Source organism: Streptomyces sp. NRRL WC-3605, assembly GCF_001509795.1.
In the GTDB taxonomy this organism is placed as follows: Bacteria; Actinomycetota; Actinomycetes; order Streptomycetales; family Streptomycetaceae; genus Streptomyces; species Streptomyces viridochromogenes.
Window position 1 is genome coordinate 56,485 of record NZ_LLZN01000040.1, and the last position, 56,627, is coordinate 113,111.

The 56,627-nt window shown below is 73.0% G+C and carries 51 protein-coding genes (2 of these 51 only partly in view); 26 read left to right on the plus strand and 25 right to left on the minus strand.

Annotation, left to right across the window (positions count from 1 at the left end; translation table 11 throughout):
* Both ADL34_RS08160 and ADL34_RS08165 read right to left on the minus strand, forming a co-directional pair.
* A protein-coding gene (locus ADL34_RS08160) for a LacI family DNA-binding transcriptional regulator (RefSeq protein ID WP_062665373.1) crosses the window boundary here: on the minus strand, positions 1 to 70 show its 5' end (the start). The gene continues 968 nt to the left of window position 1, outside the view; only the first 70 of its 1,038 coding nucleotides appear in the window; its start codon is at positions 68 to 70; its stop codon lies beyond the left edge, outside the window.
* Positions 71 to 166: 96 nt separating this feature from the next.
* Positions 167 to 1,135, minus strand: coding sequence for a multicopper oxidase domain-containing protein (locus tag ADL34_RS08165; protein WP_062665376.1), 969 nt, complete (start codon positions 1,133 to 1,135; stop codon positions 167 to 169).
* 179 nt (positions 1,136 to 1,314) lie between these two features.
* On the opposite strand from ADL34_RS08165, the gene ADL34_RS08170 reads away from it, so the two are divergent.
* Together ADL34_RS08170 and ADL34_RS08175 are read left to right on the plus strand one after the other, a co-directional pair.
* Positions 1,315 to 3,792 (plus strand): ThuA domain-containing protein, encoded by a 2,478-nt coding sequence (locus tag ADL34_RS08170; protein WP_199835540.1) that lies wholly within the window; start codon positions 1,315 to 1,317, stop codon positions 3,790 to 3,792.
* Entirely contained in the window at positions 3,789 to 5,987 is a 2,199-nt protein-coding gene (locus ADL34_RS08175) for an OmpL47-type beta-barrel domain-containing protein (protein WP_062665378.1), read from the plus strand. The genes ADL34_RS08170 and ADL34_RS08175 overlap by 4 nt, the downstream gene beginning before the upstream one ends.
* Here the strand turns inward: ADL34_RS08175 and ligD are convergent.
* Positions 5,974 to 7,023: a non-homologous end-joining DNA ligase gene (ligD, locus tag ADL34_RS08180; protein ID WP_062665380.1), complete on the minus strand. Its 1,050-nt coding sequence runs from the start codon at positions 7,021 to 7,023 to the stop codon at positions 5,974 to 5,976. The two genes, ADL34_RS08175 and ligD, sit on opposite strands and share 14 nt — an antisense overlap.
* Positions 7,024 to 7,097: 74 nt before the next feature.
* Between ligD and ADL34_RS08185 the strand changes: the two genes are divergently transcribed.
* The gene (locus tag ADL34_RS08185; protein WP_062665382.1) at positions 7,098 to 8,168 is read left to right on the plus strand and encodes an ATP-dependent DNA ligase; all 1,071 of its coding nucleotides are present in this window, start codon (positions 7,098 to 7,100) and stop codon (positions 8,166 to 8,168) included.
* 31 nt (positions 8,169 to 8,199) lie between these two features.
* Here ADL34_RS08185 and ADL34_RS08190 read toward each other — a convergent pair whose 3' ends face one another.
* On the minus strand, positions 8,200 to 9,390 hold the full coding sequence (locus tag ADL34_RS08190) for a zinc-dependent alcohol dehydrogenase (protein ID WP_062665384.1): 1,191 nt from the start codon (positions 9,388 to 9,390) through the stop codon (positions 8,200 to 8,202).
* 238 nt (positions 9,391 to 9,628) lie between these two features.
* On the opposite strand from ADL34_RS08190, the gene ADL34_RS08195 reads away from it, so the two are divergent.
* Complete coding sequence (locus ADL34_RS08195; protein ID WP_079034029.1) at positions 9,629 to 10,552, plus strand: DUF3048 domain-containing protein; 924 nt, start codon at positions 9,629 to 9,631, stop codon at positions 10,550 to 10,552.
* On the opposite strand, the gene ADL34_RS08200 is transcribed toward ADL34_RS08195, so the two are convergent.
* Entirely contained in the window at positions 10,536 to 11,006 is a 471-nt protein-coding gene (locus tag ADL34_RS08200) for a MarR family winged helix-turn-helix transcriptional regulator (RefSeq protein WP_062665386.1), read from the minus strand. The genes ADL34_RS08195 and ADL34_RS08200 overlap by 17 nt on opposite strands.
* A gap of 224 nt (positions 11,007 to 11,230) precedes the next feature.
* Between ADL34_RS08200 and ADL34_RS08205 the strand changes: the two genes are divergently transcribed.
* Genes ADL34_RS08205 through ADL34_RS08235 form a run of 7 tightly spaced genes read left to right on the plus strand, consistent with a single transcriptional unit; the run spans position 11,231 to position 17,313 of the window.
* Positions 11,231 to 12,013 (plus strand): CoA transferase subunit A, encoded by a 783-nt coding sequence (locus tag ADL34_RS08205; protein WP_062665388.1) that lies wholly within the window; start codon positions 11,231 to 11,233, stop codon positions 12,011 to 12,013.
* Positions 12,013 to 12,672 carry a CoA transferase subunit B gene (locus ADL34_RS08210; RefSeq protein WP_062665390.1) on the plus strand — a complete coding sequence of 220 codons (660 nt, stop codon included), beginning with the start codon at positions 12,013 to 12,015 and terminating at the stop codon, positions 12,670 to 12,672. The genes ADL34_RS08205 and ADL34_RS08210 overlap by 1 nt, the downstream gene beginning before the upstream one ends.
* A complete protein-coding gene (gene pcaH, locus ADL34_RS08215) occupies positions 12,669 to 13,442 on the plus strand; it encodes a protocatechuate 3,4-dioxygenase subunit beta (protein WP_062665392.1) in 774 nt (257 codons plus the stop codon). Before ADL34_RS08210 ends, pcaH begins: the two co-directional genes overlap by 4 nt.
* A gap of 3 nt (positions 13,443 to 13,445) precedes the next feature.
* Positions 13,446 to 14,051 (plus strand): protocatechuate 3,4-dioxygenase subunit alpha, encoded by a 606-nt coding sequence (pcaG, locus tag ADL34_RS08220; protein WP_062665394.1) that lies wholly within the window; start codon positions 13,446 to 13,448, stop codon positions 14,049 to 14,051.
* Positions 14,048 to 15,346 carry a 3-carboxy-cis,cis-muconate cycloisomerase gene (gene pcaB / locus ADL34_RS08225; RefSeq protein ID WP_062665396.1) on the plus strand — a complete coding sequence of 433 codons (1,299 nt, stop codon included), beginning with the start codon at positions 14,048 to 14,050 and terminating at the stop codon, positions 15,344 to 15,346. Before pcaG ends, pcaB begins: the two co-directional genes overlap by 4 nt.
* Positions 15,343 to 16,476 (plus strand): 3-oxoadipate enol-lactonase, encoded by a 1,134-nt coding sequence (pcaD, locus tag ADL34_RS08230; protein ID WP_062665397.1) that lies wholly within the window; start codon positions 15,343 to 15,345, stop codon positions 16,474 to 16,476. Before pcaB ends, pcaD begins: the two co-directional genes overlap by 4 nt.
* A 45-nt stretch (positions 16,477 to 16,521) precedes the next feature.
* Positions 16,522 to 17,313 carry an SDR family NAD(P)-dependent oxidoreductase gene (locus ADL34_RS08235; RefSeq protein ID WP_062665399.1) on the plus strand — a complete coding sequence of 264 codons (792 nt, stop codon included), beginning with the start codon at positions 16,522 to 16,524 and terminating at the stop codon, positions 17,311 to 17,313.
* Positions 17,314 to 17,320: 7 nt separating this feature from the next.
* Here the strand turns inward: ADL34_RS08235 and ADL34_RS08240 are convergent, their stop codons facing one another.
* On the minus strand, positions 17,321 to 19,990 hold the full coding sequence (locus ADL34_RS08240; RefSeq protein ID WP_062665401.1) for an ATP-binding protein: 2,670 nt from the start codon (positions 19,988 to 19,990) through the stop codon (positions 17,321 to 17,323).
* 352 nt (positions 19,991 to 20,342) lie between these two features.
* Between ADL34_RS08240 and ADL34_RS08245 the strand changes: the two genes are divergently transcribed.
* Positions 20,343 to 21,293, plus strand: a complete 951-nt coding sequence (locus ADL34_RS08245; protein WP_062665403.1) for a DUF2510 domain-containing protein — start codon at positions 20,343 to 20,345, stop codon at positions 21,291 to 21,293.
* Positions 21,294 to 21,440: 147 nt separating this feature from the next.
* Here the strand turns inward: ADL34_RS08245 and ADL34_RS08250 are convergent, their stop codons facing one another.
* Positions 21,441 to 22,055, minus strand: a complete 615-nt coding sequence (locus ADL34_RS08250; RefSeq protein ID WP_062665405.1) for a TetR/AcrR family transcriptional regulator — start codon at positions 22,053 to 22,055, stop codon at positions 21,441 to 21,443.
* 232 nt (positions 22,056 to 22,287) lie between these two features.
* On the opposite strand from ADL34_RS08250, the gene ADL34_RS08255 reads away from it, so the two are divergent.
* Together ADL34_RS08255 and ADL34_RS08260 are read left to right on the plus strand one after the other, a co-directional pair.
* The gene (locus tag ADL34_RS08255) at positions 22,288 to 23,106 is read left to right on the plus strand and encodes a phosphatase PAP2 family protein (protein WP_062665407.1); all 819 of its coding nucleotides are present in this window, start codon (positions 22,288 to 22,290) and stop codon (positions 23,104 to 23,106) included.
* Complete coding sequence (locus tag ADL34_RS08260) at positions 23,103 to 24,113, plus strand: hypothetical protein (protein WP_062665409.1); 1,011 nt, start codon at positions 23,103 to 23,105, stop codon at positions 24,111 to 24,113. Before ADL34_RS08255 ends, ADL34_RS08260 begins: the two co-directional genes overlap by 4 nt.
* 11 nt (positions 24,114 to 24,124) lie before the next feature.
* Here the strand turns inward: ADL34_RS08260 and ADL34_RS08265 are convergent, their stop codons facing one another.
* Positions 24,125 to 26,176, minus strand: a complete 2,052-nt coding sequence (locus ADL34_RS08265) for a phosphocholine-specific phospholipase C (protein WP_062665411.1) — start codon at positions 26,174 to 26,176, stop codon at positions 24,125 to 24,127.
* A 252-nt stretch (positions 26,177 to 26,428) separates the two neighbouring features.
* Positions 26,429 to 27,838 (minus strand): DEAD/DEAH box helicase, encoded by a 1,410-nt coding sequence (locus tag ADL34_RS08270; protein ID WP_062665413.1) that lies wholly within the window; start codon positions 27,836 to 27,838, stop codon positions 26,429 to 26,431.
* Positions 27,839 to 28,060: 222 nt separating this feature from the next.
* On the opposite strand from ADL34_RS08270, the gene ADL34_RS08275 reads away from it, so the two are divergent.
* The 7 genes from ADL34_RS08275 (at position 28,061) to ADL34_RS08300 (ending at position 33,819) form a co-directional block, all read left to right on the plus strand.
* Positions 28,061 to 29,128 carry an aromatic ring-hydroxylating dioxygenase subunit alpha gene (locus ADL34_RS08275; RefSeq protein WP_107115573.1) on the plus strand — a complete coding sequence of 356 codons (1,068 nt, stop codon included), beginning with the start codon at positions 28,061 to 28,063 and terminating at the stop codon, positions 29,126 to 29,128.
* Positions 29,125 to 29,289 carry a hypothetical protein gene (locus tag ADL34_RS36335; RefSeq protein WP_199835541.1) on the plus strand — a complete coding sequence of 55 codons (165 nt, stop codon included), beginning with the start codon at positions 29,125 to 29,127 and terminating at the stop codon, positions 29,287 to 29,289. Before ADL34_RS08275 ends, ADL34_RS36335 begins: the two co-directional genes overlap by 4 nt.
* A complete protein-coding gene (locus tag ADL34_RS08280) occupies positions 29,286 to 30,224 on the plus strand; it encodes a PDR/VanB family oxidoreductase (protein ID WP_062665415.1) in 939 nt (312 codons plus the stop codon). The genes ADL34_RS36335 and ADL34_RS08280 overlap by 4 nt, the downstream gene beginning before the upstream one ends.
* A gap of 230 nt (positions 30,225 to 30,454) precedes the next feature.
* A complete protein-coding gene (locus ADL34_RS08285; RefSeq protein WP_062665417.1) occupies positions 30,455 to 31,423 on the plus strand; it encodes an ABC transporter substrate-binding protein in 969 nt (322 codons plus the stop codon).
* A gap of 13 nt (positions 31,424 to 31,436) precedes the next feature.
* Complete coding sequence (locus ADL34_RS08290; RefSeq protein WP_062665419.1) at positions 31,437 to 32,210, plus strand: ABC transporter permease; 774 nt, start codon at positions 31,437 to 31,439, stop codon at positions 32,208 to 32,210.
* Entirely contained in the window at positions 32,207 to 32,986 is a 780-nt protein-coding gene (locus tag ADL34_RS08295; RefSeq protein WP_062665421.1) for an ABC transporter permease, read from the plus strand. Before ADL34_RS08290 ends, ADL34_RS08295 begins: the two co-directional genes overlap by 4 nt.
* Positions 32,987 to 33,006: 20 nt before the next feature.
* Entirely contained in the window at positions 33,007 to 33,819 is an 813-nt protein-coding gene (locus ADL34_RS08300) for an ABC transporter ATP-binding protein (RefSeq protein ID WP_062665423.1), read from the plus strand.
* A 68-nt stretch (positions 33,820 to 33,887) separates the two neighbouring features.
* Here the strand turns inward: ADL34_RS08300 and ADL34_RS08305 are convergent, their stop codons facing one another.
* The 12 genes from ADL34_RS08305 to ADL34_RS08360 all read right to left on the minus strand — a co-directional run bounded on the left by ADL34_RS08305 (position 33,888) and on the right by ADL34_RS08360 (position 46,286).
* Positions 33,888 to 35,489 (minus strand): glycoside hydrolase family 13 protein, encoded by a 1,602-nt coding sequence (locus tag ADL34_RS08305; protein ID WP_062665424.1) that lies wholly within the window; start codon positions 35,487 to 35,489, stop codon positions 33,888 to 33,890.
* 56 nt (positions 35,490 to 35,545) lie between these two features.
* Positions 35,546 to 36,406, minus strand: coding sequence for a carbohydrate ABC transporter permease (locus ADL34_RS08310; protein WP_062665425.1), 861 nt, complete (start codon positions 36,404 to 36,406; stop codon positions 35,546 to 35,548).
* Complete coding sequence (locus ADL34_RS08315; RefSeq protein WP_062665426.1) at positions 36,403 to 37,359, minus strand: carbohydrate ABC transporter permease; 957 nt, start codon at positions 37,357 to 37,359, stop codon at positions 36,403 to 36,405. Before ADL34_RS08315 ends, ADL34_RS08310 begins: the two co-directional genes overlap by 4 nt.
* A gap of 6 nt (positions 37,360 to 37,365) precedes the next feature.
* Positions 37,366 to 38,715, minus strand: coding sequence for an ABC transporter substrate-binding protein (locus ADL34_RS08320; RefSeq protein WP_062665427.1), 1,350 nt, complete (start codon positions 38,713 to 38,715; stop codon positions 37,366 to 37,368).
* Between the two features lie 143 nt (positions 38,716 to 38,858).
* Positions 38,859 to 39,857 carry a LacI family DNA-binding transcriptional regulator gene (locus ADL34_RS08325; RefSeq protein ID WP_179199228.1) on the minus strand — a complete coding sequence of 333 codons (999 nt, stop codon included), beginning with the start codon at positions 39,855 to 39,857 and terminating at the stop codon, positions 38,859 to 38,861.
* A gap of 44 nt (positions 39,858 to 39,901) precedes the next feature.
* Positions 39,902 to 40,606, minus strand: a complete 705-nt coding sequence (locus ADL34_RS08330; protein ID WP_062665429.1) for a GntR family transcriptional regulator — start codon at positions 40,604 to 40,606, stop codon at positions 39,902 to 39,904.
* A gap of 84 nt (positions 40,607 to 40,690) precedes the next feature.
* Complete coding sequence (locus ADL34_RS08335) at positions 40,691 to 41,692, minus strand: proline racemase family protein (RefSeq protein ID WP_062665431.1); 1,002 nt, start codon at positions 41,690 to 41,692, stop codon at positions 40,691 to 40,693.
* A gap of 5 nt (positions 41,693 to 41,697) precedes the next feature.
* The gene (locus ADL34_RS08340) at positions 41,698 to 42,594 is read right to left on the minus strand and encodes a dihydrodipicolinate synthase family protein (protein ID WP_062665433.1); all 897 of its coding nucleotides are present in this window, start codon (positions 42,592 to 42,594) and stop codon (positions 41,698 to 41,700) included.
* Positions 42,591 to 44,036: an NAD(P)/FAD-dependent oxidoreductase gene (locus ADL34_RS37000; RefSeq protein ID WP_062665435.1), complete on the minus strand. Its 1,446-nt coding sequence runs from the start codon at positions 44,034 to 44,036 to the stop codon at positions 42,591 to 42,593. The genes ADL34_RS08340 and ADL34_RS37000 overlap by 4 nt, the downstream gene beginning before the upstream one ends.
* Entirely contained in the window at positions 44,029 to 44,331 is a 303-nt protein-coding gene (locus tag ADL34_RS08350; protein ID WP_062665437.1) for a (2Fe-2S)-binding protein, read from the minus strand. The genes ADL34_RS37000 and ADL34_RS08350 overlap by 8 nt, the downstream gene beginning before the upstream one ends.
* Positions 44,328 to 45,479, minus strand: coding sequence for an NAD(P)/FAD-dependent oxidoreductase (locus tag ADL34_RS08355; protein ID WP_062665439.1), 1,152 nt, complete (start codon positions 45,477 to 45,479; stop codon positions 44,328 to 44,330). The genes ADL34_RS08350 and ADL34_RS08355 overlap by 4 nt, the downstream gene beginning before the upstream one ends.
* Before the next feature lie 144 nt (positions 45,480 to 45,623).
* Complete coding sequence (locus ADL34_RS08360) at positions 45,624 to 46,286, minus strand: hypothetical protein (RefSeq protein ID WP_062665441.1); 663 nt, start codon at positions 46,284 to 46,286, stop codon at positions 45,624 to 45,626.
* A gap of 223 nt (positions 46,287 to 46,509) precedes the next feature.
* Between ADL34_RS08360 and ADL34_RS08365 the strand changes: the two genes are divergently transcribed.
* The 3 genes from ADL34_RS08365 to ADL34_RS08375 all read left to right on the plus strand — a co-directional run bounded on the left by ADL34_RS08365 (position 46,510) and on the right by ADL34_RS08375 (position 48,092).
* On the plus strand, positions 46,510 to 47,160 hold the full coding sequence (locus ADL34_RS08365; RefSeq protein WP_062665443.1) for a helix-turn-helix domain-containing protein: 651 nt from the start codon (positions 46,510 to 46,512) through the stop codon (positions 47,158 to 47,160).
* A gap of 47 nt (positions 47,161 to 47,207) precedes the next feature.
* Complete coding sequence (locus ADL34_RS08370; RefSeq protein WP_062665445.1) at positions 47,208 to 47,732, plus strand: hypothetical protein; 525 nt, start codon at positions 47,208 to 47,210, stop codon at positions 47,730 to 47,732.
* 129 nt (positions 47,733 to 47,861) lie between these two features.
* The gene (locus ADL34_RS08375) at positions 47,862 to 48,092 is read left to right on the plus strand and encodes a hypothetical protein (RefSeq protein ID WP_062665447.1); all 231 of its coding nucleotides are present in this window, start codon (positions 47,862 to 47,864) and stop codon (positions 48,090 to 48,092) included.
* A gap of 18 nt (positions 48,093 to 48,110) precedes the next feature.
* Here the strand turns inward: ADL34_RS08375 and ADL34_RS08380 are convergent, their stop codons facing one another.
* Positions 48,111 to 48,785: a 4'-phosphopantetheinyl transferase family protein gene (locus ADL34_RS08380; protein ID WP_062665449.1), complete on the minus strand. Its 675-nt coding sequence runs from the start codon at positions 48,783 to 48,785 to the stop codon at positions 48,111 to 48,113.
* The gene (locus ADL34_RS08385; RefSeq protein ID WP_062665451.1) at positions 48,782 to 49,651 is read right to left on the minus strand and encodes a metallophosphoesterase family protein; all 870 of its coding nucleotides are present in this window, start codon (positions 49,649 to 49,651) and stop codon (positions 48,782 to 48,784) included. The genes ADL34_RS08380 and ADL34_RS08385 overlap by 4 nt, the downstream gene beginning before the upstream one ends.
* Positions 49,652 to 49,924: 273 nt before the next feature.
* Between ADL34_RS08385 and ADL34_RS08390 the strand changes: the two genes are divergently transcribed.
* On the plus strand, positions 49,925 to 51,052 hold the full coding sequence (locus tag ADL34_RS08390) for an ATP-grasp domain-containing protein (protein WP_062665453.1): 1,128 nt from the start codon (positions 49,925 to 49,927) through the stop codon (positions 51,050 to 51,052).
* Positions 51,053 to 51,210: 158 nt separating this feature from the next.
* Positions 51,211 to 52,899, plus strand: a complete 1,689-nt coding sequence (locus tag ADL34_RS08395) for a carbohydrate binding domain-containing protein (protein WP_062665455.1) — start codon at positions 51,211 to 51,213, stop codon at positions 52,897 to 52,899.
* A gap of 229 nt (positions 52,900 to 53,128) precedes the next feature.
* Here ADL34_RS08395 and ADL34_RS08400 read toward each other — a convergent pair whose 3' ends face one another.
* Together ADL34_RS08400 and ADL34_RS08405 are read right to left on the minus strand one after the other, a co-directional pair.
* On the minus strand, positions 53,129 to 56,176 hold the full coding sequence (locus tag ADL34_RS08400; protein WP_062665457.1) for an alpha-mannosidase: 3,048 nt from the start codon (positions 56,174 to 56,176) through the stop codon (positions 53,129 to 53,131).
* Positions 56,177 to 56,208: 32 nt separating this feature from the next.
* Positions 56,209 to 56,627, minus strand: the 3' portion of a protein-coding gene (locus tag ADL34_RS08405) for a 6-phospho-beta-glucosidase (protein WP_062665460.1). Its footprint extends 922 nt past the window's final position; only the last 419 of its 1,341 coding nucleotides appear in the window; the start codon falls outside the window, past its right edge — the gene reads right to left on this strand; the stop codon is at positions 56,209 to 56,211.

Genomic DNA, 56,627 nt, shown 5'->3' on the forward strand with positions numbered 1-56,627 from the left:
CGGTGGCCCGTGAGACCCCGGCCCGGGCGGCCACGGCCTCCAGTGTGGGGCGCGGGGCGGTTTCGGTCACTTCACGGCTCCTCGTCGGCGGTTGCCGATCAGGATAGCCATGGCCGGGGACGATTGTGAGAGCGCTCTCGCAACCGCCTCCGCCCCCCGGGCACGCTCAGTGCTCGTGCGGCTCGTGCGGCTCGTGCGGCTCATAGCCGGGGATCGTCCCGTCCTTCTTCTTGACCAGGAACAGCCCGACCATCCCCATGTCGGAGTGGCTCTGCACATGGCAGTGGTACATCCAGGCGCCCGCGCCGACCCCCTCGCCCGCGATCACCTGGAAGCCGAACGAGTCCGCCGGGCCGACGATCTTGTTGTCGATCACCTGGCTGGGGTCGTCGGGACCGGTCAGCAGGCCGGTGCGGTTGTCGGCCCAGCGGTGCCCGTGCATATGGAAGGTGTGGTAGTACTCGCCGTGCGTGATCATCACGAATTCGACCCGATCGCCCACCGTGGCCTCGAAGTTCGGGCCGCTGTGCGCCGGCTGGTTGTTGATGAGCATGTCGTTGAAGACGATCGTGTGCGTCGCGTCCGGCAGGACGTCGCCCTTGCGCCGGACGACGACCGGCCCGTACAGGCCCTTGCGGATGCCGCCCGTGCCGTGTTCGGTGCCGACGACGTGGTCGTGGTAGTGCCAGTAGCCCGCGCTGCCCGCCCGCCAGGTGCCGTCCGCGCGGCGGCCCGGGGCGTGGGTGCGCCACGTGTAGGTACGGGTGCCGCCGGGTTCGACGTCGCTCCTGTTGAGCCTGGTGCCGTCGCTGGTGATCTCGTAGTCGAGGCCGTGGACGTGCAGGCTCGCCGGGACGTCCAGGGTGTTCTCGACCTCGATGTGGGCGGTGTCGCCCTCGTTGAGCTCGATCAGCGGGCCGGGGATCGTCGCCTTGCCCTTCTCGAAGCCGTAGCCGAGCTGCCCGTCGGCCAGTTTCTCGATGTAGAGCTTGAGATGGCGGACCTCACCTCCGGCCGGGGCGGTCCTGGCCGGTGCGGCCGCGCCCGCCACCTCGGGTACGGACGTCAGGGACAACGATGTCGCGACGGTCGCGCCGCCGAGCAGTACACGTCGGTTGAAGCTGCGTCTGTCCATGCCGAACTCCCCACGGCGGTACGGAAATTTACGGGGGTGAACCGCAGCGACCGTACCGGCCGTCCTCATGTTTATCCACACTCAGGACAAAGTTCGTCCGAGTCCGGTCATAGGTATTGGCGAGTTGTTCAAAGGGGTCTAACTTCCTAGTCGCTGTTGCTGTGACCGTGGAGGTGCCCATGCACTTACGAGGGTTGAGCACGAGAAGACGTACCTGGGTGGCCGGTGTGGCCGCGGGGGTCGTCGCCGCCGGGCTGATGTCCGCACCGGCGGCGACCGCGCGCCCGGCGCCGGATCCACCCCTGACAACGATGTCCATCAAGTCACCGCCGGGTGGCGCGAATGTGCGGGTGCTCATCTTCCACGGGTCCGCGGCGGCCGGCGAGGAGTCACCCCTGGTGAACGCCGGCATCGAGGCCATCGAGAAGATCGGCCTGTCGGGTCCCGCGGAGCAGCGCTTCGCGGTCACGGCGACGAAGGACGCCTCGGTCTTCACCGACGAGACCAGGCTGGGCCGCTTCAACGCGATCGTCTTCCTCACCGGCGGCGGTGACGTCCTCGACCCCGAGCAGGAGGCGGGGCTGGAGGCGTACATGGAGGCGGGCGGCGGTTTCGTCGGCGTCCATGACGCGGCGCGCGCCGAGCCGTACTCGGACTGGTTCACCGGCCTGATCGGGGCGCGTCCCGCGAGCGCGAGTCCGGCGAGCGCGCAGCGCGCGGTCGTCGAGGTGGGCGACCGGCGGCACCCGGCCACCAAGGAGCTGCCGCTGCAGTGGAAGCGCCCGGACAAGTGGCTCAACTGGGCGAAGAACCCGTCCGGCGAGGTGCACACGGTCGCCCGGGTGCGCGAGTCGTCGTACCAGCCCGGCGCGGGCGCGAACGGCTGGGACCACCCGGTGAGCTGGTGCCGTGACTACGACGGCGGGCGTTCCTTCTACACCGGGATGGGCGGCACGGTCTCCTCCTACGACGAGACGGACTTCCGCTCCCATCTGCGCGGCGCCCTGCTGTGGACGACGCGGCTGGTCCAGGCCGACTGCAAGGCCACCATCACCGGCAACTACAAGGCGGAGCGGCTCACCCGGCCCAACCAGCCGGGGCAGAACGACCAGATCGGCGAGCCCCACGGCCTGGTCACGGCCCCCGACGGCCGGGTCCTCTACATCGGGCGCGGCGGCGCCGACTCCTCGCAGCCCGTGGTCACCGACTGGAACGACCCGAACGTCGGCAAGGGCAAGGGCGAGATCCACGTCTACGACCCGAAGACCAGGCAGGTCACCCTGGCGGGGGCGCTCACCGTCTTCGGCAACAAGGGCGGCGGGGACGAGCTGACCAAGGTCGAGGAGGGTCTCCTCGGCATCGAGCTCGACCCGCGCTTCGAGGACAACGGCTGGGTGTACCTGCACTACACCCCGCACGCGCGGATCGACCGCGACAAGCGGATGGCCGAGCGGCGCGTCTCCCGCTTCACGCTCGACCCGGCGACGAACAAGCTGGACCTCGGCAGTGAGAAGGTGCTGCTGAAGTGGCCCGTGCAGATCCACAGTTGCTGCCACGCGGGCGGCGGGATGGCCTGGGACTCCAAGGGCAACCTGTACATCGCGACCGGCGACAACAACTCCAGCGGGTTCAGCGGCGGTTACTCGGGCAACAACCCCGAGCCCAAGTACAAGGGCGTGTCGTTCGCCGACGCGCGCCGCACCGCCGGCAACACCAACAACCTCAACGGCAAGATCCTGCGCATCCACCCGGAGCCGGACGGCACCTACACCCTGCCGGAGGGGAACCTCTTCACCGGCGAGGAGAGTGCCGAGGGCGGCGGCAAGACCCGCGGCGAGATCTATGTGATGGGCGTCCGCAATCCGGCGCGCATCTCCGTCGACAAGCAGACCGACGTGCTCTACGCGGGCTGGGTCGGCCCCGACGCCGGGGCGCCCTCGACGACCTGGGGTCCGGCCAAGTACGACACCTTCGCCGTCATCACCAAGGCGAGCAACCGGGGCTGGCCGTACTGCATGGGCAACAAGCAGCCCTACCGGGACCGCAATCTGCCCGACCCGAGCAAGCCGCTGGGCTGGTACGACTGCGACCACCCGAAGAACGAGTCGCCGAACAACGACGGCCTGGTCAACCTGCCGCCGGTGACCGGCAACAACATCTGGTACTCCCCGCAGGGCGGCGCCCCGGACTTCCCGCGCGACGCGAACGGCGTGCCCTCGTACAAGCAGGAGGAGGCCACCTACGCGCTGCCGTGGCTGAAGGGCGGCGGGCAGGCCGCGATGAACGGGCCGGTGTACCGCTACGACGCGGAGAACACCAGCGCGGCGAAGTGGCCGGCGTACTGGGACGGCAAGTGGTTCGTCGGCGACTTCTACGACGCCGACCAGCCGCGCAACGCGGTGGTCACCGATCCGAGGACCCACGGCGACGGCGGTCTTCCGGTCCACTCGGAGTCGCTGAAGAAGATCGTGCCGATCGGCAACGACGGCATCAAGAACCTCATGGACTGGAAGTTCGGTCCGGACGGCGCGCTGTACGTGCTCGACTACGGCCGCGGCTTCTTCACCTCGGACGGCAAGTCGGCCCTGTGGCGGGTCACCTACACCGGCGGCGGGCCCACCCCGGCCGCGGCCCGACTGGCGAGGGGGACGCAGTGACGCGAAGAGCATGGGCGGCCCTGCTGGCCGCGCTGCTGGTGGTGCTCGGGCTCCAGGCCCTGCCCGCGACGGGACAGCCGCGGACGGAGGCGGAGGCGGCCGCCGCCCAGGTCCTCACCTGGACCGCGGGCGACGACATCACCAAGTACGCCTCGGCGCCGACGACGGCCGTGGCGGGCCCGGCGACGATCGTGTTCGAGAACAGCGCGGCGACGGGCAACAGCACCGGGATGCCGCACACGCTGACCTTCGACACCTCGGACGTCGAGTTCAACGACGACGTGCAGCTCAACATCCTGGCGAACCCGAACGACGACCAGGGCGGCCGGCACACGGCGGAGGTCACGCTCACCCCCGGCCGGTACCGCTACCACTGCACGATCCCCGGCCACGGGCAGATGCAGGGCATCCTGATCGTCACCGAGGGCACCGGCGAGGACACGACCGCGCCGGAGGCGTCCGCCCACGTCAGCGGAACGCAGAACGCCCAGGGGCAGTACGTGGGTTCGGCGAGCGTGGCGGTCCACGCCACCGACGAGGAGGGCGGCTCCGGCGTCGACCGCGTCGAGTACGCGCTCGGCGACGGCGCCTGGCAGCCGTACACGGCGCCGGTCGTCGTCGACCAGGTCGGCGACCACACGGTCCGATACCGGGCGCTCGACAAGGCGGGCAACGTCTCGGCGGAGAAGAGGGTCACGTTCACGGTGGTGGCGCCGCAGTCCGACGACACGACCCCGCCCGAGACGTCGGCCACGGTCAGCGGCGAGAAGGACGCCGACGGCGCGTACATCGGCATGGCGACCGTCACGGTCTCCGCGTCCGACACCGGCAGCGGTGTCAACGGCGTCGAGTACGCGCTCGGCGACGGCGCCTGGCAGCCGTACACCGCGCCGGTGATGGTGCACGAGCCGGGCAGCCACACCGTGCGCTACCGGGCCACCGACAAGGCGGGCAACGTGGCGCCCGCCAAGGACGTGCGGTTCACGGTCGTGCCGGCCCCCGAGGACGACACGACGGCACCGGTGACGGGCGTGACGGTCGAGGGCACGAAGAACTCGTCCGGCGCGTACGTCGGCAGCGCCGAGGTGACGGTCACGGCGGCCGACGAGCACCACGGCTCGGGCGTCGACCGGATCGAGTACTCCATCGACGGCGGGCCGTACCTGGCGTACTCCGCGCCGGTCGTCGTGGACCGGGCGGGCACCCACACGCTGGCCTACCGGGCGACCGACAAGGCGGGCAACACCTCCGCCGCCCGCACGGTCACCTTCACGGTGGTCTCCAGTCAGGTCCCGGCGCCCAACTGCCCGGAGTTCGACGAACGGCTGACGGTGATCGTGGGCACGGTCGACTCGGGTGTGCCGAACCGGCTCACCGACAGCCGGTGCCGGATCAACGAGCTGATCGAGGACGAGAAGGAGTGGACGTCCCACGCGCTGTTCGTCAAGCACGTGACGTCCGTCCTGGACAAGCTCCTGAAGGAGGGGGTCGTCGACCAGCGCGAGTACAAGGCGATCCGCAAGGCGGCCCGGCAGTCCGGGATCGGTGAGCCGGGCCAGACCGAGGGGTACCGCACGATCCTCGACGGCAGCCCGGAGTCGTTCGCCAAGTGGCAGCAGGTGGGCGGTGGTTCGTTCGCGCCGAACGGCGACGGGTCGATCACCAGCGGCACCAGCCGGTCCGGCCTGGGCATGCTGTGGTTCCCGGAGCGCAAGTACGGCGACTTCTCGCTGAAGCTCCAGTGGCGTGACGACGCGCCGGGCACGGGCAACGCCAACTCCGGTGTGTTCGTGCGCTTCCCGTGGGTCCACGACCACCCCGAGGAGCCACGGCCGGAGTGGGCCGCCATCAAGTTCGGTCACGAGATCCAGGTGTTCGACTCGCCCACCGGCGACATGTACAAGACCGGGTCGGTCTACGGCTTCGACCGGGTGGGGCTCGCCGGTGCCGGCGTCACCCAGAAGGGCACGTGGAACGACTACGAGATCCGGGTGGTCGACCAGCACTACTCGGTCTACCGCAACGGCGTGCTGATCAACGAGTTCGACAACACCGGAGGCCAGGTCTTCGAACCGCCGCGCTCGGACGACCCGGGCACGGACGGGCGGCGGTTCGCCTCCGGCTACATCGGGCTCCAGGTGCACAGCACGACGGACGTGGTCTCGTACCGCGACGTCCGGATCAAGGAGCTGTAGGCTCCGGCGGCGTCTCCTCGTGAGACGCCGCCTTCCTGGCCCGGCTCGGCTGTACCCGCTTGGGTTCCCCCGGCATCTTCGGATACTCGGGCGGGTACGGCAGATCGCCGAGCCCGTGGTCGCGCTCGTCCTTGTTCGCGAGGTCCAGCAGCGCGTCCAGGGAGAAACGGTGGTCGTCCATGCCGGCGTGCACGTCGCCGAGTTCGGCGAAGCGGGCCGGCATGGTGGCGATGTCGAAGTCCCGCGGGTGGGCGGTGCCCACCTCCTCCCAGCGCAGCGGCGCCGAGACGGGGGCGTGCGGCCGGGCCCGCACGGAGTAGGCGGAGGCGATGGTGCGGTCCCGGGCGGTCTGGTTGTAGTCGATGAAGATGCGCTCGCCCCGCTCCTCCTTCCACCACTTGATCGTGACCTGCTCCGGCATCCGGCGTTCCATCTCCCGTCCGACGGCGATGGCGGCCCGGCGGACCTGGGTGAAGGTCCAGCGCGGCTCGATCGGCACGAAGACGTGCAGCCCACGCCCGCCGGACGTCTTGGGCCAGCCGCGCAGGCCCCCGAACTCGTCCAGCACGGCCCGCAGTTCGTGGGCGGCGCGCACCGCGTCGTCGTAGTCGGTGCCGGGCTGCGGGTCGAGGTCGATGCGCAGTTCGTCGGGGTGGTCGACGTCGTCGCGGCGGACCGGCCAGGGGTGGAAGGTGAGCGTGCCGTACTGGGCGGCCCAGACGACGGCCGCCTCCTCGGTGGGGCACATCTCGTCGGCACTGCGGCCGCTGGGGAACGTGATGTGGGCGGTGGGGATCCAGTCGGGCATGTTCTTGGGGGCCCGCTTCTGGTAGAACCACTCGCCGGTCACGCCCTCGGGGTAGCGCTCCAGCGTGGTGGGCCGGTCGCGCAGGGCGCGCAGGATGCCGGGGCCGACGGCGGCGTAGTACTGGGCGAGGTCCAGCTTGGTGAAGCCGCGCTCCGGGAAGAAGACCTTGCCCGGGCTGGACAGCCGTACGGTCCGCCCGCCCGCCTGAAGTTCCACCGCGTCGCCCATGGCCGCCACGGTAGGCGTCGCACGGACGCCTCGCACATCGGGCGGGTCCGGGCGGCGGCCCGCAGAATCGGACCATGGACCTGCCGGTGATGCCGCCCGTGAAGCCGATGCTCGCCAAGTCGGTGGCGAAGATCCCGCCGGGCATGCAGTACGAGGCGAAGTGGGACGGCTTCCGGGCGATCGTGTTCCGCGACGGGGACGAGGTCGAGCTGGCCAGCCGCACCACCAAGTCGCTGACCAGGTACTTTCCCGAACTGGTGGAGGCGCTGAAGGAGCGTCTGCCGGAGCGGTGCGTGCTGGACGGCGAGATCGTGATCGCCCGGGAGGGGCGGCTGGACTTCGACGCCCTCACCGAGCGCATCCACCCGGCGGACTCGCGGGTGCGCACGCTGGCGGAGCGGACCCCGGCGTCGTTCGTCGCGTTCGACCTGCTGGCGCTGGCGGACGAGTCGCTCATGCGGGCGCCGCTGACGGACCGCCGGGAACTGCTGACGTCCGCGCTGTCCGGGGTGACGGCACCGGTGCACGTGGCGCCGGCGACGACCGACGTCGAGACGGCCCAGGGGTGGTTCGAGCAGTACGAGGGAGCCGGACTGGACGGCGTGGTCGCGAAGCCGCTCGCGTTGCGCTACCTCCCGGACGAACGGGCGATGTTCAAGATCAAGCACGAGCGGACCGCGGACGTCGTCGTCGCGGGCTACCGGCTGCACAAGAGCGGCCCGGTCGTCGGATCGCTGCTGCTCGGCCTGTACGACGACCGGGGCACGCTCCAGCACGTCGGGGTGTCGGCGGCGTTCTCGATGAAGCGGCGGGCCGAGCTGATCGACGAGCTGGAGCCGCTGCGCATGGACGACGTGTCCGGGCACCCGTGGGCCGCCTGGGCCGAGGAGGCGGCCCACGAGTCGGCCCGGCTGCCGGGGGCGCCGAGCCGCTGGTCGGGCAAGAAGGACCTGTCCTGGGTGCCGCTGCGGCCGGAGCGGGTGGTCGAGGTGGCGTACGACCACATGGAGAACGGCGCCCGGTTCCGGCACACGGCCCGCTTCCGCCGCTGGCGCCCGGACCGCACCCCCGAGAGCTGCACGTACGCGCAACTGGAGGAGCCGGTGCGCTACGACCTCGCGGAGATCTTCGCGCCCCCGGAGTGACCGGGCGCCCGGTCGGTCCTCGTACGGCCGGTCAGGGCTTCATCAGCACCTTGATCGCGCCCTCCTGCTTGCGCTGGAACATCTCGTAGGCGTGCGGGGCGTCGCTGAGCGGCACCCGGTGGGTGGCGAACTCGTCGACGCCGAGCGGGTCCTCGTCCGTGAGGTACGGCAGGATCTCGTCGGCCCAGCGGCGCACGTTGGCCTGGCCCATCCGCAGCTGGATCTGCTTGTCGAACAGGGTGAGCAGCGGGATCGGGTCGGCCATGCCGCCGTAGACGCCGGACAGCGAGATCGTGCCGCCGCGCCGGACCAGGTCGATCGCGGTGTACAGGGCGGCCAGCCGGTCGACGCTGAAGCGCTCGGCGAACGGGCCGCTGATCTTGCGGGGCATGATCGCGGCGGCCGACTGCGCCAGCTTGGCGGCGGCGCTGCCGTGGGCCTCGGTGCCGACCGCGTCGATCACGGCGTCCGGTCCCCGGCCGTCGGTGGCGTCGCGGATGGCGGCGACGAGTTCCTTCTCGTCGTCGAAGCTGCGCAGGTCGTACGTCTCGACACCCCGGTCGCGGACCCTCTTCAGCCGCTCGGGCACCAGGTCGACGCCGAACACCTGGCCGGCGCCCTGGAGCTGGGCGACCCGGCAGGCCATGTCGCCGATGGGGCCGAGGCCGAGGACCGCCACGCTGCCGCCCTTGGGAACGTCCGCGTACTTGACCGCCTGCCAAGCCGTCGGCAGGACGTCGGAGAGGTAGACGAACCGGTCGTCTGCCGGCCCCTCCGGGATCTTGATGGGCCCGAACTGGGCCTGCGGGACGCGCAGGTACTCGGCCTGGGCGCCCGGCACCGCGCCGTACAGCCTCGTGTAGCCGAACAGGGGCGCCCCCATGCCCTCGCTGGTGACCTGGGTGGTCTCGCACTGGGTCGGCAGGCCGGTCAGGCACATCCAGCAGTCGCCGCAGGCGATCTGGAACGGCACCACGACCCGGTCGCCCGCCTGGAGGTCCGGTACTCCGGCGCCGACCTCCTCGACGATGCCCATCGGTTCGTGACCGAGGATGTCGCCGGGTGTCATGAACGGCGTCAGCACCTCGTACAGGTGCAGGTCGGAGCCGCACAGTCCGGACGACGTGATGCGGATGATCGCGTCGGTGGGTTCCTCGATCCTGGGATCGGGCACGTTCTCCACGCGCACGTCCCGCTTTCCCTGCCAGGTCACTGCCCTCATCGCCCCGCGCTCCCTCCGTCGCCTGTGCGCGTTCGTGCGTGGCGCCGGGTACCCCGGGCTCCTTCGCCGAACCGGGCGGCGGCCGCCGATCGACTTCGGGTCCGATCGGAAATGCACCCGATCGGGTATGGGTCTTATGAACCGATAAGCGCAAGACTGGTGCCATGGACAGGGTGGGTGGGCACGGGTGACGACGGTGGGCAGACGGCAACGGGTGCGCGGCGGGCGTGCCAGGAGCGTGGCGGCTCTGCTGGCCGCCGCCCTGACGGCCTCCCTGGCGGCGGGCTGCACGTCCGGGCAGGACGACGGCCGGGGCAGTCAGGCGTCACCGGACGCGAGCGCCCGCCGGGCGTCGGTGCTGGCGGTGAAGATCGACAACGTCGGCGCGGCCCGGCCCCAGACCGGGCTGGGCGCCGCGGACGTCGTGTACGTCGAGCAGGTCGAGGGCGGTCTGAGCCGTCTGATGGCGGTGTACGCGACGCGGCTGCCGGAGACGGTCGGGCCGGTGCGCAGCGCGCGCGAGAGCGATCTGGAGCTGCTGGCCCAGTTCGACCGGCCGACGCTCGCGTTCTCCGGGGCGCAGAGCAAGCTGCTGCCGCTGATCGACAAGTCGTCGGTGCGGGCGAGGCCGCCCGGCACCGCGTCCGACGCCTACGTGCGGAACCCGGACCGGCCCGTCCCGCACAACCTGTATCTGCGGCCCGGCCGGCTGCTGCCCTCGGCGCCGGGCGCGGACGCGCTGACCACCGGCTTCCACTTCGGTGCCGCTCCCGAGGGCGGTCGGGAGACGGCCTCGCAGAGCGTGCGGTATCCGGCCGCCCGGTACACCTTCACCTGGTCCCCGGACAAGAAGCGCTGGCTGATCTCCATGGACGGCGAGGCCGCCGTGACGACGGACGGCGGACGGATGGCGGCGCCCACGGTCGTCGTGCAGGAGGTGAAGGTGCGCCAGTCCGCGTTCCACGACTTCCTCGGCAACAACACGCCGTTCACGGAGACGGTCGGCGAAGGGAAGGCGCGGGTGCTGCGCGACGGGCGCGCCTACGACGTGCGGTGGGAGCGGCCGAAGGCGACGGACGGCACGACGTTCACCACGGAGGACGGGAGGCCGATGCCCTTCGGGCGGGGTCAGGTGTGGGTGCTGTTCACGAAGGCGTCCTGATCCCGCCCGGGTCCCCCGGGTTGCGCAGCCCCTCCGCCGCGTCCGCGACCCGCCGGATCAGGTCGAGGAACAGCGTCCGCTCCTCGCCGGAGAGCGGGGCGAGGAAGACCTGGTTCATCCGCGCGGTGCGCACGGTCAGCCGCTTGTGCGTGCGCAGCCCGTCGTCGGTGAGGTGCAGCAGGGACCGCCGCCCGTCCTGCGGGTCACGCACCTTGTCGAGCAGCCCGCGGCGCCCGAGCCGGGTGATCACCTCGGCGATGGTGGACCGGTCCAGCCCGACCCGCTCCCCCACCGTCCGCTGGTCGAGGCCGGGCTCGGCGACGAGAGTGTTGAGGACGCCGAACTGGGGCGAGGTGATCTCCTCGGACACCATCGTGTTCCACAGCAGATGGTGCGCCTGCTGGAGCCGCCGGGCCAGATGCCCGGGGTGGGTGCCGAGGTCCACGGCGGCCATGCGCGCTCCCTGGGTGGCTTTTTTCGTCGGTGCACTGAACGATAGCCGATCCCGGCATGGTGCTCGCCGCCGTGGAGCCTCCCACGATCGGCGCAACGACGGGGCATTGACGTACTCGCTCCCCCGGTGGCAGCGTGAGACGCACCTTGCACTGATGCTCAGTGCGCTGACCACTTCGGCGTCCGACGGTCGAAAGGGACCTCGGAGGAGATGAGGCATCCCGGATGGACAAGGTGGTCGCCACGGCACCGGAGGCGGTGGCCGACGTGGGCGACGGGGCGTCGCTCGCGGTGGGGGGCTTCGGCCTGAGCGGCGTGCCGAACGTGCTGATCCAGGCGCTGTACGAGCGCGGGGTGTCCGGGCTCGCGGTCGTCTCCAACAACTGCGGCGCGATGGAGTCCGGGCTCGCCGTCCTGCTGTCGGCGGGGCGGATCGCCCGGGTCACCGGCTCCTACATCGGCGCGAACAAGGAGTTCGCCCGGCAGTACCTGTCCGGGGAGCTCGAGGTGGAGATGATCCCGCAGGGCACGCTGGCCGAGCGGCTGCGCGCCGGGGGCGCCGGCATCCCCGCCTTCTACACCCCGGCGGGCGTCGGGACCCAGGTCGCCGACGGCGGGCTGCCGTGGCGCTACGACGGTTCCGGCGGGGTCGCGCTCGCCTCGCCGCCGAAGGAGGTCCGCGAGTTCGACGGCGTCGAGTACGTGCTGGAGCGCGGCATCCGCACCGACTTCGCGCTGGTGCGGGCCGCCCGCGGCGACCGGCACGGCAACCTGGTGTTCGCCAAGTCCGCCCGGAACTTCAACCCCCTGGCCGCGATGGCCGGGCGGGTCACGATCGCCGAGGTCGAGGAGCTCGTCGAGCCCGGCGGCATCGACCCGGACGCCGTGCATCTGCCGGGCGTCTTCGTGCAGCGGGTGGTGGCGCTCACCCCGGAGCAGGCAGCCGACAAGGCCGTCGAGCGGCGTACGGTCTCGCCGCCGGCGGCGCCGGGGACGGTGAGCGGCTGATGGCCTGGACCCGGGAGGAGATGGCCGCGCGGGCCGCCCGCGAGCTGCGGGACGGGCAGTACGTCAACCTCGGCATCGGGCTGCCCACGCTGATCCCGAACCATCTGCCGCCGGACGTCGAGGTGGTTCTGGAGTCCGAGAACGGCATCCTCGGCACGGGCCCCTATCCGGCGGAGGACCAGGTCGACCCGGATCTGATCAATGCCGGAAAGGAGACCGTGACGGTCCTGCCGGGCGCCTCCTTCTTCGACTCGGCGCTGTCGTTCTCGATGATCCGGGGCGGGCACATCGACGTGGCCGTGCTGGGCGCCATGCAGGTGTCGGAGCGCGGCGACCTGGCGAACTGGGCCGTCCCCGGCACGATGATCACCGGGATCGGCGGGGCGATGGACCTGGTCCACGGGGCCCGCACGGTCATCGCCGTGATGACCCACACCGCCAAGGACGGCTCCCCGAAGATCCTGCGGGAGTGCACGCTGCCGCTCACCGGCAGGGCGTGCGTGGACCGCGTCGTCACCGACCTCGGCGTCCTGGACGTGACGCCGGAGGGGCTGCGGCTCGTCGAGACCGCGCCCGGCGTGAGTGCCGGGGAGATCGCCGCCCGCACCGGCGCCGAACTGATCACGGACGCCGACGAGCACCGAGGAACCACCCCATGACCCTCACCCAGCACGACATCGACCAGGAGATCGCGGCCGAGCGCGCCGCGTACCGCGAACGGATCGCGGACGGGGAGCCGGCCGAGCACCATCCGCGCCGGGACTACGCGCCGTACCGGTCGTCCCTGCTGCGCCACCCGAAGCAGCCGCCGGTCGCCGTCGACGTGAGCATGGACCCGGAGATGGTCGAGCTGCACTCCCCCGCCTTCGGCGACCGGGACGTCACCGAGATCGACAACGACCTCACCCGGCAGCACACCGGTGAACCCGTCGGCGAGCGGATCACCGTCTCCGGGCGGCTCCTGGACCGCGACGGGCGCCCGGTGCGCGGCCAGCTCATCGAGATCTGGCAGGCCAACGCGGCCGGCCGGTACGCCCACCGGCGCGAGCAGCACGACGCCCCGCTGGACCCCAACTTCACCGGTGCGGGCCGCACCCTCACGGACGCGGACGGCCGGTACCGCTTCACGACCGTCCAGCCGGGCCCCTACCCGTGGCGCAACCACCTCAACGCCTGGCGGCCCGCCCACATCCACTTCTCGATGTTCGGCACGGCCTTCACCCAGCGCCTGGTCACCCAGATGTACTTCCCGGCCGATCCGCTGTTCCCGTACGACCCGATCATCCAGTCCGTGACCGACGACGCCGCGCGGCAGCGGCTCGTCGCCACCTACGACCACGACCTGTCGGTGCCGGAGTTCTCGATGGGCTACCGCTGGGACATCGTGCTGGACGGACCGCACGCCACCTGGCGGGAAGAGGGGCGCTGAGCCGTGACGACGACCGACACCGGCGGACCGGGCGGCGTGCCGCCCACGCCCTCCCACACGGTGGGCCCCTTCTACGGCTACGCGCTGCCGTTCCTGGGCGGTGAGGAGATCGCGCCGCTCGGGCACCCGGACACCATCACCGTGCACGGGTACGTCCTGGACGGCGCGGGCGCGCCGCTGCCCGACGCGTTCCTCGAGGTGTGGGGCGCCGGCCCCGACGGGAGCGTCCCCACCGCCGACGGCTCGATGCGGCGCGACCCGGCGAGCGGCGGGCATCTGGGCCGCAACGGCGTGGAGTTCACCGGCTGGGGCCGGGCTCAGACCGACGCGGACGGGCACTGGTACACGCGCACCCTGCGTCCCGGCGCCCGCGGGCGCAGCGCCCCCTATCTGAGCGTCTGCGTGTTCGCGCGCGGCCTGCTGGTGCACCTGTTCACGCGGATCTACCTGCCGGAGGACACGGCCGCACACGCCACCGACCCGCTGCTCGCGGGGCTGGCCGGCGAGCGACGCGCCACGCTGGTCGCGCGGGACGAGGGCCGTGCCACGTACCGTTTCGACATCCGTCTTCAGGGCGAAGGCGAGACGGTCTTCCTGGAGTACCAGTGACTTCTGCGGCATCCGGTGACAGCGGACTGCTCGCCCCGGGCTGGACGGGCTCGGACGCGGCCCGCGCGACCGGCGACGCGGCGTTCCTGCAGGCCCTGCTGGACGCGGAGGCCGCGCTCGCCCGCGCCCAGGCGGCCCTCGGCCTCGTCCCGGAGGCGGCCGCCCGGGCGGTGACCGGCGCGGCGGTCGCGGACCGCTTCGACGCGCGGGCGCTCGCCGAGGAGGCCCGCTCGGGCGGCAACCCGGTCATCCCCCTGGTCGGCGCGCTGACCCGGGCCGTCGGCGAGGAGCACGGCCCCTGCGTGCACCTCGGCGCCACCAGCCAGGACATCATGGACACCGCGACGATGCTGGTGGCCGTGCGCGCCCTCGGCCCGGTCCTCGCCGATCTGGAGCGCACCGGCCGGGCGTTCGCCCGGCTCGCCGCCGCGCACCGGGACACCGCGCTGCCCGGGCGCACCCTCACCCAGCACGCCGTCCCGACGACGTTCGGGCTGAAGGCGGCCGGCTGGCGGGCGCTGGTCCTGGACGCGCGGGACCGGACGACGGCCGTACGGGACACGCTGCCCGCCCAACTCGGGGGCGCGGCGGGAACGCTGGCGGCGTTCGGCGCGTACGGGGCGAACGACCCGGCCGCGCTGCCGGCGGCGTACGCCCGTGAACTCGGTCTGCGCGTCCCCGCGTTGCCGTGGCACACCCTGCGCACGCCGGTGGCCGACCTCGCGGGCTGTCTCGCGTTCACGGCGGGGGCGCTCGGGAAGGCCGCCGTCGACGTGCTGACCCTGTCGCGCACCGAGATCGCCGAGGTCGCCGAGGGCAGCGGCGGGGGGTCCTCCGCCATGCCGCACAAGTCCAACCCCGTCCGGTCCACCCTGATCGTCGCCGCCGCCCGGCGGGCCCCGCAGCTCGCGGCCACCCTGTACGGGTCGCTGGTCGCCGAGGACGAACGGCCGGCCGGTGCCTGGCACGCGGAGTGGGAGCCGCTGCGGGACCTGCTGCGCCTGGTGGGCGGCGCCGCCCGCGACGCCGCCGAGCTGGCGGAGGGGCTGCGGGTGCGCCCGGACGTGATGCGCGCGCATCTGGACCTCACCGGTGGGGCGGTCGTCTCGGAGCGTCTGTCCGCCGAACTGGCCGCTGAGCTGGGCCGCGCCCGCGCCAAGGAGCTGCTGGCCCGGCTGGCCGCCGAGGGCCGGCCGCTCGCCGAGGCGCCCGAGCTGGCCGGCGCCGACCTCGACCCGACGCACTACACCGGCTCCGCGGGAGCCCTCACCGACCGTGCACTGGAGCGACGTTGACCCTTCTCCACCATCGCGCCGAAGGCCCCGCCTCCGCGCCCCCGCTGTTGCTCGGCCCTTCGCTCGGCACGTCGCAGGCGCTGTGGGACGCGGTGGCGCCCGAGCTGTCCGCCACCCACCGGGTGATCCGCTGGGACCTGCCCGGCCACGGCCGCTCACCGGCCGGTCTGATCGGCGTCGGGGCGACGGTCGGCGACCTCGCGGGCCTGGTGCTCGCCCTCGCCGACTCCCTCGGCGTCGAGCGGTTCGCGTACGCGGGTGTGTCGCTCGGCGCCGCCGTGGGGATGCATCTGGCGGTCCACCACCCCCGGCGGGTCGACTCGCTGGCCGTGATCTGCGCGTCGGCGCACTTCGGCGGCGACGAGCCGTGGAAGAAGCGGGCCGCGCGGGTGCGGCGGGAGGGCCTGGCCGGACTCGCCGACGAGGCGGACTCCCGGTGGTTCACCCCCGGCTTCACGGTGCCGAGGCTGGTCCGCGACCACCGGGAGGCGGACCCGGCCGCCTACGCCGCGTGCTGCGACGCGCTGGCCGCGTTCGACCTGCGGGACCAGCTGGACCGCGTCTGCTTGCCCACCCTGCTGGTCGCGGGGCGGCAGGACCCGGCGACACCGCCCGCCCATCTGCGGGAGATCGCGGACGCCGTGCCGGGTGCCGCGCTCGTCGAGATCCCGGGCGCCTCGCACCTGGCCCCGGCGGAGCGGCCGGAAGCCGTGCTCACGGCACTGCGCGCCCACCTCGGCGGCGACGGCGGGCGGGGCATGGCGGTGCGCCGCGAGGTGCTGGGCGACGCGCACGTGGACCGGGCGCAGGCCCGCCAGGACGCGTTCACCGCGCGCTTCCAGGACTTCATCACGCGCTACGCCTGGGGCGAGGTGTGGACCGACCCGACGCTCAGCAGGCGTGAACGCAGTCTGATCACCCTGACGGCGCTGGTCGCGCACGGGCATCTCGACGAGCTGGCGATGCACGTCCGGGCGGCCCGGCGCAACGGGCTGACGCCGGACGAGATCGGAGCCGTACTGCTCCAGACGGCCGTGTACTGCGGGGTGCCGGCCGCGAACGCCGCGTTCGCCGTCGCCCAGCGGGTGCTCACCGAGAAGTCCGACGCGGACTCCGGCACCGCCGGATGACCCGGGCGGCGCGCACGAGCCGTCCCGCGTGCCTACGGTGAGGGCATGTCCACGCTGCTGCTCACCGGCGCGACCTCCGGGCTCGGCCGCCACCTCGCCGTCGAACTGGTCCGTGCCGGGCACCGGGTGCTCGCCCACGGACGGGACGCCCGCCGCACGGAACGGCTCGTCGAGGAGCTGCGGGCCGACGGGGAGGCCGAGGGGTACGTGGCCGACCTGGCCTCGCTCGGCCAGGTCCGGGAGCTGGCGGCGCACGTCGCGGGCGACCACCCCGAACTGGACGTCCTGATCAACAACGCGGCGGTCGGCGGCGGGCCGGACCGCACCCGCCGGGAGCTGAGCGCCGACGGGCACGAACTGCGGCTCGCGGTGAACTACCTGGCGCCGGTGGTGCTGACCCGCGAACTGCTTCCGGTGCTGCGCGCGAACGCGCCGGCCCGGATCGTGAACGTCGGCTCGGCGGGCCAGGAGCCGCTCGACCCCGGCGACCCCGAGATGACCCGCGGCTACGAGGGCGTGGCGGCGTACTGCCGCAGCAAGTTCGCCCTGGCGGTCCATACGTTCGCCCTCGCAGAGGAGCTGGCCGGCACCGGTGTCTCGGTGAACGTGGTGCACCCGGCGACGCACATGGACACGGCGATGGTCCGCGACAGCGGCCTCACTCCCCTGCACACGGTCGCCGACGGCGCCCCGGGTGTCCTGGCGCTCGCCACCCGGGACCTGGGCTCGGGCGGCTACTTCGACGGGACGTCGCCGGCGCGGGCCCACCCGGCCGCCTACGACCCCGCCACCCGTGAGCGGCTGACCGCCGTCACCGAGCAGCTGCTGAGCCTGTGACCGGCGCTCAGACCAGGCCGGTGGCCAGGGCCGTCTCGGCCTGGCGCACCAGACCGTCCGCACCGCACGAGCGGGCCAGCGTGAGCCCGCGCCGCAGCTCGGCGGCGGAGCGGGCGGCCAGTCCGTACTCGACGCGGGCGACGGCATGCTCGTACTGGCAGGGCGACGCCTCCAGATAGGTGACGGCCCGCTCGGCGAGGCGGACGGCCCGCTGCCCGGTCTCCAGCGCGGCCGCGCAGCGCAGGGCCTCGCCGATCGCGGTGTCGGTGCCCAGCCGTTCGGCGTGCCGGCGGACCTCGGCGGCCAGCCGCGCGGCCCGCGCGGGGTCCTCGTTGGCGAGGGCGCGGGCGAGGTCCACGGCCCAGGGGACGAGGACGGGGTTGTGGTGGCCGCGGACGGCGGCCGCCTTCTCGGCGGCCTCCAGTTCGTTGACGCCCTCCTTGGTGCGGCCGACGGCGAGCAGCAGCCGGCCGCGGACCGCGCGCGGGTCCGGCAGGACGATGGTGGACGGATAGGGCGGCGCGAAGCCGTACTGCTCGGCGATGTCCCAGGCCTCCTCGACATGGCCGCGGGCGAGCAGCGTGTCGACGAGGTTGCAGGTCGCGGACCAGTGCAGCGGCAGCCGCCGGCCGACGCGCTCGGCGAGCGCCAGCGACTGACGCAGGGACGCCTCGGCCTCCTGGAGCCGGCCGCGCCTGCGGTGCCCGAGACCGACGTAGGCGTGGGCCAGGGCGAGATGGCCGCCGCTCCAGCCGACCGACTCGTACGCGCGCAGGGCCTCGTTGTAGAGGGTCTCGGCGCGGTCGAGGCGGTCGGTGAAGGCGTAGGCGCTGGCCAGCATCATCGGCAGTTCCAGACCCCACTCGGGGTCGGTCCAGCCGAGGCCGGGGGCGAGGCGGCCGTTGACGAGGGCGCGGTCGCACAGCTCGGCGACCTCCTCGGCGTTCTCGCCGCGGGCCATGGCGTCGAAGCCGCGCAGGATGAGCAGGGCGCGCTCCGAGTTGTCCCGGCCGGCGCAGGTGGCGGCCAGCTCGGCGAGGCGGGCGGAGCGCCCGGGTGAGGCGGCCTCGCCGTGGATGCCCTCCCACATGAACTGCACGGCCTGGAGCCGCAGCCGGGTGGGTCCGCTCTGCCGGGCGGCCTCGGCCTCGACGGTGCGGACGGCCTCCTCCAGCTGGTCGTTGTGGAGCAGGGCCTGGGAGAGCCGGTAGACGGCGTCGACACGGTCGTCGCCGTCGAGGCCGGGCAGGGCGAGGGCCCGCTGGAGATGGTCGATGGTGACGGCGGGCGCGGTCAGCAGGGTGGCGCAGCCGAGTTCGTACAGCACATGGGCGTGGATCTCGGGCCGGGGCGGCTCCACCAGGGCCCGCTCCAGGCAGCGGCGGGCCGCGTCGGGGGCGCCGACGGCCAGGTGCTCGCGGGCGGCCTCGCGCAGCTGCTCGACGAGTTCCTCGTCGCCGTCGGGGTGGACCTCCAGGAGGTGGCGGGCCGCGACCGCCGCGCCCCGGCCGTTGTCGGTGACGACGCGGGCGGCGATGCCGTGCATGGCGGTGCGCAGGGCGTCCGGGATGGAGTTGTAGACGGCGGTGGCGATCAGCGGGTGGACGAACTGGAACTCGCCGTCGTCGGGCTGCACCCCGGCCGGGTCGGGTTCGGTGAGGATGCGGGCGTTGCACAGCAATTCGGCGCAGCGCACGGCGTCGTCGACGCTCATCGTGGCCAGCTCGGCGACCAGGTCGACGGTGATGCCGGTGCCGAGGATGGCGGCGGCCCAGGCGAACCGGGTGGCCTCGATGCCGAGTGTCTCCAGGCGGGCGACGAGGCCGCCGCCGCGCGCGGCGCGGTTCAGGGCGCGCAGTTCGCCGGCCGTCGCCTCGGTCGGCTCGAACTCGTTCTCCTGGACCTTGGCGAGGAGTTCCACGGTCTCGTACGGGTTGCCGCCGGTGACGGCCCAGACCTCGCGGCAGAACGCGGCGTCGGCGTGGCTGCCGAGGGTGGCGCGGGTCAGTCCGGCGGTGGCCTCGGGGGTGAGGGCGCTGAGGGTGGCGACGGAGGTGCCGGCGTCGGCGACGGCGTCGAGGTGGCGGGCGCCGTCGCCGCTGACCTCGCCGGGGCGGCGGGCGACGACGACCATGACGTTCTGTTCGTCGAGGCGTTCGCTGAAGGCGGCGAGCCAGCGCAGGGTCTCCTGGTCGGCCCAGTGGGCGTCGTCGATGAGCAGCACCAAGGGCCATTCGCGCCGGGCGAGCCGGCGGACGGCGGCGACGAGTCCGTCGCACACGCCCTGCGGGTCGGCCTGCCGCTCACCGGGGTCCGTTATGCCGAGGGCGGGGCCGGCGATGTCGTACCAGTCGCCGAGGTACTCGCGGGCCTCCTCCGGCATCAGCGACAGCAGCGCCGGCTGGAGCAACTGCCGTACGACGTTGAAGGGGACGGAGCTGAGGGTCTCCCCGCCCCGGGCGGACCAGACGGTGCAGCCGCGGGCCTCGGCGATACGGCGTGTTTCGGCCAGCAGGGCGGTCTTGCCGAGTCCCGCCTCGGCGCGGAGCACCAGCAGGCTGCCCTCGGTGGTCTCGTCCACGCACAGCCGGTCCAGGGCCCGCCCGATGGCGGCGACTTCCTCGTCGCGCTCCCAGAGGGAGGCCGAGGCGGCCTGCGTGGGCCGTACCTCCGTCATCCCGCTACCTCCCCAAGTCGCCCGGACGACGTACAGACCCCGAGCGTAGCCCTCCGGCGGACGGAATGGAGAGCGGTCGGGGCACCTGTTGCCGCGACGGGTGACGGCCGGTGCGGGCGGGCGACGGGAACGGTCCGCGACATGGCCCTTGTCGACTGAATGACAGTCAAATTCCGGCCAGGAGTGGGCAGTCGGGGATTTCGCCGGGGGTTCCGCCTTCCGTCGGGCGGGCCCCTGCGTACCGCGCTCCCCGGCCGGGGAGGCGTCCCCGCGCGCCGCCTCCCCGGCCGGGGCACGGCCCCGGCCCCGGCCCTCTCATCCGGCTTTCACCCGCACCTCATACGGTGGGCGTATGACGCAGGCGACTCCTCCCGGCTGGTACCCCGACCCAGGCCGGCACAGTGACGGCCCGCCCACCGAGCGCTGGTGGGACGGAAGCGTGTGGACGGACCAGGTCCGCCCCACGGGGACCGGCGCCCCGGCGGGGCCTCCGGCCGGCGGGGCGTATCCGGCGTACCCCGTGCACCCCGGCTATCCCGGCCAGGTGCGGCCCGGCGGCCGGCGCGGACTGCGCACCGGGATAGCCGTCGGCGTGGCGGCGGTGGTCCTCGCGTGCATCGGCGTCGGCGTGTACGCGCTGACAGCGGAGGACGGCCCGGGCGGCACGGCCGCGGGCTCCCGGCAGGCCCCGGACCGCCCGGACCTGCCCGGCGGTCCCGGCGGGGAATCGGGCGGCCCCTCGAAGGGCCCGGAGGAGTCCGAGCCGCCGAAGGTGGAGAGCGGTTCGGTCACCGACCCGCTGAACGGGATCAGCCTCCCCGTGCCGGACGGCTGGTACGGGCAGCAGATCGGCACGGGCGCGCACGTGGCCTCGAAGGACACCTACCCGTGCCCCGCGCAGAAGTCCGAGACCTGCATGAAGGGCGGCGCCTACTCGGCTCCGGCGCTCGTGCTGCGCACGTCGGGCGACACCCCGGAGGAGGTCGCCAAGGCGGACATCGCGGCGAACGCGGAGGAGTCCTACGGCAAGGGCTACGGGAAGATCACCTCGCACAAGGTGCTGGCCTCCGAGGCGGTGACCGTGGCCGGGCGCAAGGGCTACCTCGTCCGCTGGCAGGCGGTCACCAGCGAGGGCTCGGACGGCTACGTCGAGTCGCTCGCCTTCCCGTCGCCGGCCTCCGGCGGCAAGGAGATCGCGGTCGTCCGCCTCGGGGTGGACGTCGACCAGGGCCAGGGCGTCCTGGACGAGATCGCGAAGGGCATCGAGGTCTCCACGGGCGGCGGCCCCGGTCAGGACGTGTGAGCGCGGCCCGGACGTGACCCGGCCGGGTGGGGCGGCCCCTCCGCTCAAGGGGCACCCCACCCGGCCGGGTGGTGCGCGCCGCCCCCGTCCCCACGGTGCGGCGCCGCAGGCCGCCGTCCAGTCATCCCGCGGACGGCGGCCTGGGTCTCAGGTCAGTCCGAGCGTGGGCAGCACGGCGGCCTCCACGAACCGGACGATGTACTCGGGGTCGGCGTCCTTGCCCTCCAGGACGGGACGGGCCCGCAGGACGCCGAAGATCTGGGCCGGGATGTAGTCGAGCGCCGGGTGGTCGGCGGGCACCTCGCCCCGCTCGACCCCGCGCCGCAGGATCTGCTTGAGCGCGTCGATCTCGGGGTCGATGAGCGCCTCGCGCAGCGCCGTCCGCAGCTCCGGGTCCTGCGTGACGGCGTGGCCGAGGGCCTGGAGCAGCCGGGTGTCCTTGGCCGACCAGGCGCCCGCCGCGCGGGCGGCCTCCCTCAGGTCGTCGGCCAGGGTGCCGGTGTCGATCCCGTCGAAGCGGGTCCGCCGGCTGGCCCGCAGGGCGGCCGCGACGAACTGCGGCTTGGTCCGCCACTGCCGGTAGAGCGTGGCCTTGCTGCACCGGGTGCTGGCCGCGACGCCCTCCATGGTGACGGAGTCGTAGCCGCAGGCGCGGATCTGGTCGAGAACGGCGTCGAAGAACTCCTGCTCACGCTCCCGGGTGAGCTTGGAGCGGCGCGAGGCGGCGACCGTGTCCGGTCCGTCCGCGGCCTGCGACGTCATCTGCTCGTCTCCTCGCTCCCGGGTGCGGCGCCCACCGCCGAGGGGCCCGCCCTCCAGTGTGTCGCACATCTATCGAAACGCCACTGTACCGGAACGCTGGCGTATCGGTACAGTGGCGTATCGGTACAAGCCCGTTTCGGAACGGGCACGTATCGATGAGTGTGCCGAGCCGGAGCAGTCCCCAGCCCGACAGCTCAGCCAGCACCACCTACGTCAGCGAAGGGGCCGGGGGATGAATGCCCGCACCGAGCCTTCCCAGCAGGAGGCCGCGCCACCGCGGCCATCCCTGGTCCGCGAACTCCTGCTCGTGGCGGGGTTCTTCCTCGTCTACAAGACCGGCCGCCAGCTGGCGGCCGGACACACCGCCGAGGCCTTCCGCAACGCGGACCGGCTGTGGGACCTGGAACGCGCGGTCCACCTCCCCCGGGAGGGCGCGGTGCAGCACCTCCTGCTGCACGGCGACGCCCTGGTGCGGGCGGCCAACACCTACTACGCGACCGTCCACTTCCCGGCCACCCTGGCCTTCCTGGTCTGGCTGTACCTGCGGCGCCCGGCGCACTACGTCTGGGCCCGCCGGGTCCTGACCGCCGTCACCGGGGCCGCCCTGCTGCTGCACCTGGCGTTCCCGCTCGCCCCGCCGCGCATGCTCGCCGCGACCGGGCTGCTGGACACCGCCCGCCTCTACGGCCCCTCCGTCTACGGCCCGCCGCAGAGCGACCAGCTCTCCAACCAGTTCGCGGCGATGCCGTCGCTGCACTTCGGCTGGGCCCTCATGGTGGCGCTCGGCCTGATCGCCGTCACCCGGTCGCGCTGGCGCGTGCTGTGGCTGCTGCACCCCGCGCTGACCCTGCTGGTGATCGTGGGCACGGCCAACCACTACTGGCTCGACGCGCTCGCGGCGACGGCCCTGCTGGGTCTCGCGCTCGCCCTGCTCCCCCGGCCCGGACCCACGGCCACCACGGCCGGCCGGGGCGCCGGACGGCTCCTGCCGGCACCCCGCCGGGGCGAGGCCGCCGGCCGGGACGCCGTCCTCGTGGGGGCGGGACGATGACCGCCACCGCGCTCGCCGTCGCGCTGTCCCTGGTCTCCGCCGTCGCCTACGCCACCGCCGCCGTCGCCCAGGAGCGGCTGGCCTCCCGCAGCGCCGGTGCCGGCCTGGTGCGGCTGCTGGGCTCGGGTGCCTGGTGGGGGACGGTGCTGCTCAACGCGACCGGCGCGCTCCTGCACGTCATAGCCCTGAAGTACGGCCCGCTGACGGTGGTCCAGCCGCTCGGCGCGCTCACGCTCGTGGCCGCCGTACCGCTGGGCGCGCGTCTCGCGGGCCGCCGGGTCGGCGCCGTCGAGTGGCGCGGCACGGCGCTGACGCTGACCGGTCTGGCCGCGATCCTCGTGACGGCGTCCGGGGCCGCGCCCGACGAGGTGCTGAGCACCTCCGAGGCGATCGGGGTCGCGGCGGTGACCGTCGCCCTGACCGGTCTGCTGGCCTGGCCGGGCGCCCGGCCAGGGCTGCGGCACGCGACCGCGTCCGGCTTCGCCTCCGGAGTCGCCTCGGCGCTCACCCAGACGGTGACGGTGGCCGCCACCGACCACTCCGCGCCGCTGCTCAGCCTCCAGGTCACCGGGGTGGCCGTGCTGGTGGCCTCGCTCGCGGCGGGCGGACTCCTGCTGTCGCAGACCGCCTACCGGGGCGGCCTCGGCGCCCCGCTCGCCGTGGTCACCCTCGCCAACCCGCTCGCGGCGGCCGTGATCGGGCTGGTCCTGCTCGGCGAACGGCTGCGGGGCGGACCGGCCGGTGTGCTGGCCGCGCTGGCCGGGGCGGGCCTGGCGTCCTGGGGTGTGGTGCTGCTCACCCGCGCCGCACCCGCGCCGGCCGGCCCCGCACCGGCCGGCCCCGCACCGGCCGGCCCGGCGACCGCGACCGAGCCCGCCATCGCGTCGGACCCCGCGGACGACGAGCACCCCGTGGCCGCCGTCCTGGCCCTGGAGCACGGGTCGGCTGCCCCGGAGCGGGTGGTGCTGCCCCGGCACCCCGACCCGGGGCACCTCACCCCCCTGTGAACCGGACCCGGCTACGCGGTCAGCGTCGCCGGGTCGCTCACCCCCGGCCGCCCGTTCTCGACGTGCCCGGCGAGGCGCCGCAGGAACGCGCGGTCGCCCTCGGCCGTGACGGTCAGGTCGTACCAGCGGCGGCTCGCCGCCAGCGCGAAGGTGCGGCGCACGGAGGCGCCGGGACGCACGGTCACCGTGACGGCACGGCCGCCGTACCCGTCGGCGATCCGCAGCCGGGCCGCGGACCGGCCCGCGTTGGTGAAGGTCAGCTCGACGCCCTCACCCCGGTGCCGGGCGGTGACCTCGGGGCCGGCCACCGCGTTCCCGCCCCGGAAGGCGCGGAAGAACCCGGCCGGGCCGTGCACGGTGAGGTCGTACGAGCCGTTCGAGGCCGCCGAGTCCCAGGTGCCGGTGATGCTCCTGCCGGCCTCGGTGGTGTACGTCCACGGGCCGTCGGTGCGGTTGGCCGAGGTGACGTGGAAGGCGCCGCCCGCCTTGGCGCCGGAGGCGAACGCCAGCGTGAAGGTGCCGGCCGCCGTGTCGACGTGGCCGTCCACGTGCGGGGCGTACCTCAGCGGACGGGTGGGCCGCAGCCCGCGCTCCTGCCGGGGCATGCCCGCCTCGGCCGGGGGCGTCGGCCGGTAGTCGGGGTGCCGCTGCCGGTCCGGCGGCTCGTAGGCGTCCGTTTCCGGCAGCCCGGCGGGCCGGCTGTCCTTGCGGGAGAAGTCGAACGCCGAGGTCAGATCGCCGCAGACGGCCCGCCGCCAGGGTGAGATCTGGGGCTCCTCGACGCCGAAGCGGCGCTCCATGAACCGCAGGATCGAGGTGTGGTCGAACGTCTCGGAGCAGACGTAGCCGCCCTTGCTCCAGGGCGAGACGACCAGCATCGGCACGCGCGGGCCGAGGCCGTAGGGCCCGGCCGTCCGTGTGGCGTCGCCCGGGTAGACGTCGAGCGAGACGTCGACGGTGGACCGGCCCCGGGAGGCGTCCTGCGGGGGCAGCGGCGGCACGACGTGGTCGAAGAAGCCGTCGTTCTCGTCGTAGGTGATGAACAGGGCCGTCCTCGACCAGACCTCCGGGTTCGAGGTGAGGGCGTCCAGGACCCGCGCGATGTACCAGGCGCCGTAGTTCGACGGCCAGTTGGAGTGCTCGGAGAACGCCTCCGGGGCGGCGATCCAGGAGACCTGCGGGAGCGTGCCGGCCTGGACGTCGGCGCGCAGCCGGTCGAAGTAGCCGTCGCCGGCCTTGGCGTCCGTGCCCGTGCGGGCCTTGTCGTACCAGGGGTCGCCGGGCCGGGCCTCGCGGTACTTGGTGAAGTACAGCAGGGAGTTGTCGCCGTAGTTGCCTCGGTACGCGTCGCCGATCCAGCCCCAGGAGCCGGCGGCGTCGAGTCCGTCGCCGATGTCCTGGTAGATCTTCCAGGACACCCCGGCCCGCTCCAGGCGCTCGGGATACGTCGTCCAGCCGTAGCCGAGTTCGTCGTTGCCGAGGACGGGGCCGCCGCCGGTGCCGTCGTTGCCCGTGTGACCGCTCCACAGGTAGTAGCGGTTGGGGTCGGTCGAGCCGATGAACGAGCAGTGGTAGGCGTCGCAGACGGTGAACGCGTCGGCGAGGGCGTAGTGGAAGGGGATGTCCTCGCGGGTCAGGTACGCCATCGTCGTGGTGCCCTTGGCGGGGACCCACCGGTCGTACTTGCCGCCGTTGTACGCCTGGTGCCCGTCGGCCCAGCCGTGCGGAAGGCCCTCCAGGAACCGCATGCCGAGGTCGTCGGCGTCCGGGTGGAACGGCAGGACGTCCTTGACGCCGTCCGACTGGTGCCAGACGGGCTTGCCGTCGTCCCGCCGGACCGGGCGGGGGTCGCCGAAGCCGCGGACGCCGCGCAGGGTGCCGAAGTAGTGGTCGAAGGAACGGTTCTCCTGCATGAGGACGACGATGTGCTCGACATCCTCCAGAGAGCCCGTGCGATGGTGCGCCGGGAGCGCGGCGGCCCGCTGGATGCTGCTCGACAGGGCGCTGAACGCCGTGGTGGCACCCGCGATCTGCAGGAATCGGCGCCGGTTGACTTCGGGCATGGGTGGAAGACCTCTTCCCAACGTGAACGGTGATCCGGCCGGTCGGTGACAACGCGCGCGACAGGAGTGTTCCAGGGGTACCGAACGGCGGGGAAGGGTGCGATGGCACGCGTGTGAAGGTCACGGGTACACGGGGTGCGGCGCTTCCCGGCGACGGGCGCCGCTGCCGTGCCGCACATGACCGCGTTCGCGAGATGTGGCCGCGGCTGCGGACGGCGCCCACTTCAGAGCGCCGTCCTGGGAAGGCCGGACTCAGCCGCCGCGCCGCACCCGGGCCGCCTGGCGGGCCTCCGCGAGCTTGCGGGCCTCGCTGCTCTTGCGGGACGGCCTGCCGCCGGAGCCGCCCTTCGCGTCCTTGGTGGTGCCCAGGCCGCGGAACGGGGCGTTGTGGTTCTTGGGGCGCTGTGCGGCCTGCTCACGGTCGAGAGGCTGTCCGGAGGGCGCCCTGGCGCCGGTGATCCGGCTGAGCCCGGCCTCGCCGGACCGCACCTTGGTGACCTCGGGCGCGACGCCGGCATCTGCCATGACCTGGCTCGTCTCGCGGCGCTGTCCCGACAGGACGAGCGTCACGACGGTGCCGGAGCGGCCGGCCCGGGCCGTTCGGCCCGCGCGGTGCAGGTAGTCCTTCGGGTCGGTGGCCGGGTCGACGTTGACCACGAGGTCGAGGTCGTCGACGTGCAGGCCGCGTGCGGCGACGTTCGTCGCCACCAGTGCCGTGACCTGCCCGTTCTTGAACTGGGCCAGGGTCCTGGTGCGCTGCGGCTGGGCCTTGCCGCTGTGCAGGGCGGCGGCCGCCACGCCACTGGCGCGCAGATGACGCGTGAGCTGGTCGACACCGTGCTTCGTGTCGAGGAACAGCAGGACGCGGCCGTCCCGGGCGGCGATCTCCGTGGTCACGGCGTACCGGTCGGGACCGTGCACGACGAGGACGTGGTGCTCGATCGTGGGGACCGCGCTGGACGAGGGGTCCACGGAGTGGACGACAGGGTCGCGCAGATGGTCCCGCACCAGCTGGTCGACGTCGCGGTCCAGGGTGGCGGAGAACAGCATGCGCTGCCCCTCGGGACGCACCTGGTCCAGGATCTCCGTGACCTGCGGCAGGAACCCCAAGTCGCACATCTGGTCGGCCTCGTCCAGGACCGTGATGCGCACGCGTCCCAGGCGGCAGGCCTTCCGGTCGACGAGGTCGTGCAGCCGGCCGGGCGTGGCGACGACGATCTCGGCGCCGTCCCGCAGCGCGGCGGCCTGCCGTCCGAGGGACACTCCGCCCACGACGGTCGTGAGCCGCAGCCGCAGCGCCTCCGCGTACGGGGTGAGCACCTCACCGACCTGCTGCGCCAGCTCCCGGGTGGGTACCAGCACGAGCGCCAGCGGCTCCTTGGGCTGTGCGCGCCGCCCGGCCGTCCGGGCGAGCATCCCCAGACCGAAGGCGAGCGTCTTGCCGGAACCGGTGCGGCCCCGACCCAGGACGTCCCGTCCCGCGAGGGCGTTGGGCAGGGCCGCCGCCTGGATGGGGAAGGGCACCGTCACACCGTGCTCGGCGAGCACCCGCAGAATGCCGGCCGGCAGCCCCAGCTCCGCGAAGGACGCCGCCGGGGGCAGCGCCGGGGTCCCGCCCGGCATCTCGTCCTGCCGGGCGTCGACACGTGCTGACTCGCTCATGGAAGGCCTTCCTCCAAAGGGACCGTACCGAGGAAGGCGCGGCAGGGACGGGGCCGCCGGCCGGGGACCCCGCACCGGGCACCGACACAGCGACGCTGCAAACGCACAACGCTAGCACGGAGCCCACGTCCGACTTCTTCCGTGACGCGGAAGCCGTATTGCGCCCCCCGGCGGCCGGTGCCGACGATGGCGCCACCGACCTCGACGACGGGAGCAGCTGCCGTGCCGCACATGACAGCGTTCGCCAGGAACCAGTGGTACGTCGCCGCCTACAGTCACGAAGTGGGGCGGGAGTTGCTCGGGCGGAGTGTCTGCGGGGAGACGCTCGTGCTCTACCGCACCGAGGAGGGGGCGCCGGTCGTGCTGCACGACCGGTGCGTGCACCGGCGGTACCCGCTTTCCGAGGCGCCGACGCGGCTCGACGGGGACCGGATCGTGTGCGGGTACCACGGGTTCACGTACGACACGACCGGGACGTGCGTGTACGTGCCCGGGCAGAAGCGCGTGCCGCGCACGGCGCGCGTCGCCTCGTACCCGGTGGTCGAGCAGGACTCGCTGATCTGGGTGTGGATCGGCGACCCGGAGCCGGCCGACCCGGCCGGTATCCCCCGCGCCCGGCACCTGGACGCGCCGGGCTGGGTCACCGTGCGCGGGATGGAGCCCATCGACTGTGACTACGGTCTGCTGGTCGACAACCTCCTCGACCTCTCGCACGAGACGTATCTGCACGGCGGTCACATCGGCACCCCCGAGGTCGCCGAGACGCCGATCACCACCGAGGTGGACGAGGGCGCGGGCATCGTGCGGGTGAGCCGGCACATGGACGACGCCGAGTGCCCGCCGTTCTACGCCCGCTCGACCGGGATCGACGGCCGCATCACCCGCTGGCAGGACATCGAGTACCACGCGCCCTGCCTCTACGTGCTGCACAGCCGGGTCGCGCCGGTCGGTGTGTCGCCGCGGCCGGACGGCAGCGACCCGGACGCCTTCCACACCGAGGTCACCTACGCCATCACGCCCTCCGGGGACGGCACGGTGTACGACTTCTGGGCGGTGTCCCGGGACTGGGCGACCGGGGACGAGGATGTCACGGAGTTCCTGCGCGCCAGCAACCACACCGTGGTGATGCAGGACGTCGACGCCCTCAACCTCCTCCAGCAGACCCTCGGCACCGAGCGGCACGGCTACCAGGAGCTCAGCATCAACATCGACACCGGCGGCCTGGCCGCCCGCCGCATTCTCGCGCGGTTGGTCGAGCAGGGCGCCAAGCCGGAGGAGAAGGTCCGGTGAGCGGCGGGGAGGTGTACCGCGTCGACTGGGTGCCGGGCACCGACCTGCTGCACGGAACCTGTCACTGCGGCCTTGAGCACCGGGCCGAGGACCCGGTGCGGATGTGGGAGTGGATGCTCGCGCACCCGCAAGGGCACCGGATGCCGGAGGACGAGGCGTGACGGAGGCGTACGAGGCGGAACTCGTCGTCGAGCGGACGGAGTTGGCCGCCGACGGTGTGCTCGTCCTCCTCCTGCGCCACCCGCTGGGCGCGCCGCTGCCCGCCTGGGAGCCCGGCGCCCACGTCGATCTGCTGCTCGGGCCCGGGCTGGAGCGGCAGTACTCGCTGTGCGGCGACCCGGCGGACCGGGCGCGGTGGCGGATCGCCGTGCTTCGGGAGCCCGCCGGGCGCGGCGGGTCCGCCCGGGTGCACGAGCGGCTGGGAGCGGGCGCCACGGTGCGGGTGCGCGGTCCACGCAACCACTTCCGGCTGGAGCCCGCCCGCGCCTACCGGTTCGTCGCCGGCGGCATCGGCGTCACCCCGATCCTGCCCATGCTGGCCGCGGCCGAGGCGGCGGGCGCCGAGTGGAGCCTGCTGTACGGCGGCCGCACGCGCCGGTCCATGGCGTTCACGGCGGAACTGGCGGCGTACGGCGGGCGGGTCACCCTGGCGCCGGAGGACGAGTGCGGTCTGCTGGACCTCGGCCCGGTGCTGGACGGGCTGCCCGAGGGCACGCTGGTGTACTGCTGCGGTCCCGGTCCCCTGCTGGACGCCGTGGAGGAGCGCTGCCCGCCGGGCGCCCTGCGTGTCGAGCGGTTCCAGCCGAAGGACCAACCCGGAGACGCGGGCGCGGAGTTCGACGTCGAACTGGCCCGCAGCGGGCTGACCGTCACCGTCGGGCCCGGCGTCTCCGTGCTGGACGCGGTGCGGGCCGCGGGGGTCGAGGTGCTGTACTCCTGCACCGAGGGAACCTGCGGCACCTGCGAGACCGACGTCCTCGACGGCACGCCCGACCACCGGGACTCCGTGCTGACCGCCGAGGAACAGGCGAGCGGCGAGACGATGATGATCTGCGTGTCCCGGTGCGCGGGGCGGCGGCTGCTCCTCGATCTGTGACCTTGCCGACGACGGCGCGCCCCTGTGCGCGGACGCGCCCCAGCTCGTCCGAAGGGCCGCGCGGGTCATGAGCGTGCGGGTGGTCAGGGACCTCAACTCGGCGCGTTCCAGACGGCGTTCGGACTCGGTTGAAGCTTCCACCTTCCCGCTGGGCGAGAACGCGCACTAGTGTGCGCGGTGCGCACAACCTGTCGGAACACCGTTGCACCGTTGTCTGTACAGGAGGAGCCATGCGTCGTCTGTCCGCCGGTCTCACCACCGGCGCCCTGCTGCTCGTCGCGACGGCCTGTGGCTCGTCCGGCGACGAACCCTCGAAGGGCGGCGGATCGTCCGGCAGGCTCACGACCGTGAAGGTCGGGCTCATCCCCATCGTCGACGTCGCCCCGCTCTACCTCGGCCAGAAGAAGGGCTTCTTCGAGAAGCAGGGCCTGGAGCTGGAGTTCACGACGGCCCAGGGCGGCGCGGCGATCGTGCCGGGGGTGGCGAGCGGTCAGTTCCAGTTCGGGTTCAGCAATGTGACGTCCCTGATGGTCGCGCAGTCCAACGGCGTTCCGGTGCGGGCGGTCGCCAACGGCATCGCCTCGACCGGCAACGCGGGCGAGGACTTCGGCGCCCTGATGGTCAAGAAGGGCAGCCCGCTGAAGTCCCCCGAACAGCTGGAGGGCAGGAAGGTCGCCATCAACACGTTGAAGAACATCAACGAGACGGCCGTGCGCGCCTCGGTGCGCGACGCGGGCGGCGACCCGGACGAGGTGGAGTTCGTCGAGCTGCCCTTCGACCAGATGCCGGCCGCCCTGGACAAGGGGCAGATCGACGCCGCCATGGTGGTCGAGCCGGCGACGGCCACGATCAGGAACCAGGAGGGCGTCGAGATCGCCTCGCCGCTGGTGGACGTGGCGCCCGACCTCACCGTCGCCCTGTACTTCACGTCGGTGCGGTACGCGGAGCGCAACCCCGAGGTCGTGAGGAAGTTCCAGAAGGCGGCCGCGCAGTCCCTGGCCTACGCCGACGCCCACCCGGACGAGGCGCGCGAGATCATCACGACGTACACGAAGATCCCGGCGGAGGTGCTGGCCAAGGTCACCCTGCCGAAGTGGCCGGCCGAGGCGAACCGGTCCTCCATCGACGCCCTGATGAAACTCGGCCAGTCGGACGGCCTCTTCAAGAACCCGCCGAACCTCGACGAACTGCTGCCGTGAGGGACGCGGACCGGTGAGGGGGACGAACGCCGTCCTCGGCGTGGCGGGTCTGGCCGGCTTCCTGGCCCTGGCCGAGGCGGTGCCGCGGCTCGGCCTGGTCGACGAGGAGTACCTGCCGCCCGCCGGCCGGATCGCCGCCGCGCTCGGGGACGAGGCCGCCGACCCCGCGTTCTGGACCGCGCTCGGCGACACGCTCACCGGCTGGGCGCTGGGCCTGGCGATCGCGTCCTGCGCGGGGATCGTGGCCGGTGTCGTCCTGTCCGTCGTGCCGTATCTCCGGCAGGCCACCGCCTCCACCATCGAGTTCCTGCGGCCCATCCCCTCCGTCGCCCTCATCCCGCTCGCGGTCCTGCTCTACGGCTCCGAACTGCGCTCGGTGCTCCTCCTCGTCGTCTACGCGTCCTTCTGGCAGGTGCTGATCCAGGTCCTGTACGGCGTCCAGGACGTCGACCCGGTCGCCGAGGAGACGGCGCGGTCGTACGGGCTGGGCACCTGGGCGCGGATCCGGTACGTGCTGTGGCCGACCGCGCTGCCCTATGTGATGACGGGTGTGCGCCTCGCGGCCGCGGTCGCGCTGATCCTCGCCGTCACCGCCGAACTCGTCATCGGGGCGCCGGGGCTCGGGCAGCGCATCGGGGTCGCGCAGACCTCTCAGGCGGTGCCCGAGCTGTACGCGCTGATCGTGGTGACGGGCCTGCTGGGGCTCGTCATCAACGTGGGGGCGCGTGCGGTGGAGCGCCGGGCGCTCGCCTGGCACCAGTCGGTGCGCGGGGAGGTGGCGGTGTGAGACGCGTGCTGCTGCGGGTGGTCCTGGCGTGCGCGCTGCCCGCCGTGCTCGTGACCGTCTGGTGGGTGGCGTCGGCGGGCAGCACCGACGTGTACTGGCCGCCGCTGCGGACGATCCTCACCGCGTTCCCGGACGTGTGGACGGCGGACCGGCTGCGCGGCGACGTGCTGCCGAGCGTCTGGCGGCTGGCGGCCGGTTACGCCCTGGCTGCCGTCGCCGGGGTGGCGCTCGGCACGCTCATCGGCTCCCACCGGCGGGTGCGGGCGGTGTGCGAACCGGTCCTGGAGTTCCTGCGCGCGGTGCCGCCGCCCGTGCTCGTGCCGGTCATCATGCTGTTCGCGGGGATCGGCGACACGATGAAGGTCGCGGTGATCGCGAGCGGCTGCGTCTGGCCGGTGCTGCTGAACACCGTCGAGGGCGTCCGCGCGGTGGACCCGGTGATGGCGGAGGCGGCCCGGTCGTACGGGATCACGGGGACGGCCCGGCTGCGGAGCCTGGTGCTGCCCTCGGCGAGCCCGCAGATCTTCACGGGCCTGCGCCAGGCCCTGTCGATCGGCATCATCCTCATGGTGATCAGCGAGATGTTCGCCGCCAGCAACGGGCTCGGGTTCACCATCGTGCAGTTCCAGCGGGGTTTCGCGATCCCCGACATGTGGACCGGCATCCTCCTGCTCGGGATGCTGGGCGTCGTGCTGTCGGTCCTGTTCCGGCTGGCCGAGCGGCGGGTGCTCGGCTGGTACCACGGTCTGCGCGCCTCGGCCCGGCGGTCGCCGTGAACCTTCAGAAAGGGCGGTCCATGCTGGACGTACGGGGTCTGCGGAAGGTCTACGAGGGCTCGGGACGGCGGGTGGAGGCGGTGCGCGACCTGACCTTCACCGTCGACCCGGGCGATCTGGTCTGTCTCGTGGGCCCGTCGGGCTGCGGCAAGACCACCCTGCTGAAGTGCATGGCCGGGCTGCTCGAGCCGACCGGCGGCGAGGTGCTGCTGGAGGGGCGGCGGGTCGACGGGCCGCCGCCCGGGACGGCGTTCGTCTTCCAGGAGTACGGGCGCAGCCTGTTCCCGTGGATGCGGGTCGGCGAGAACGTCGAACTGCCGTTGCGGCAGAAGGATATGAGCAAGGCGGAGCGCCGGGCACTGGTGCGGGACGCCCTGGAGTCGGTAGGCCTGGCGGACGCGGCCGGCGCCTACCCGTGGCAGCTGTCGGGCGGGATGCAGCAGCGGGTCGCGATCGCCCGGGCGCTGGCGTACGAACCACGTGTGCTGCTGATGGACGAGCCGTTCGCGGCCGTGGACGCGCAGACCAGGGCCGATCTGGAGGACCTGGTGCGGGGGCTGTGGCGGCAGCGCGGCATCACGATCCTCTTCGTCACCCATGACATCGACGAGGCCGTCTATCTCGGGGAGCGGGTGATCGTGCTGTCCGCGTCCCCGACGGTCGTCCGGGAGCAGCTCACGGTCGACCTGCCCGCCGAGCGCGACCAGTTGCACACCCGCGTGGACCCGCGCTTCGCCGGTCTGCGCACCCGTGTGTACGAGCAGATCCAGGCGGCGAAGCGCGGGGAAGTGCGGGACGCGCTCACGAAGTCGAGTACGCCTCCACCTCGCTGAACGGCGTCCGGCCGTCCGGTGCCGGCCGCTCACGGACAGCGGCAGCCCGGCCGGGTGCCGCGGCGGTCTCAGGCGCGCAGCCAGACCGCGGTGTCCTGGGGCAGCCGGCCGTCGGGGTCCAGCGGGCCGCTGCCGAGGAGGAGTTCGGAGTGCGCGGGCAGGTCGGCCGGGGTGTCCGACAGGTTGACCACGCAGAGGGTGCCGGGGGCCCGGGTGAAGGCGAGCACGCCGTCGGGCGCCGGGAGCCAGGCGAGCGGTCCGTCGCCGAACTCCGGGCGCAGGGCGATGGCCCGGCGGTACAGGGTGAGCATGGAGCCGGGGTCGGCGGCCTGCCGGTCGGCGGCGTACGCGGCCCAGCCCTCGGGCTGCGGCAGCCAGGGCTCCACCTGGGCGCCGAACCCGGCGTACGGCTCACCGGCCGCCCAGGGCAGCGGCACGCGGCAGCCGTCGCGGCCCGGGTCGGTGCCGCCGGAGCGGGCGTGCATCGGGTCCTCGATGCGGTCGAGCGGGATGTCCGCCTCGGGCAGGCCCAGTTCCTCGCCCTGGTAGAGGTAGACGGAGCCGGGCAGCGCCAGGGACAGCAGCGCGGCGGCGCGGGCGCGGCGGGTGCCGAGGGCGAGGTCGGTGAGGGTGCCGAACGCCTTGGTGGCGAAGTCGAAGCCGGTGTCGGCGCGGCCGTACCGGGTGACCGTGCGGGTGACGTCGTGGTTGCACAGCACCCAGGTGGTGGGGGCGCCGACCGGGGCGTGCTCGGCGAGGGTGGTGTCGATCGACGTGCGCAGCCGCTCCGCGTCCCACGGGCAGGACAGGAAGGAGAAGTTGAAGGCGGTGTGCAGTTCGTCGGGGCGCAGATAGCGGGCGAACCGCTCGGGGTCGGGCAGCCAGACCTCGCCGACGAAGACGCCGTCGTACTCGTCGGCGACGGCCCGCCAGGAGCGGTAGACGTCGTGGAGTTCGTCCCGGTCGACGTAGGGGTGGGGGTCGGGGCGCGAGGCGAGGTCGGGCAGGGCCGGGTCCTTGGCGAGCAGGGCGGCGGAGTCGATGCGGACGCCGGCCACGCCCCGCTCGAACCAGAAGCGCAGGATGTCCTCGTGTTCCTGGCGGACAGCCGGGTGGGCCCAGTTGAGGTCGGGCTGTTCCGGGGTGAACAGGTGCAGGTACCACTCGCCGTCGGGCAGCCTCGTCCAGACGGGGTCGGTCGAGCCGACGAACTCCGACGGCCAGTCGTTTGGCGGCAGGGAGCCGTCGGGGCCACGTCCGGGCCGGAAGTGGAACAGTTCGCGCTCGGGGCTGCCGGGTCCGGCCTCGCGGGCGGCGCGGAACCAGGGGTGCTGGTCGGAGACGTGGTTGGGCACGATGTCGACGATCGTGCGGATGCCGAGCTCACCGGCCTCGGCGATCAGCTTCTCCGCCTCGGCGAGGGTGCCGAAGGCCGGGTCGATGGCCCGGTAGTCGGCGACGTCGTAGCCGCCGTCCTTCAGTGGGGAGACGTACCAGGGTGTGAACCACAGGGCGTCCACGCCGAGTTCGGCGAGGTAGGGCAGCCGGGCGCGGACGCCCGCGAGGTCGCCGGTGCCGTCGCCGTCGCCGTCCGCGAAGCTGCGGACGTAGACCTGGTAGATGACGGCGGAGCGCCACCACGATGCGGCGGCAGGACGGGACTGTGCCACGGTGTGGCCCTTTCTGTCGGGAGGGGGAGGGCGTCCGGGGGACGTCCGGAGGGACGTCAGCCCTTGGTGCTGCCCGCGCCGATCCCCGCGATGATGTGCCGCTGGAAGGCGAGGAACATCGCGACCATGGGGATGCTCGCGATGACCATCGCGGCGATGAGCACGGTCAGCGGGATGTTCTGCGACAGCTGGACGAGCGCGACGCTGATGGGCTGCTTGCCGGTGTCGGAGAACACCATCAGCGGCCAGAGGAAGTCCTGCCAGACGGCGACCAGGGCGAAGATCGACACCACGCCGAGGACCGGCCGGGACATCGGCAGCACGATCGACCACAGGGTGCGCAGCCGGCCTGCGCCGTCCATCTCGGCGGCCTCCAGCACATCGCGCGGCAGCTGGTCGAAGAACCGCTTGAGCAGGTAGAGGTTGAAGGCGTTGGCGACGGCCGGCAGCCAGATCGCCACGGGGTCGTTGAGCAGCCCGAGGTCGGCCACGGTCAGGTACTTCGGCACGACGAGCGCCTGGGCGGGGACCATGAGGGTGGCGAGGATGCCGCCGAGGACGACCTTGCCGAAGGCGGGCCGCAGCTTGGACAGCGCGTAGGCGGCGGCCGTGCAGAACACCAGCTGGCACAGCCAGGCGCCGGCGGCCTGGACGACGGTGTTCCACAGATGGGTGGGCAGCTGCATCAGGTCCCAGGCGTCGGTGTAGCCGCTGACGTGCCAGCGTTCGGGTACCAGGGTGGGCGGGGTCCTGGCGACCTCGTCCGCCGACTTCATGGCGCCCGTGACCATCCAGTACACGGGGAAGAGGAACGCGATCACGAACAGCAGGACGGTGCCGGTGAACACGGTCCAGTAGGCGGCCTTGCCGCGCGGCCGGGCCAGGGCGGCCGGCGAGAGGAGGGTCCGGGTGCTCATGCGCTCTCCCCTTCGCCGCGGGTCAGTCTCAGGTACACGGCGGAGAAGGCGCCGAGGAGCACGAGGAGCATCACGCTCAGGGCGCAGGCTCCGCCGAAGTCGTTGTAGAGGAAGGCGTACTTGTAGATCAGGTAGAGGACGGTGACCGTGGCGTTCTCCGGGCCGCCGCCGGTGATCACGAAGGGTTCGGTGAACACCTGCATGGTGGCGATGATCTGAAGGAGCATCAGCATCAGGATGACGAACCGGGTCTGCGGGATCGTGACGTGCCGGACGCGTTGCAGGAGGTTCGCGCCGTCGAGTTCGGCCGCCTCGTACAGCTCTCCTGGGATGGACTGGAGCGCCGCGAGGTAGATCAGCACGGTCCCGCCCATGTTGGCCCAGGTGGCGACGATGACGAGGGAGACCAGCGCGGTGTCGGCGCCGTTGGACCAGTTCGAGGTCGGCAGGTGCAGGAAGCGCAGCGCCTCGTTGGCGAGCCCGGTGCCCGGGTCGTAGAACCACTTCCACAGCAGGGCGCTGACCACCGGCGGGATCATCACCGGCAGGTACACCACGACCCGGAAGAACGCCTTGGCGTGCCGGAGTTCGTTGAGGACCAGGGCGAGCACGAAGGGGATCGCGAAGCCGATCAGCAGGGCGAGCAGGGTGAAGGTGAGCGTGTTGCGCCAGGCCGCCGTGAACTCCGGGTCGGCGAACACACGGGTGAAGTTGGCGGTGCCGACCCACTCGGGCTCGCCTCCCGGCGTGTACTTCTGGAAGGCGATCACGACCGCGCGGATCGCCGGGTACCAGGAGAACAGGGCGAAGCAGACGAGGCCGCCGACGAGGAAGCCGTAGGCGCGGGCCTGGTCGGCGAGGCGGCGCCGCCTCCGGTCCCCTGCCGGGGGCGGCGCCTGCACGGGGTGTACCGCGACCTTCGCGACGGTCCGTCGCCGAGCCGTGTCGGTCATGGTGGGTCAGCCCCGGTCCAGGATTCCGTCGATCTTGCCGGACGCGTCCTTCAGGAGCTGGTCGATGTCGGCGTCCTCCTTGGTGAGGACGGCGGAGACGACGCCGTCGAGGACGGAGTAGATCTGCTGGGCGCTCGGCGGCTCGATCTTCATGTCCAGGTTCTGGTTGCCGTCGAGGAACGGCTGGTAGTTCTCCACCGGGACGTTGGCGTTGGCCTTCTTCACCTCCTGGTCCTTGGCGTCGGCGGCGCCGGTGAACAGGCGGGGTTCGGGCAGGCCCACGGGGGCGTCGTTCTTCTTGGCGCGGGCGTAGTCGCCGAGGAAGCCGTCCCCGGGGGTGAGGAACATGTGGTCGAGCCACTTGAGGCCGGCGCGGATCTGCTCGGGGCTCGCCTTCTTGTTGAACATGTAGCCGTCGCCGCCGATCAGGGTGCCCTTGCCGCCGGGCATGGGGGCGAGGGCGAGGTCCTTGTAGTTCCCGCCCTTCTCCTTGACGAGGATCGGGATGTTGTCGGGGGCGGCCAGGTACATGCCGAGCTTGCCGGCGCCCATCATCTGCTGGACGTCGTTGATGACGAGCAGCTGCTTGCTGCCCATCGACTCGTCCTTCCACCGCATGTCGTGGAGGGTCTGAAGGACGGCCCGGCCTTCGGCGGAGTCGACGGTGGCCTTCTCGCCGTCGGGGCTGACGACGTCGCCGCCCTGGGAGTACAGCTCGGCGGTGAAGTGCCAGCCGCCCTGGTTCTGGGCGCTGTAGTCGGCGTAGCCGACGGTGCCGCCGCCGAGACCGGCGATCTTCTCGGCCGCGGTGCGGACCTCGTCCCAGGTGGCCGGGGGCTTGTCGGGGTCGAGGCCGGCCTTGGTGAAGAGCGCCTTGTTGTAGATGAGGCCCATCGAGTAGCCGGTGCGCGGGACGCCGTAGACCTTGCCGTCGACGGTGTAGATGTCGCGCAGCTGCTGCTGGATGGTGTCGTAGCTCTTCAGTTCCTTGACGTACGGCGTGATGTCGGCCGCCTGATCGATGTCGACGACGTGCCGGGCGTCGGTGAAGTACGTGTAGAAGACGTCCTCCATCTGCCCGCCGGCGAGCTTGGCGTCGAACGTCTTCGGGTCCTGGCAGGGGAACGCGTCGTGAGGCACGACGTCGATGTCCGGGTTCTGCCGCTCGAAGTCGGCGACGTCCTGCTCGAAGAACTGGCGGTCGACCTTGGCGCTCTTGGGCGGCATGCAGTTGACCGTGATGCGGGTCTTGCCGCTCGCCGAGTCGTCGTCGCCCGAACCGCAGGCGGACGCGGCGAGGGCGAGCGAACAGACGCTCAGCGCGGCAAAGGTACGGCGGAACCCGGTGCTTCTCATCGGTGGACCCCTCTGGGCATGGAGCGGTGGGCGCCGCACACTCAAGCACCGACGACATCCGAGCGCAAGATGTCGCGCGAGATTTGCAATTTTTGGACAGCAGATCGGTTGCGGGTGACGACCCTTTCGCGAGGGGTCGGAGGTCAGCTGCGGGGCGCCTGCGCCGTGGAGCCGCGCACCACCAGCTCGGGCTCGAAGAGCAGCTCCTCCGCGGGGACGGGAGTGCCCGCGATCTGGGCGTTCAGCAGCTCGACGGCCGCCCGGCCCATGGCCTCGATCGGCTGGCGGACGGTGGTGAGCGGGGGCTCGGTGCAGTTCATGAACGCCGAGTCGTCGTAGCCGACGACGGAGATCTGCGACGGGACGTCGAGTCCCTTGCGCCGCGCGGCCCGTACGGCGCCGAGGGCCAGCGGGTCGCTCGCGCAGATGATGCCGGTGACGCCGCGGTCGATCAGCCGGGAGGCGGCCGCGTGCCCGCCCTCGATCGAGAAGATCGCCCGCGCCACGTGCTCGTCGGGCAGCTCGGCGGCGATCTCCCGGGCGGCCGCCAGCTTGCGCGCCGACGGCACGTGGTCGCCCGGGCCCAGCACCAGACCGATGCGCTCGTGGCCCAGCGAGGCCAGGTGCCGCCACGCCTGCTCCACCGCCACGGCGTCGTCGCAGGAGACGGCCGGGAAGCCCAGGTGCTCGATGGCCGCGTTGACCAGCACCACCGGGATGTTGCGGTCGGCGAGCTGCCGGTAGTGGTCGTGCGGCGCGTCCGCCTGCGCGTACAGGCCGCCGGCGAAGACCACCCCGGAGACCTGCTGCTGGAGCAGCAGCGTGACGTAGTCGGCCTCGGAGACCCCGCCCTTGGTCTGCGTGCACAGCACGGGGGTCAGCCCCAGCTGGGCCAGCGCCCCGCCGATCACCTCGGCGAACGCCGGGAAGATCGGGTTCTGAAGCTCGGGCAGCACCAGTCCGACCAGACGCGCGCGTTCGCCGCGCAGCTGGGTGGGACGCTCGTAGCCGAGCACGTCCAGGGCGGAGAGCACCGCCTGCCGGGTGGCCTCGGAGACACCCGGCTTGTCGTTGAGCACCCGGCTGACCGTGGCCTCGCTGACCCCGACCTTCTTCGCCACTTCAGCAAGTCGTCGCGTCATGCACGCAAGAATAGCGCAAGAAATGCAAACTGCTTGCGTAGAGGTCAGTCCTCGTCGCGAGCCGCCCACAGACCGCGGACATGGCCCAGGTGCCGGGTCATGACCTCCCGCACCGCGCGCTCGTCCCGGGCGAGCAGCGCGTCGAGGAGTTCCAGGTGCTCCTCGGCGGAGGCCAGCAGCCGCCCCGCCTCGACCAGCGCGGTCAGCCCGTACAGCCGGGAGCGCTTGCGCAGGTCCCGGACGACCTCGACGAGGTGGGCGTTCCCGGCGAGGGCGAGCAGTCCGAGGTGGAAGCGCGTGTCGGCCTCCACGTACGCGATGAGGTCGCCGGCGACCGCCGCCTGGACGATCTCCCGGGCGGCGGGCCGCAGCGCCTCCAGGGACACCGCGTCGGCGGTGGCGGCCAGTTCGACGACCGTCGGGATCTCGACGAGCGCGCGGATGTGCGTGTACTCGTCCAGCTGCCTCTCGGACACCGCGGTGACCCGGAACCCCTTGTTGGGCACCGTGTCGACCAGGCCCTCCTTCGCCAGGTCGAGCATGGCCTCGCGCACCGGGGTCGCCGACACGCCGAAGCGGGCGGCGAGCCCGGGCGCCGAGTACACCTCGCCGGGCCGCAGCTCCCCGGCGATCAGCGCGGCCCGCAGGGCGTCCGCGACGCGCTCCCGGTAGCTGCTCCTGCGCCCGCCCAGGGAGGGCAGCGCCGGGGCGGCGGCGGTGGACGGGGCGCCGGTGCGCTGGGCGGCCATGCGGTGTCTCCTCGGGTCGTGCCGCTGTGCCATGTCACGCGGTACCCGGCATTATCCTCGCCCCTCGGTCCGTTCCGCCCGGGGCTACAGCACGAACCCCTCCGGGAACGGGTCGGTGGGGTCGAGCAGGTACTGCGCGGTTCCGGTGATCCACGCGCGGCCCGTGAAGCTGGGCAGCACGGCAGTGTGTCCGCCGACCCGCGTGGTGCCGAGGAGCCGGCCGGTGAAGCGGGTGCCGATGAACGACTCGTTCACGAACTCGGTGTGCAGCGGCAGTTCGCCGCGCGCGTGCAGCTGCGCCATGCGCGCGCTGGTGCCCGTCCCGCACGGCGAGCGGTCGAACCAGCCCGGGTGGATGGCCATCGCGTGCCGGGAGTGCCGGGCGGTGGAGCCGGGGGCGATCAGATGGACGTGGTGGCAGCCGCGGATGGACGGGTCCTCGGGGTGGACGGGCTCGTCCGCCGCGTTGACCGCCTCCATCAGGGACAGCCCGGCGGCGAGGATGTCGTCCTTGCGGGACCGGTCGAAGGGCAGCCCGAACCGCTCCAGCGGGAGGATCGCGTAGAAGTTGCCGCCGTACGCCAGGTCGTAGGTCACCGTGCGGCCGTCGGCCAGGGTGACCTCCCGGTCGAGGGCGACCGCGAAGGACGGCACGTTGTGCAGGGTGACCTCCTTCGCGGCGCCGTCCTCGACCGCCACCTCGGCGACCACGACACCGGCGGGGGTGTCGAGCCGGATCGTGGTGACCGGCTCGACGACCTCGACCATGCCGGTCTCCACCAGCACGGTCGCCACGCCGATGGTGCCGTGCCCGCACATCGGCAGATAGCCGGACACCTCGATGTAGATGACGCCCCAGTCGCAGTCGGGGCGGGTGGGCGGCTGGAGGATGGCCCCGCTCATGGCGGCGTGCCCGCGCGGCTCGTTCATCAGCAGCCGCTTGACGTGGTCGCGGTGCTCGCGGAAGTAGAGGCGCCGCTCGTTCATGGTGGCGCCTGGCACGGGGCCGACGCCTCCTGTGACGACCCGGGTGGGCATGCCCTCGGTGTGCGAGTCGACGGCGTGCAGGACGAGCTTGCTGCGCATGGGCCCTATGCCGATCCGGCCGCGACGGCCTTCTCCGTGGCCGCCCGTACGGCGGCCTCCTGTCCGGGCAGCAGCGGGACGCGCGGCGGGCGCACGGGTCCGCCGTGGCGGCCCACGACGTCCATGGACAGCTTGATGGCCTGGACGAACTCCACCTGCGAGTCCCAGCGCAGCAGCGGGTGCAGCCGGCCGTACAGCCCGCGGGCGGTGGTGATGTCACCGCCGGTGGCGGCCCGGTACAGCTCGACGCAGGCACGCGGCAGCGCGTTCGGGTACCCGGCGACCCAGCCCTTGGCGCCGGCCAGGGCCAGTTCCAGCAGGACGTCGTCCGCGCCGATCAGCAGGTCGAGGTCCGGGGCGAGCTCGGCGATGCGGTAGGCGCGGCGGACGTCGCCGGAGAACTCCTTGACCGCCTGGACGTACCCCTCGCCGTGCAGCCGCGCCAGCAGTTCGGGCACCAGGTCGACCTTGGTGTCGATGGGGTTGTTGTACGCCACGACGGGGACGCCCGCCTTCGCGACCTCGGCGTAGTGCGCGAGCACCGAACGCTCGTCGGCGCGGTACGCGTTGGGCGGCAGCAGCATCACCGACGCACAGCCCGCGTCCCTGGCCTGCTCGGCCCAGCGCCGGGCCTCGGCCGAGCCGTACGCGGCGACGCCGGGCATCACGCGTGCCCCGCCGACGGCCTTGACCGCCGTCTCGACGACCTTCGCGCGTTCCTCGGGGGTGAGCACCTGGTACTCCCCCAGCGAGCCGTTGGGGACGACACCGTCGCAGCCGTTCTCGACGAGCCAGGCGCAGTGCTCGGCGTAGCGGCCGTGGTCGACGCGCAGGTCGTCGTCGAGCGGCAGCGCGGTGGCGACGAGGACGCCGTGCCAGGGGCGGTGCTCGGTGGCGGTCATCCGGTTTCCTTCCCGGTGGGGTGTGACATGTCATCGCGGTGGTCGGGCTGCCGTGCGAGCACCCCGAGGGGGACGGGGCGTGCGAACGGCCTGTGGGAGGGGGTGAGGGCGCAGCCGGTGAGGCCGGCGACGGCCGGGGCGCACATCCGGCCCTGGCACCAGCCCATCCCGGCCCGGGTGAGCAGTTTCACCGTGCGGACGTCGCCCGCGCCGAGGTCCGCGACGGCCTCGCGGACGGCACCGGCGGTGACCTCCTCGCAGCGGCAGACGGTCGTGTCGTCGGTGACCTGCTCGGTCCAGTGCGCGGGCGGCGCGTAGACGGTGTCCAGTGCGGCGGCGAAGGCCCGCCCCCGGTCCCGCGCGCGGGCGGCCCGCGCCCACGCGGCGGGGTCGGGCCGTGTGCCGTGCAGGCGGGCCGCGGCGGACCGGCCCGCGATGTGCCCCTCGGCGAGGGAGAGTCCGGCGCCGCCGATGCCGGTGGTCTCCCCCGCGGCCCATACGCCGGGCACGTCCGTGCGCTGCTCGGTGTCGACGTGCACGGCGAGGCCGTCCAGGCGGCAGCCGAGGGTGTCGGCGAGGTCGGTCTGCGGCAGCATGCCGTGGCCGATCGCGAGGGTCGCGCAGGGAACGCGCCGCGCGGTGCCGGGCCGCACATGTCCGCCGGCGTCGAGCGCGGCGACGGTGACGGCCTCCAGCCGGCCGGTGCCGTGCGCCTCGACGACGGTGTGCCGGGTGAGGACCGGCACGCGGTGGCGCAGCAACGCGGCAGCGTATCCGGCGCCTTCGGCGAGCTTGGCGGGTTGGGCCGCCCAGACGGGCGCGCGCCGCAGCAGGGCCTTCGGGGCGGCCGACTCCACGAGCGCGGCGACGGTGACGCCGGCCGCCGCGAGCCCGGCCGCGACCGGCAGCAGCAGCGGGCCGGTGCCGGCGACGACGGCGGTGCCGCCGGACACGGCCAGGGTGCCCTTGAGCATGGCCTGGGCGCCGCCCGCGGTGACGACTCCGGGGAGGGTCCAGCCGGGGAAGGGCAGGACCTTCTCGTAGCCGCCGGTGGCGAGGACGAGGGCGTCGGCGCACACCTCGGCGGGCTCGCGCTGTTCGGGTCCGCGCAGGGCGTGCACGGTGAATCCGGTACCGGGGCCGGGCTCGGCACACCAGACGTGATGCTCCGTCAAGTGCCGCACGCTGCCTGCCCGTACGTGCGCCTCCAGGCCCTCTCTGAGCCGTTCCGCCGTGCTCCACGCGTGGTGCAGCGCCTGGGGTCTGCGGGCGCCGAGCGCTTCGGCGGGCCGCCGGTGGAACTGGCCACCGGCCTGCGGGGCCGCGTCCAGCAGCGTGACCCGTACGCCCCGTGCGGCGGCGGCGAGGGCCGCGGCGAGCCCGGCGGGTCCGGCGCCTACGACGGCGAGGTGCGGCGTCCGGGGTGCGCGGCGGTCAGCCATCGTGGCCCGTCCCGTCCTGGGTGCGGATCGCGTCGCCGGGGCGCAGCGGCACCAGGCAGGCCCGCTGGTTGGGGCGGTCGTTGACGGTGACCAGGCAGTCGAAGCAGACGCCGATGCCGCAGAACACCCCGCGCGGGCGCCCCTCGGCCCGGGTGCGGCGCCAGGAGGTGACGCCGGCCGTCCAGAGGGCGGCGGCGACGGTGTGGCCGGGCAGCGCCTCGATCTCCCGTCCGTCGAGGGTCACCGTGAAGGCGGGGCCCGGGTGGGCGTCGGCGAGGTCCAGAGGGGTTCTCACGCGGCCTCCTCGGTGAAGCGGTCGGGGCGGAACGGCGTCAGGTCGAGGTCCGGGGTCCGGCCGGTCAGGGCCTGGGCGACGAGGTGGCCGGTGGCGGGGGCCAGTCCGATGCCGGCGCCTTCGTGGCCGCAGGCGTGGAGCAGTCCGGGGACACGCGGGTCGGGTCCGACGGCGGGCAGGTGGTCGGGGGTGTACGGGCGGAAGCCCAGGTAGGCGCGCGTCGCGTGGACGTCCCTCAGGAACGGGAAGAGCCGGGTGGCGCCGACGGCCAGGGCCCGCACGACGGGCAGCGAGAACGTCCGGTCGAAGCCGACGCGTTCGCGGCTCGCGCCGATCAGCACCGGGCCCGCGGCCGTGCCCTCGACGACCGGGGAGGTCTGGAGCGCGGCCGAGTCGCTGGCCACGTCGGCCACGTAGTCGGCGGCGTACACCTTGTGCCGGATCCGGCGCGGCAGGGGCTCGGTGACGAGGACGAAGCCGCGCCGGGGCAGGACGGGGAGGTGGACGCCGGCGAGCGCGGCGAGGTCGCCGCCCCACGTGCCCGCCGCGTTGACGACGGCCGGGGCGTGCAGGTCTCCCCGGTCGGTGCGCACCCCGCGGACCGCGCCGGCGCGGGTGAGCAGGACGCGGGTGACGGTGACGCCGGTCAGCAGGCGGGCCTTGGCGGCGCGGGCCAGGATGGCGGCGGCGAGGGCGGGCATGACCTGGCTGTCCTGCGGGTAGTGGACGCCGCCCGGGAGGCCGGGGGCGAGATCGGGTTCGAGGTCGTACAGGCGTGTCCCGGTGACGGGTTCGGCGGTGACCCCGGCGGCGCGCTGTGCGGCGGCGAACCGCTCCAGGGCGGCGAGCCCGTCCGGGGAGGACGCCACGACGAGGCCGCCCTTCGCCTCGTACTCCACGGCCGGCCCGAACTCCTCGGCGAGCGACCGCCACAGGCGCGCGGAGAGCAGCGCGAGGGCCAGCTCGGGTCCCGGTTCCTTGTCGGAGACCAGGATGTTGCCCTCACCGGCGCCGGTGGTGCCGCCGGCGACCGGGCCCCGGTCGACGAGGATCACGTCGAGTCCGGCCCGTGCGGCGTACAGGGCGCAGGCGGCGCCCGTGATCCCGGCTCCCACGACCACGACGTCGCAGGTCAGTCCCTCGCTCACGCCAGTACTATGTCACACACCACTGTAGGACGGAATAGTGCCGGAGCAGCGAGGGGGAACACGCCGGAAGCCCCGGAACGGCCCCCGGGGCGGGGTGTGCCGAACGGGGCGCCGTCGGCGACCTGAACGCCGACGGTGCCCCGTTCAGCACTCGGGCGGACGCACCACGCGTAGATACGAGGCGTCACGACGCGCCCCGCGCGCCCTGCCCCGTTCGCGGCGCGTCTCGCGCAGCACCAGCGTCAGCCGTGTGTACCCCAGCTCGCGCAGGGTCGCGGGCGTCTCGTCGACCACCCGGCACTCGGTGGAGCCCCAGCGCGGGTCGGGGTGGTGGAGCGGGCGCACCGCGCCGTCCTCCTCGACGGCCCGCTCCCCCACCGCGCGGATCCAGTGCGGCAGGCCCTGCCGGTAGGCGGCCTCCATGAGGGGGTCCTGGGCGATGTCCCGGCGGACGGCCTGGAGCGCGTGGTCGTGGCCGTGCCGCTCCAGGGCATCGGAGAAGTGGGCCAGCATCGGCAGGCACCAGCTGGACTCGTGGTCGCCGAGGACGGCGGCGGCGTCCGGGTGGAAGAGGACGAACCGCAGGAGGTTGTCGTGCGGCATCGCGGTGGGGTGCGGGCCGACGGCGCTGAAAAGTGACGCGAAAGCGCTGTTCGCCAGGACGACGTCCCAGCGGTGGTCGACGACGACGGACGGGAAGGGCACGGCCTCCACGAGGACGGCGTAGTCCCGGAGGTACGCCTGGGCCTCGGGCCGGTCGGGGACGGGCCGCGGTACGGACCGCTGCCCACCTGCCTGATATGCCATCGGGAGGTCACCCCTCTTGCCTATGCGGCCTTCACGCGGCGCCCCGATCCTGGTGCCCGCGCCCGAGCCATGTCAACTATCGTGGCATTCCATGCCTGTTGACGGCTGAAATTGGCCACAGTTGTGGCGGAACCTGGATGCGCGTTCGAACCACCCGGTAATCTTCCTCGAGTTCACGGCAACAGGTTGTGAGAGGCCTGTGAGAGACGTAGGAGATCTGTCGGTGACGGATGGCTTCGAGGGCCCTGGCGCCACGGTGACGGCCGGGCTGCCCGCCGTCGTCGCCCGCGTCACCGCGCTCGCCGACCGGCTCGACGTGCCGCTCACGGAGGTCTTCGACACCGGCCGGCTGTCCGTCGCCTCCGGCGTACCGGAGTCCGTGGTCAAGGCCCTGCTGAGCGGCCGGCCCGCGGGCGAGCCGGATGTGCAGGCCCGGTTCCTCCAGCGGCTCGACCTCCTGCGCCGCACCCGTCTGAAGCCCAACGGCCGCAGGTACACGCAGCAGGAGATCGCCGACGGCGCCGGCATGTCCCGTCAGCAGGCGGGTGCGCTCATCAACGGCGACCGGCGGCCCACCATGGAGCACTGCGACGCCATCCAGCGCTTCTTCCGGGTGCACGCGGGCTTCCTGACGGCCGAGGACCCCGAAGCGCTGGCAGGCGCGCTCCAGCGCACCGAGCAGGACCTGCTGCAGAGACTCGCGGAGCGCGAGGCGGCCCAGACCGCCGAGGACCCGCTGGAGCGGCTCCTGCAGGACCACGGTGTGCGCGGCATCGCCTGGCGGGCCGCCCAGCTCCCCACCGACCAGCACCGCGACAAGGTCGCCGAGTGGCTGGACATGCTCCTGGAGAGCGTCAAGCGGCCCGAGTCGTGACCGGGAGGAACGGGAGGAACGGGAGACCATTGGGCATCGGTAGGGAAATGCGCCGCCTGTGCGGCGAGTTGGTCGCGGAGGTCAGGCTTCCCTCACCCGCGGCGCCCGAGACGCTGTACGGCGCGCTGTGCGACGCGATGGGCAGACGCCGGGGCCGCCCCGTCCACTTCCGTACGGCCGCCTTCCCGCCCGGCACCGCGAGCGGGCTGTGGCTCGACATGGCCGACCAGGACCTCGTGGTGATCGAGGAGCGCACCGCGCCCGACCACCAGCTGGTGATCCTCGGCCACGAGCTGTGGCACATGAAGGCCGGCCACTGCAGCCACAGCATCGAGGGCGCCTCCGTGGCGGCCCGGCTGCTCGGCAGCGAGGCGGATCTGCGCTCGGCGGTCCTGAAGGTCGCCGCCCGCAACCACTTCGACCAGGCGGAGGAGAAGGAGGCCGAGAGCTTCGGCCTGCTGCTGGCCAGCAAGTGCCGCGCCTGGCTGGCGGATTCCTCGGCGCGGGGCCGGCGGGACCATCTGGCGGGCCGGATCGAGGCGTCGCTCGGCTACCTGGGCCCGCAGAAGTGACCCTCTGACCTGCGCCGACCGGGCGAACGGACGGCCGGGCCGGACCCGTTGTCAGTGGTGGACGGCAAGCTGGTGGGTGGCGCCCCGCCGTGCGGGGCGCGACGACACCGACCCGGGGAGAGCCGACCGATGCCCACCGCCGTACTGACCGACCGCGAGCGCACCGCCGTCCAGGCCTACCTGCGGCTCCTGCACACCGTGCGAGCCGCGTTCGACGGTGCCTCCGGACCGGGCCGGCCACCCGTCGTGCCGCCCGCCGTCCTCGCCGAGGCCGAACAGGCCCTGGCCGACGCCGGACTGACGGGCCACGAGGAGGAGTTCTTCCACCTGCTGCGCACCTGGTGCCCGGCCGAGCCCTGACGCGGGCCGCGCGGGGGTTCAGGTGTGCGGCACGCTCACCGCGGTCGCCACGAGCCCCCGCCCGACCGTCCAGCGCCCCTCGAACCGGTCGAGCCGGCGCCCGCCGACCAGCGGGCCGGGCACGAGGAGCCGGGCGCTGAACCGGCCGCCGCGCGGATCGCCGTCACCGGGGAGCACGTCTATGTCGGCCTCGGAGAAGTCCAGCCACCTCCCGGTGAGGGGGAACCACGCCTTGTAGACGGACTCCTTGGCGCTGAACAGGAGCCGGTCCCAGTGGACCTCGGGGTGGGTGGCCGCCAGGGCGCGCAGCCGCTCCGCCTCGGCCCGCAGCGCGACGGCCCCCAGCACCCCGTCCGGCAGCGACTGGTGGGTCTCGGCGTCGATGCCGAGCGACGCGAGGTCGCCGGCGCGGGCCAGCGCGGCGGCGGCGTACCCGTCGCAGTGCGTCATGCTGCCGATCAGGCCGGGCGGCCAGCCGGGAGCGCCGCGTTCGCCGGGCAGCACGGCCCGCGGAGGCACCCCGAGCTTCTCCATGGCGCGGCGCGCGCAGGCGCGTACGGCGGCGAACTCGCGGCGGCGTTTGGGCACCGCCCGGGCCACGACCGCCTCCTCCTCGGGGAAGAGCGGCGGGTGCTCCTCGTCGCCGTACGCCTCGACGCTCACGGTCGCCGGGGTCAGCAGGTCCTCGATCAACGGGCCGTGTCCTCCGTGTCCTCGCGGGGCAGCACGCGCCGCAGCCGGCCCGGGGGTTCCGGCCGCCGGCGCCATTCGCGGGGGTAGCCGACCGAGACCTCCTCGAAGCGGACGCCCTCGTGCCAGGTGGTCCGCGGGATGTGCAGGTGGCCGTAGACCATGGCCTCGACGCGGAAGCGGCGGTGCCAGTCGGCGGTCAGGGCGGTGCCGCACCACATGGCGAACTCGGGGTACCAGAGCACGTCGGTCGGGTGCCGGTGCAGCGGGTAGTGGTTGACGAGGACGGTGGGCAGGTCCTCGGGGAGGGCGGCGAGCCGGCGCTCGGTCGCGGCGACCCGGGCCGCGCACCACGCGTCGCGGGTCGGGTAGGGGTCGGGGTGCAGCAGGTACTCGTCGTTGCAGACGACGCCGGTCCCGTGCGCGTACTGAAGGCCCTGCTCCTTCGTCGCGCAGCCCGCGGGGAGGAAGGAGTAGTCGTACAGGAGGAACAGCGGGGCGACGGCGACCGGGCCGCCGGGGCCGTCCCAGACGGGGTAGGGGTCCTCGGGGGTGAGCACGCCGAGGTCCCGGCACACCTCGACGAGATGGTCGTAGCGGGCGGTGCCGCGCAGGGTGACGGAGTCCTTGGGGTGGGTCCACAGCTCGTGGTTGCCGGGGACCCAGACGACCTGGCGGAAGCGGCCGGCGAGCGTCTTGAGCGCCCAGGTGACGTCGGCGACGGTCTCCGCCACGTCACCGGCCACGAGCAGCCAGTCGTCGTCCGAGCCGGGTCGCATCCCCTCCACGAGGGCTCGGTTCTCGTCGTACCCGATGTGCAGGTCGCTGACGGCCAGCAACCGCCCGGTCCGCGCGGCCGTCGACGTCACCCTCGCCCCTCCCGATCACCCGAAGGACACCACGAGAACACAGGGCCCGCACCCGCGACAAGGGCGGGCCGCCCGGCCCGCTCCCGCCCGCGCGGCCGGCGGGGGAATCCGTAACACGTACGTTGCACGCGGCACCCTTTGAAAGTCGTATGATCGCCCCGACACCATCGCCTCGACCCCCTTCGCCAGGGGCGGTTCGGTGTACCTCCAACCTCCCTGCCCGGGCACGGGCCGCTTCGCCCTGCCCGCGAACCCCCGAAAGGACGGCCCTGCATGGTCTCTCGCGTACGCGTCTGGCTCAACCGCACGTACGCGGAGAACGTGTTCTTCATGGATCAGCTCCGCAGAAATCCCAGCGATCGGGCGGTGGAGATCCATGCGACGCACGGGGACGCCGACTCCCCCGTGCTGGCCGCCGCCGACACCGCCGAGCTGGAGCCCGAGGGCCTGTCCCCCGCCGGATACGCCGAGTACGCCCTCGCGCAGTGCCGGCGCCGCGGGATCGACGTGTTCGTGCCCCGGCTGCACCAGGCGGCGATCGTCGCGCACCGCGCGGAGTTCGAGGCGGCCGGCACGGCGCTGCTCGCGCCGCCGCCCGAGGCCGTGGCCGTCTTCCAGGACAAGGTGATCGCGTACGAGGCCGTACAGGCGGTCGGTGTGCCGGTACCGCCGTGGTTCCGGGTCCGTGACGCCGACGAACTGCTCGCCGCCGTCGAGGAGTTGGAGGCGGGCGGGCACCGGGCGTGCTTCAAGCCGGCGTCCGGCGCGGGCGGGGTCGGCTTCCGGATGATCACCCGCTCCCCGTTCTCGCTGACGCATCTCAGCGGCTTCCCGACGCCCTACGTCCAGCTCGATCTGGTCCTGGACGCCCTGCGGCGCACCGACGAGCCGGTGGACTGGCTGGTGATGCCGCGCCTGGAGCAGCCCGAGGTGTCGGTGGACTGCCTCACCGGCCCGGACAACCGGGTGCGGCTGGCGATCGGCCGGGTCAAGAACGGGCGCCGGCGGGGGTTCACGCTCCAGGAGCAGTGGCTGGAGCCGGCGAGGCTGGTCGCGGAGGGCTTCGGGCTGCACCACCTGTCCAACATCCAGTTCCGGATGTTCGGCGGCACCCCGGTGCTGATGGACGTCAACACCCGCCCGGCGGGCGGCCTGCACCAGCTGTCGCTGTGCGGGGTGAACGTGCCGTGGCTCGCCGTGCGGCTGGCGCTCGGCGAGGACCCGGGCGTCGTGACCCCGCCGTTCCTGGGGCAGGACTACACGGTGGTCGCGGGTCCGCGTCCGCTGCGCCCGGTGTCGATCCCGCAGCAGCGCACCGAGTCGGAGGCACCCCTGCTGCCGGCGGTGCCCGCACCGGCGCAGCCCGGCCCGGTGGGGACCGGGGCGGTCCTGCCCCTGTAGGAACACCCGCGGCAAGAACACCAACTGCAAGAACACCAGCGGTACGGACCAATCCCTGCGGGACTCCTTGACAGGGGAATTGGTCCATACCAACTTGGTCAGCGCACCTCTCAGCACCTGTGCACTCCCGAACACCCCACCTTTCCCAGGGAGATGACGTGCGCAACCGACCTCTCGCACGGCTCAGACGCCGTGTCCTCGCCCTCGTCGGCACGGCGGCCCTCGCGGTCGCCGGGGCCGTCGCCCTGCCCGGCACCGCTCACGCGGCCAACGTCCTGTCCAACCCCGGCTTCGAGTCGGGCGGACTCTCCCCGTGGTCCTGCACCGGCAACCTCGGCTCCGTCGTCTCCTCGCCCGTGCACGGCGGGTCCAGGGCGCTCGCCGGAGCGGCGAGCGCGAGCGACAACGCCCGGTGCTCGCAGAGCGTCGCCGTCCAGCCGAACACGACGTACTCCCTCAGCGGCTGGGTGCGCGGCTCCTACGTCTACCTCGGCGTGGACGGCGGTGCCTCCACCTGGACGTCGTCGCCGTCGGCGTACGCCAAGCTGTCGCTCACCTTCACGACCGGCGCCTCGCAGACCAGCGCCACGGTGTACGTGCACGGCTGGTACGGGCAGGGCACCTACCACGCCGACGACATCGCCCTCGACGGGCCCGGTGGCGGCGGAGGCTCGGACGGGCAGGCGCCGAGCGCCCCCGGCAACCTGCGCTCCACCGGCAAGTCGTCGACGAGCGTGTCGCTGGCCTGGAACGCCTCGACCGACAACGTCGACGTGACCGGCTACGACGTCTTCCGCGGCTCGGCCCAGGTGCTCAGCGTCTCCGGGACGAGCGCCACGGTCGGCGGCCTGTCGCCCAGTACCGCCTACACGTTCACGGTGAAGGCGCGCGACGCGGCCGGGAACGTCTCCGCGGCCTCCAACTCCGTCTCCGTCACGACCGACGCGGGCGGCGGGGGCGGCACCGGCTTCAAGCAGGCCGCGCCCTATCTGTACCTGGGCTGGGGCGATCCGCCGAGCGCGACGTCGGTGATGAGCGCGACCGGGATCAAGTGGTACACGATGGCGTTCATCCTGTCCTCCGGCGGCTGCAACCCGGCCTGGGACGGGCAGCGCCCGCTGACCGGCGGCAACGACCAGAGCGTCATCAACTCAATCCGGGCCGCCGGCGGTGACATCGTCCCGTCGATCGGCGGCTGGAGCGGCAACAAGCTCGGGCCGAACTGCTCGACGGCCGAGGCGCTGGCGGGCGCGTACCAGAAGGTCATCGACGCCTACGGGCTGAAGGCGATCGACGTCGACATCGAGAACACCGACGAGTTCGAGAACGCGACCGTGCAGGACCGGATCCTGAACGCCCTGAAGATCGTCAAGGCGAACAACCCGGGTCTGCGGACGATCCTGACCTTCGGCACCTCCACCACCGGCCCGACGTACTGGGGCAACCGGCTCATCGAGCAGGCCAAGGCACTGAACGCGGGCATCGACGTCTTCACGATCATGCCGTTCGACTTCGGCGGCGGCGCCGACATGTACGGCAGCACCGTGAACGCGGCCGAGGGGCTGAAGACCAAGCTGAGGTCCACGTTCGGCTGGGACGACGCCACCGCGTACGCGCACCTCGGCATCTCCGGCATGAACGGGCTCTCCGACCAGCAGGAGCTCACCTCGCCCGGGACCTGGACACAGATCCGGGACTGGGCGAACTCCCGGCACATCGCGCGGCTCGCCTTCTGGTCGGTCAACCGCGACCGGCCCTGCGCGGGCGGCGGTGTGACGAGCAACTGCTCCGGCATCAGCCAGAGCACCTGGCAGTTCACGTCCATCACGGCCGGCTTCACCGGCTGAGTCCCCGTCCCCCGTCCGATCGCCCACGCCGGTCGTCCACGCCGGAGAAAAGAATCTTCCGGCGTGGGTGTATCAGACGGCCCCTCGCGCGCTCATGACACTGAGCAAGGCCGACGGGGGGTCCGTACGGGGGACACGGGGGAACACGGGGGACCTACGGGGGGACACGGGGGCTTCGGGCCGGCCGGCGCTGTCACGGGGGTGGCTGCCGGCCGGCCCGAAGGTGTTCTCAGCTCCGTCCGGCGCGCCGCAGACGCAGGGTCAGCACCTGGAAGGGGCGCAGCGACACCGGCACCCCGCCGTCCGCGGCGACCGGTTCCAGCGGCCGTTCCAGCAGGTCGGTGATCTCGGCACCGGCCAGCGGGAACCCGGTGCGCAGCACGGCCCGGGCCCGCCCGCCCCGGGACTCGTAGAGGCGTACGACGACGTCGCCGGAGCGGTCGTCGGCCAGCTTGACCGCCTCGACCGTCACGCCGTCGCCGTCCACGGACACCACCGGTTCGGGCGCGCCCGCGGCGTCCGCCACCCGCAGTGGCAGGTTGAGGGCGTAGCCCTCGGCGACGGCGTCCTCGATGCTCGCGCCGGGCAGCAGCGCGTAGGTGAGCCGGTGCGTGCCCTGGTCGGCCTCGGGGTCGGGGACGCGGGGGGCGCGGACCAGGCTGAGGCTGACGCGGGTCGTCGTGCCGCCGTCCTCGCGGACCGTGCGGGTCACGTCGTGGCCGTACGTGGAGTCGTTGACGACGGCGACGCCGTAGCCGGGCTCGGCGAGGTGCACCCAGCGGTGCCCGGAGACCTCGAACCGGGCCGCCTCCCAGGTGGTGTTGGTGTGGGTGGGGCGCTGGACGTGCCCGAACTGGATCTCGGCCGAGGAGTGCGCGGCGCGGATGTCCACCGGGAAGCCGGCCTTGAGGATCTTCTCGGCCTCGTGCCAGTCGATCTCGGTGGCGAAGTCGATACGGGGGCTGCCGGCCCGCAGCGTGATCGTCTGGGTGATCGTGGAGCCCTTGCCGAAGGCGCGGGAGACCCGGACCGCGCCGACGAGCGGGCCGTCCTCGACGACGGTGACCGACTCGGTCGCGCGCAGCTCGCGGTAGCGGTTGCGGTAGTGCTTGTCGATGTCCCAGGCGTCCCAGTAGTTGGGCAGGTCGGTGTGCAGGCGCAGCAGGTTGCCGGCGCCGGCGAGCACCTCGCGGTTCGCCCGCAGGTCGAACACCGAGGCCAGCGTGCCGTCCTCGGCGATCTCGACGCGGACCAGGCCGTTGTCGAGGACGCGCCCGGAGACGGTGACGGGCCGTTCGGGCTCGTCGGCAACGAGGGGCGCGCTGCCGTTCGCGGGGACGGTGACGTACGCGGGCGTGCCCTCGGGGGTGCGGACGACCTCGGCGCGGTCGAACGGGCTGGTGTTGAAGACGCGGGGTCCTCCCCCGCCGAGCGCGGTCACCGCCTCGGCGGTCAGCTCCTGAAGCTCCCGGGCGACGCGGGCGTACTCGGCCTCGGCCTCGCGGTGCACCCAGGCGATCGAGGAGCCCGGCAGGATGTCGTGGAACTGGTGCAGCAGGACCGTCTTCCAGAGCCGGTCCAGCTTCTCGTACGGGTAGGCGTAGCCCGGCGCGTGCAGCGCGGCCGTCGTCGCCCACAACTCGGCCTCGCGCAGCAGGTGTTCGCTGCGGCGGTTGCCCTGCTTGGTGCGGGCCTGGGAGGTGTAGGTGGCGCGGTGCAGCTCCAGGTAGAGCTCGCCGTTCCAGACGGGGGCGTCCTCGTACTCGGCGCGGGCCTTGGCGAAGAACGCGTCCGGGTGCTCGACGACGACCTTGGGCGAGCCCTCCAGGTCGGCGAGCCTGCGGGCCCGCTCCATGATCTCGCGGGTGGGGCCGCCACCGCCGTCGCCCCAGCCGAACGGGGCGAGGGAGCGCGTCCCGCCGCCCTTCTCCTGGTAGTTGCGGACGGCGCGGTCCATCTCCTCGCCGCTGAAGCAGGCGTTGTAGGTGTCCACGGGCGGGAAGTGGGTGAAGATCCGGGTGCCGTCGATGCCCTCCCACCAGAAGGTGTGGTGGGGGAACTTGTTGGTCTGGTTCCAGGAGATCTTCTGGGTCAGGAACCACTCGTTGCCGGCGAGCTTGGCGAGCTGGGGGTAGGCGGCGGTGTAGCCGAAGGAGTCGGGCAGCCAGACGCCCTTGGTCTCGACGCCGAAGTGCTCGATGAAGAACCGCTTGCCGTGGATCAGCTGGCGGGCGAGGGCCTCGCCGCCGGGCAGGTTGCCGTCGGCCTCGACCCACATGCCGCCGACCGGCGCCCACTGGCCCTTCTTCACCGACTCCTGGATGCGGGCCCACACGTGCGGGTAGTGGTCGCGCACCCACTCGTACTGCTGGGCCTGCGAGCAGGCGAAGACGAACTCCTCGTACTCGTCGGCCAGCGACGTGACGTTGGAGAAGGTGCGGGACGTCTTGCGCTTGGTCTCGCGGATGGGCCAGAGCCAGGCGGAGTCGATGTGGGCGTGTCCCACGCCGGAGATGGTGTGGGCGCTGGCGTGGGCGGGCTTGGCGAGGACCGGTGCGAGCACCTCGCGGACGGCGGGGGCGCTGCCGGCGACGTCGTCCAGGTCGAGGGTGTCCATGGCACGGTCGAGGGCGTGCAGGATCTCGTGCCGGCGCGGCTCGTGCTCGCCGAGGTGGACCATGAGTTCGCGCAGCACGGCGAGGTCCAGGTCGAGGTGCCACACCTCCTCGTCCAGGACGGCGAGGTCGGCGCGCCGGAAGGTGTAGAGGGGCCGGTCGCCGGCGGTGCGGACGTCGCCCAGGGGGGTGGGGCGGGCGAAGCCGTCGGCCAGGATGTCGGGGTTGGAGGCGGCCTCGACCAGGTAGTGGACGTCCTCGCCGCCCGCCACGGGGTTGCCGACGGGCACGTACTGGTTGAGCGGGTTGACGGCCTTCAGGGGGCGGCCGTCGGCGAGGTGCACGAGGCCCTCGGCCTGGTTGCCGGGCCAGTCGCCGACGAAGCCGAGGTCGATGACCGCCTCGACGCGCCGCCCGGCCCACGCGGCGGGCACCTGCCCGCGCATCCGGAACCAGGTGGTGCCCCACGGCGGGCCCCACGGGGTGCCGGTCGCGAAGGGCGTGTAGTGGGCGGCCGCCGCCTCCTCGAAGGGGACCGGCTCGCCCGGGGCCTGCCAGGCCTCGACCTCGAACGGGACGGTGGCGGCGTAGATCGCGGGCTTGACGCGCTGGGTGTGGACGCGCTCGACGCGCTCCTCGATCCGGCGGCGTTCGTCGTGCATCGGGGTCTCCAGGGAGGCAGAGAGCGGGGGTGTCAGGTGAGGTAGGCGAGACCGGGGTGGACGGAGGTGTAGCCCTCGACCAGCCGGCGGGCGACACCGACCGAGTCGACCAGCGGATGCAGCGCGAACGCCTTGACGGCGGTGGTGCGCGAGCCGGACTCGGCGGCGGCCAGCACTTCGCGTTCGACGGCCTTGACCGAGCAGACGAGGCCGGTGGCGTGGTCGGGCAGCGGGGCTACGGCGACCGGGTGGGCGCCGTTGGCGTCGACCAGGCAGGGCACCTCGATGACGGCGTCGGTGTCGAGCACCGACAGGGTGTGCCGGTTGCGGACGTTGAGGATCAGAGTGGTGCGTTCGTCGCGGGCGATGGCCCGCATCAGGGCGAGCGCCACCTTCTCGTAGCCGCCGGACAGGTCGTCGGCGTCGCGTTCGCCGGCGCCCGCCGTCTCAC

Coding starts and splice junctions, on each gene's coding strand:
- ADL34_RS08335 (WP_062665431.1), bottom strand. CDS start 41,692: ATGCGCAGCAAGCTCGTCCTGCACGCCGTCGACTCGCACACCGAGGGC.
- ADL34_RS37000 (WP_062665435.1), bottom strand. CDS start 44,036: ATGGCTGACCGCCGCGCACCCCGGACGCCGCACCTCGCCGTCGTAGGC.
- ADL34_RS08340 (WP_062665433.1), bottom strand. CDS start 42,594: ATGACCGCCACCGAGCACCGCCCCTGGCACGGCGTCCTCGTCGCCACC.
- ADL34_RS08370 (WP_062665445.1), top strand. CDS start 47,208: ATGCGCCGCCTGTGCGGCGAGTTGGTCGCGGAGGTCAGGCTTCCCTCA.
- ADL34_RS08285 (WP_062665417.1), top strand. CDS start 30,455: ATGCGTCGTCTGTCCGCCGGTCTCACCACCGGCGCCCTGCTGCTCGTC.
- ADL34_RS08400 (WP_062665457.1), bottom strand. CDS start 56,176: ATGCACGACGAACGCCGCCGGATCGAGGAGCGCGTCGAGCGCGTCCAC.
- ADL34_RS08245 (WP_062665403.1), top strand. CDS start 20,343: ATGACGCAGGCGACTCCTCCCGGCTGGTACCCCGACCCAGGCCGGCAC.
- ADL34_RS08300 (WP_062665423.1), top strand. CDS start 33,007: ATGCTGGACGTACGGGGTCTGCGGAAGGTCTACGAGGGCTCGGGACGG.
- ADL34_RS08260 (WP_062665409.1), top strand. CDS start 23,103: ATGACCGCCACCGCGCTCGCCGTCGCGCTGTCCCTGGTCTCCGCCGTC.
- ADL34_RS08250 (WP_062665405.1), bottom strand. CDS start 22,055: ATGACGTCGCAGGCCGCGGACGGACCGGACACGGTCGCCGCCTCGCGC.
- ADL34_RS08185 (WP_062665382.1), top strand. CDS start 7,098: ATGGACCTGCCGGTGATGCCGCCCGTGAAGCCGATGCTCGCCAAGTCG.
- ADL34_RS08210 (WP_062665390.1), top strand. CDS start 12,013: ATGGCCTGGACCCGGGAGGAGATGGCCGCGCGGGCCGCCCGCGAGCTG.
- ADL34_RS08205 (WP_062665388.1), top strand. CDS start 11,231: ATGGACAAGGTGGTCGCCACGGCACCGGAGGCGGTGGCCGACGTGGGC.
- ADL34_RS08330 (WP_062665429.1), bottom strand. CDS start 40,606: ATGGCCGCCCAGCGCACCGGCGCCCCGTCCACCGCCGCCGCCCCGGCG.
- ADL34_RS08200 (WP_062665386.1), bottom strand. CDS start 11,006: ATGGCCGCCGTGGACCTCGGCACCCACCCCGGGCATCTGGCCCGGCGG.
- ADL34_RS08390 (WP_062665453.1), top strand. CDS start 49,925: ATGGTCTCTCGCGTACGCGTCTGGCTCAACCGCACGTACGCGGAGAAC.
- ADL34_RS08170 (WP_199835540.1), top strand. CDS start 1,315: ATGCACTTACGAGGGTTGAGCACGAGAAGACGTACCTGGGTGGCCGGT.
- ADL34_RS08320 (WP_062665427.1), bottom strand. CDS start 38,715: ATGAGAAGCACCGGGTTCCGCCGTACCTTTGCCGCGCTGAGCGTCTGT.
- ADL34_RS08165 (WP_062665376.1), bottom strand. CDS start 1,135: ATGGACAGACGCAGCTTCAACCGACGTGTACTGCTCGGCGGCGCGACC.
- ADL34_RS08270 (WP_062665413.1), bottom strand. CDS start 27,838: ATGAGCGAGTCAGCACGTGTCGACGCCCGGCAGGACGAGATGCCGGGC.
- ADL34_RS08255 (WP_062665407.1), top strand. CDS start 22,288: ATGAATGCCCGCACCGAGCCTTCCCAGCAGGAGGCCGCGCCACCGCGG.
- ADL34_RS08190 (WP_062665384.1), bottom strand. CDS start 9,390: ATGAGGGCAGTGACCTGGCAGGGAAAGCGGGACGTGCGCGTGGAGAAC.
- pcaH (WP_062665392.1), top strand. CDS start 12,669: ATGACCCTCACCCAGCACGACATCGACCAGGAGATCGCGGCCGAGCGC.
- ADL34_RS08375 (WP_062665447.1), top strand. CDS start 47,862: ATGCCCACCGCCGTACTGACCGACCGCGAGCGCACCGCCGTCCAGGCC.
- ADL34_RS08325 (WP_179199228.1), bottom strand. CDS start 39,857: ATGACGCGACGACTTGCTGAAGTGGCGAAGAAGGTCGGGGTCAGCGAG.
- ADL34_RS08315 (WP_062665426.1), bottom strand. CDS start 37,359: ATGACCGACACGGCTCGGCGACGGACCGTCGCGAAGGTCGCGGTACAC.
- ADL34_RS08360 (WP_062665441.1), bottom strand. CDS start 46,286: ATGGCATATCAGGCAGGTGGGCAGCGGTCCGTACCGCGGCCCGTCCCC.
- ADL34_RS08265 (WP_062665411.1), bottom strand. CDS start 26,176: ATGCCCGAAGTCAACCGGCGCCGATTCCTGCAGATCGCGGGTGCCACC.
- ADL34_RS08240 (WP_062665401.1), bottom strand. CDS start 19,990: ATGACGGAGGTACGGCCCACGCAGGCCGCCTCGGCCTCCCTCTGGGAG.
- ADL34_RS08235 (WP_062665399.1), top strand. CDS start 16,522: ATGTCCACGCTGCTGCTCACCGGCGCGACCTCCGGGCTCGGCCGCCAC.
- ligD (WP_062665380.1), bottom strand. CDS start 7,023: ATGGGCGACGCGGTGGAACTTCAGGCGGGCGGGCGGACCGTACGGCTG.
- ADL34_RS08310 (WP_062665425.1), bottom strand. CDS start 36,406: ATGAGCACCCGGACCCTCCTCTCGCCGGCCGCCCTGGCCCGGCCGCGC.